General features: G+C 43.6%; 47 protein-coding genes, 1 pseudogene and 2 other annotated features (1 of these 50 running past the window's edge). Of the genes and pseudogenes, 9 read left to right on the top strand and 39 right to left on the bottom strand.

Features of this window, described 5'->3' with window-relative positions; genetic code table 11:
• Positions 1–1,500, bottom strand: a 1,500-nt coding sequence (gene safA / locus AC1DIV_RS04935; protein WP_477575883.1) for a SafA/ExsA family spore coat assembly protein, incomplete at its 3' end; no start/stop codon positions are given.
• A 347-nt stretch (positions 1,501–1,847) separates the two neighbouring features.
• On the opposite strand from safA, the gene ypfJ reads away from it, so the two are divergent.
• Positions 1,848–2,693, top strand: coding sequence for a KPN_02809 family neutral zinc metallopeptidase (gene ypfJ, locus AC1DIV_RS04930; protein WP_318292943.1), 846 nt, complete (start codon positions 1,848–1,850; stop codon positions 2,691–2,693).
• 398 nt (positions 2,694–3,091) lie between these two features.
• On the opposite strand, the gene nadA is transcribed toward ypfJ, so the two are convergent.
• Genes nadA through nadB form a run of 3 tightly spaced genes read right to left on the bottom strand, consistent with a single transcriptional unit; the run spans position 3,092 to position 6,610 of the window.
• Positions 3,092–4,198, bottom strand: a complete 1,107-nt coding sequence (nadA, locus tag AC1DIV_RS04925; RefSeq protein WP_477575881.1) for a quinolinate synthase NadA — start codon at positions 4,196–4,198, stop codon at positions 3,092–3,094.
• The gene (gene nadC / locus AC1DIV_RS04920; protein ID WP_477575879.1) at positions 4,195–5,046 is read right to left on the bottom strand and encodes a carboxylating nicotinate-nucleotide diphosphorylase; all 852 of its coding nucleotides are present in this window, start codon (positions 5,044–5,046) and stop codon (positions 4,195–4,197) included. Before nadC ends, nadA begins: the two co-directional genes overlap by 4 nt.
• Entirely contained in the window at positions 5,027–6,610 is a 1,584-nt protein-coding gene (gene nadB / locus AC1DIV_RS04915; protein WP_340877118.1) for an L-aspartate oxidase, read from the bottom strand. Before nadB ends, nadC begins: the two co-directional genes overlap by 20 nt.
• A gap of 103 nt (positions 6,611–6,713) precedes the next feature.
• On the opposite strand from nadB, the gene AC1DIV_RS04910 reads away from it, so the two are divergent.
• Together AC1DIV_RS04910 and AC1DIV_RS04905 are read left to right on the top strand one after the other, a co-directional pair.
• A complete protein-coding gene (locus tag AC1DIV_RS04910; RefSeq protein ID WP_063594284.1) occupies positions 6,714–7,841 on the top strand; it encodes an IscS subfamily cysteine desulfurase in 1,128 nt (375 codons plus the stop codon).
• A gap of 49 nt (positions 7,842–7,890) precedes the next feature.
• A complete protein-coding gene (locus tag AC1DIV_RS04905) occupies positions 7,891–8,421 on the top strand; it encodes a transcription repressor NadR (protein WP_048688970.1) in 531 nt (176 codons plus the stop codon).
• A 59-nt stretch (positions 8,422–8,480) separates the two neighbouring features.
• On the opposite strand, the gene AC1DIV_RS04900 is transcribed toward AC1DIV_RS04905, so the two are convergent.
• The 11 genes from AC1DIV_RS04900 to AC1DIV_RS04850 all read right to left on the bottom strand — a co-directional run bounded on the left by AC1DIV_RS04900 (position 8,481) and on the right by AC1DIV_RS04850 (position 18,043).
• On the bottom strand, positions 8,481–9,182 hold the full coding sequence (locus AC1DIV_RS04900) for a DUF6944 family repetitive protein (RefSeq protein ID WP_323596467.1): 702 nt from the start codon (positions 9,180–9,182) through the stop codon (positions 8,481–8,483).
• Positions 9,183–9,500: 318 nt separating this feature from the next.
• Positions 9,501–10,376, bottom strand: a complete 876-nt coding sequence (pheA, locus tag AC1DIV_RS04895; RefSeq protein ID WP_034308835.1) for a prephenate dehydratase — start codon at positions 10,374–10,376, stop codon at positions 9,501–9,503.
• Between the two features lie 508 nt (positions 10,377–10,884).
• Positions 10,885–11,334, bottom strand: coding sequence for an ACT domain-containing protein (locus AC1DIV_RS04890; RefSeq protein WP_034308837.1), 450 nt, complete (start codon positions 11,332–11,334; stop codon positions 10,885–10,887).
• A 40-nt stretch (positions 11,335–11,374) separates the two neighbouring features.
• A complete protein-coding gene (gene obgE, locus AC1DIV_RS04885) occupies positions 11,375–12,664 on the bottom strand; it encodes a GTPase ObgE (protein WP_048688961.1) in 1,290 nt (429 codons plus the stop codon).
• Between the two features lie 48 nt (positions 12,665–12,712).
• Positions 12,713–13,252, bottom strand: coding sequence for a Spo0B domain-containing protein (locus AC1DIV_RS04880; RefSeq protein WP_054400099.1), 540 nt, complete (start codon positions 13,250–13,252; stop codon positions 12,713–12,715).
• A 537-nt stretch (positions 13,253–13,789) separates the two neighbouring features.
• The gene (gene rpmA / locus AC1DIV_RS04875; protein ID WP_048688955.1) at positions 13,790–14,080 is read right to left on the bottom strand and encodes a 50S ribosomal protein L27; all 291 of its coding nucleotides are present in this window, start codon (positions 14,078–14,080) and stop codon (positions 13,790–13,792) included.
• A gap of 12 nt (positions 14,081–14,092) precedes the next feature.
• Positions 14,093–14,425, bottom strand: coding sequence for a ribosomal-processing cysteine protease Prp (locus AC1DIV_RS04870; RefSeq protein WP_048688952.1), 333 nt, complete (start codon positions 14,423–14,425; stop codon positions 14,093–14,095).
• Between the two features lie 13 nt (positions 14,426–14,438).
• On the bottom strand, positions 14,439–14,747 hold the full coding sequence (rplU, locus tag AC1DIV_RS04865; protein WP_034308849.1) for a 50S ribosomal protein L21: 309 nt from the start codon (positions 14,745–14,747) through the stop codon (positions 14,439–14,441).
• A 13-nt stretch (positions 14,748–14,760) separates the two neighbouring features.
• Positions 14,761–14,844, bottom strand: a sequence feature (ribosomal protein L21 leader region).
• A gap of 75 nt (positions 14,845–14,919) precedes the next feature.
• Positions 14,920–16,392, bottom strand: a complete 1,473-nt coding sequence (locus tag AC1DIV_RS04860; protein ID WP_340878563.1) for an Rne/Rng family ribonuclease — start codon at positions 16,390–16,392, stop codon at positions 14,920–14,922.
• 42 nt (positions 16,393–16,434) lie between these two features.
• The gene (locus AC1DIV_RS04855) at positions 16,435–17,301 is read right to left on the bottom strand and encodes a M50 family metallopeptidase (RefSeq protein WP_072273328.1); all 867 of its coding nucleotides are present in this window, start codon (positions 17,299–17,301) and stop codon (positions 16,435–16,437) included.
• Positions 17,294–18,043 (bottom strand): M23 family metallopeptidase, encoded by a 750-nt coding sequence (locus tag AC1DIV_RS04850; RefSeq protein ID WP_063594289.1) that lies wholly within the window; start codon positions 18,041–18,043, stop codon positions 17,294–17,296. Before AC1DIV_RS04850 ends, AC1DIV_RS04855 begins: the two co-directional genes overlap by 8 nt.
• Positions 18,044–18,300: 257 nt before the next feature.
• Between AC1DIV_RS04850 and AC1DIV_RS04845 the strand changes: the two genes are divergently transcribed.
• Positions 18,301–18,744, top strand: a complete 444-nt coding sequence (locus tag AC1DIV_RS04845; protein WP_034308861.1) for a S1 domain-containing RNA-binding protein — start codon at positions 18,301–18,303, stop codon at positions 18,742–18,744.
• Positions 18,745–18,872: 128 nt separating this feature from the next.
• On the opposite strand, the gene minD is transcribed toward AC1DIV_RS04845, so the two are convergent.
• From minD to AC1DIV_RS04800, 9 genes are all read right to left on the bottom strand, one after another.
• Complete coding sequence (gene minD, locus AC1DIV_RS04840) at positions 18,873–19,676, bottom strand: septum site-determining protein MinD (RefSeq protein WP_034308862.1); 804 nt, start codon at positions 19,674–19,676, stop codon at positions 18,873–18,875.
• 2 nt (positions 19,677–19,678) lie between these two features.
• Positions 19,679–20,362 (bottom strand): septum site-determining protein MinC, encoded by a 684-nt coding sequence (gene minC, locus AC1DIV_RS04835; protein ID WP_048688939.1) that lies wholly within the window; start codon positions 20,360–20,362, stop codon positions 19,679–19,681.
• Positions 20,363–20,478: 116 nt separating this feature from the next.
• Positions 20,479–20,997 (bottom strand): rod shape-determining protein MreD, encoded by a 519-nt coding sequence (gene mreD / locus AC1DIV_RS04830; RefSeq protein ID WP_340877124.1) that lies wholly within the window; start codon positions 20,995–20,997, stop codon positions 20,479–20,481.
• On the bottom strand, positions 20,994–21,866 hold the full coding sequence (gene mreC / locus AC1DIV_RS04825) for a rod shape-determining protein MreC (protein WP_034308869.1): 873 nt from the start codon (positions 21,864–21,866) through the stop codon (positions 20,994–20,996). The genes mreD and mreC overlap by 4 nt, the downstream gene beginning before the upstream one ends.
• A gap of 136 nt (positions 21,867–22,002) precedes the next feature.
• Entirely contained in the window at positions 22,003–23,022 is a 1,020-nt protein-coding gene (locus AC1DIV_RS04820) for a rod shape-determining protein (RefSeq protein ID WP_034308871.1), read from the bottom strand.
• Positions 23,023–23,170: 148 nt separating this feature from the next.
• Entirely contained in the window at positions 23,171–23,845 is a 675-nt protein-coding gene (radC, locus tag AC1DIV_RS04815; RefSeq protein WP_053537324.1) for a RadC family protein, read from the bottom strand.
• Between the two features lie 59 nt (positions 23,846–23,904).
• Positions 23,905–24,474: a Maf family protein gene (locus AC1DIV_RS04810; protein ID WP_477575877.1), complete on the bottom strand. Its 570-nt coding sequence runs from the start codon at positions 24,472–24,474 to the stop codon at positions 23,905–23,907.
• Positions 24,475–24,662: 188 nt separating this feature from the next.
• Positions 24,663–25,628: a hypothetical protein gene (locus AC1DIV_RS04805; RefSeq protein WP_142398502.1), complete on the bottom strand. Its 966-nt coding sequence runs from the start codon at positions 25,626–25,628 to the stop codon at positions 24,663–24,665.
• A gap of 308 nt (positions 25,629–25,936) precedes the next feature.
• Positions 25,937–26,689 carry a prepilin peptidase gene (locus AC1DIV_RS04800; RefSeq protein ID WP_340877126.1) on the bottom strand — a complete coding sequence of 251 codons (753 nt, stop codon included), beginning with the start codon at positions 26,687–26,689 and terminating at the stop codon, positions 25,937–25,939.
• Positions 26,690–27,198: 509 nt separating this feature from the next.
• Between AC1DIV_RS04800 and AC1DIV_RS04795 the strand changes: the two are divergent.
• Positions 27,199–27,510: pseudogene (locus AC1DIV_RS04795) on the top strand (transposase); the annotation flags it as partial.
• Between the two features lie 14 nt (positions 27,511–27,524).
• Here AC1DIV_RS04795 and AC1DIV_RS04790 read toward each other — a convergent pair.
• Entirely contained in the window at positions 27,525–28,814 is a 1,290-nt protein-coding gene (locus tag AC1DIV_RS04790; RefSeq protein ID WP_477575875.1) for a bifunctional folylpolyglutamate synthase/dihydrofolate synthase, read from the bottom strand.
• 98 nt (positions 28,815–28,912) lie between these two features.
• On the opposite strand from AC1DIV_RS04790, the gene AC1DIV_RS04785 reads away from it, so the two are divergent.
• Together AC1DIV_RS04785 and AC1DIV_RS04780 are read left to right on the top strand one after the other, a co-directional pair.
• A complete protein-coding gene (locus AC1DIV_RS04785) occupies positions 28,913–29,854 on the top strand; it encodes an ATP-grasp domain-containing protein (protein ID WP_477575873.1) in 942 nt (313 codons plus the stop codon).
• Entirely contained in the window at positions 29,823–30,668 is an 846-nt protein-coding gene (locus AC1DIV_RS04780) for an ATP-grasp domain-containing protein (RefSeq protein ID WP_477575871.1), read from the top strand. The genes AC1DIV_RS04785 and AC1DIV_RS04780 overlap by 32 nt, the downstream gene beginning before the upstream one ends.
• A gap of 56 nt (positions 30,669–30,724) precedes the next feature.
• On the opposite strand, the gene AC1DIV_RS04775 is transcribed toward AC1DIV_RS04780, so the two are convergent.
• Positions 30,725–33,376 (bottom strand): valine--tRNA ligase, encoded by a 2,652-nt coding sequence (locus AC1DIV_RS04775; RefSeq protein WP_034308891.1) that lies wholly within the window; start codon positions 33,374–33,376, stop codon positions 30,725–30,727.
• 43 nt (positions 33,377–33,419) lie between these two features.
• Positions 33,420–33,648: a binding site (T-box leader), on the bottom strand.
• 226 nt (positions 33,649–33,874) lie between these two features.
• On the opposite strand from AC1DIV_RS04775, the gene AC1DIV_RS04770 reads away from it, so the two are divergent.
• Positions 33,875–34,066: a hypothetical protein gene (locus AC1DIV_RS04770; protein ID WP_034308896.1), complete on the top strand. Its 192-nt coding sequence runs from the start codon at positions 33,875–33,877 to the stop codon at positions 34,064–34,066.
• Positions 34,067–34,122: 56 nt separating this feature from the next.
• Here AC1DIV_RS04770 and ysxE read toward each other — a convergent pair whose 3' ends face one another.
• From ysxE to hemA, 8 genes are all read right to left on the bottom strand, one after another.
• Entirely contained in the window at positions 34,123–35,202 is a 1,080-nt protein-coding gene (gene ysxE / locus AC1DIV_RS04765) for a spore coat protein YsxE (RefSeq protein ID WP_477575869.1), read from the bottom strand.
• 85 nt (positions 35,203–35,287) lie between these two features.
• The gene (gene spoVID, locus AC1DIV_RS04760) at positions 35,288–36,688 is read right to left on the bottom strand and encodes a stage VI sporulation protein D (protein ID WP_477575867.1); all 1,401 of its coding nucleotides are present in this window, start codon (positions 36,686–36,688) and stop codon (positions 35,288–35,290) included.
• A 411-nt stretch (positions 36,689–37,099) separates the two neighbouring features.
• Positions 37,100–38,389 (bottom strand): glutamate-1-semialdehyde 2,1-aminomutase, encoded by a 1,290-nt coding sequence (hemL, locus tag AC1DIV_RS04755; RefSeq protein WP_048688905.1) that lies wholly within the window; start codon positions 38,387–38,389, stop codon positions 37,100–37,102.
• Positions 38,390–38,429: 40 nt separating this feature from the next.
• A complete protein-coding gene (gene hemB, locus AC1DIV_RS04750; RefSeq protein ID WP_072273336.1) occupies positions 38,430–39,422 on the bottom strand; it encodes a porphobilinogen synthase in 993 nt (330 codons plus the stop codon).
• Positions 39,419–40,216, bottom strand: coding sequence for a uroporphyrinogen-III synthase (locus AC1DIV_RS04745; RefSeq protein WP_241634776.1), 798 nt, complete (start codon positions 40,214–40,216; stop codon positions 39,419–39,421). The genes hemB and AC1DIV_RS04745 overlap by 4 nt, the downstream gene beginning before the upstream one ends.
• A complete protein-coding gene (gene hemC / locus AC1DIV_RS04740; RefSeq protein ID WP_034308911.1) occupies positions 40,216–41,148 on the bottom strand; it encodes a hydroxymethylbilane synthase in 933 nt (310 codons plus the stop codon). Before hemC ends, AC1DIV_RS04745 begins: the two co-directional genes overlap by 1 nt.
• A 9-nt stretch (positions 41,149–41,157) precedes the next feature.
• Positions 41,158–41,988 carry a cytochrome C assembly family protein gene (locus tag AC1DIV_RS04735; RefSeq protein WP_034308913.1) on the bottom strand — a complete coding sequence of 277 codons (831 nt, stop codon included), beginning with the start codon at positions 41,986–41,988 and terminating at the stop codon, positions 41,158–41,160.
• Positions 41,989–41,998: 10 nt separating this feature from the next.
• Positions 41,999–43,345: a glutamyl-tRNA reductase gene (gene hemA / locus AC1DIV_RS04730; protein ID WP_034308915.1), complete on the bottom strand. Its 1,347-nt coding sequence runs from the start codon at positions 43,343–43,345 to the stop codon at positions 41,999–42,001.
• A 253-nt stretch (positions 43,346–43,598) separates the two neighbouring features.
• On the opposite strand from hemA, the gene AC1DIV_RS04725 reads away from it, so the two are divergent.
• Positions 43,599–44,081, top strand: coding sequence for a LiaI-LiaF-like domain-containing protein (locus AC1DIV_RS04725; protein WP_477575865.1), 483 nt, complete (start codon positions 43,599–43,601; stop codon positions 44,079–44,081).
• Positions 44,082–44,137: 56 nt separating this feature from the next.
• Here the strand turns inward: AC1DIV_RS04725 and yihA are convergent, their stop codons facing one another.
• The 5 genes from yihA to tig form a co-directional block, all read right to left on the bottom strand.
• Positions 44,138–44,719, bottom strand: coding sequence for a ribosome biogenesis GTP-binding protein YihA/YsxC (gene yihA, locus AC1DIV_RS04720; RefSeq protein WP_034308918.1), 582 nt, complete (start codon positions 44,717–44,719; stop codon positions 44,138–44,140).
• The gene (lon, locus tag AC1DIV_RS04715) at positions 44,716–47,037 is read right to left on the bottom strand and encodes an endopeptidase La (protein ID WP_048688890.1); all 2,322 of its coding nucleotides are present in this window, start codon (positions 47,035–47,037) and stop codon (positions 44,716–44,718) included. Before lon ends, yihA begins: the two co-directional genes overlap by 4 nt.
• Before the next feature lie 255 nt (positions 47,038–47,292).
• Positions 47,293–48,963 (bottom strand): ATP-dependent protease LonB, encoded by a 1,671-nt coding sequence (gene lonB / locus AC1DIV_RS04710; RefSeq protein WP_048688888.1) that lies wholly within the window; start codon positions 48,961–48,963, stop codon positions 47,293–47,295.
• Between the two features lie 403 nt (positions 48,964–49,366).
• Complete coding sequence (gene clpX, locus AC1DIV_RS04705) at positions 49,367–50,635, bottom strand: ATP-dependent protease ATP-binding subunit ClpX (protein WP_034308926.1); 1,269 nt, start codon at positions 50,633–50,635, stop codon at positions 49,367–49,369.
• Between the two features lie 430 nt (positions 50,636–51,065).
• Positions 51,066–51,507, bottom strand: partial view of a trigger factor gene (gene tig / locus AC1DIV_RS04700; RefSeq protein ID WP_034308928.1) — the 3' end only. It continues 851 nt past the right edge of the window; only the last 442 of its 1,293 coding nucleotides appear in the window; its start codon lies beyond the right edge, outside the window; the stop codon is at positions 51,066–51,068.

The following is a 51,507-nucleotide window of genomic DNA, read 5'->3' as shown; positions in this document are numbered from 1 at the left end:
CATCATGCCTGGTGGCTGACCTCCGTTTTGGCCGCCCATCATCATGCCTGGTGGCTGACCTCCGTTTTGGCCGCCCATCATCATGCCTGGTGGCTGACCTCCGTTTTGGCCGCCCATCATCATRCCTGATGGCTGACCTCCGTTTTGGCCGCCCATCATCATGAATTCTTCCGATTCTACTGACTCATCATCAAATTGATATTGCATATCCATTCCCATCTGAGACTCTTTAGGTGACATCCCAGGGGATGGGGCCTGTTGCTGTGATTGAACGGATTGATATTGGTGATAATCCGGATGGTAATGTGCATCCATCCCTTGGTTCCCTTGATACTGTCCCTTCACTTCCGGTCCATAAGTTCCAAGCAGCCCCTTATTACAGCCGCAATCTTCCTCTTCCTCACCGGCAGTCTGTGAAAACTGAGGGAAGTTTTGATTGTAGGAAGGTGATTCGCCTGGTGACTCATAATCTTGTTGCATATATGAACCTGCTTGAGGTTGTTGATTCATCCCTCCATAATAATGGTGCGGAACCGGCGCGGAGGCTTGATATGGATAATATTGCTGGCTTGGTGCATTCATGCTCGCCCCTTGGACAAATCCATGATCCATCATTGGCATGTCAGGAGATTCTCCCCAAATATCAGAGCTCTCTTCCATCATTTGATAACCATGCATTTCCGGAGCCGCCTGATACCCTTGAACGCCTTGGTATGGGGCTTGCATGTCTTGCATGTGCATCTGCGCCCACGGTGGCGGTTGAATGCAATAGCCGCTTCCAGGCAAGATTGGCGTTACTGGAATACAATCATCCACCGGCTCATCCTGAGCTGACTGTACAGCTGGCTTTTTCTTCTTCTTTTTAGTGACTGCAGGCTCTTCTTTTTTCTTTGGTAAAGGCGGTGGTGCAGGAGGCTTTTGCACACTCATATTGGTCATGTTGACCATATAATAATTATTAACATCGATTTCTGGAATTACCGGCATCGGCACCGGCATTTCTTTTGGAACGACTTTTTCCTTTTCTTTAATGATAGGCTTTGGCTGAATGATTTGCTGCTCTTTTTTTGGTTTTTGAACGATTGGTTGCTCTTTTACAGGCTGTTGAAATTTCGGTTGCTCTTTTACGGGCTGTTGAAATTTTGGCTGTTCTTTTACCGGTTGTTGAAATTTCGGTTGCTCTTTTACGGGCTGTTGAAATTTCGGCTGTTCTTTTTCAGCCGGTTTTTGCATAATTTGCTGCTCTTTCATTGGTGCTGGCTGAGCCTGATACGGTTGAATTTGGGATTCTTTCATTCCCGGCTGAATATTCACGTTTGGTTTACCCGTTTCTTTTATTACAGCTCCGGATGTCCCTGGAATTTTAATTTTCATTCCGGGCATCATCATGTCCGGGTTGCTCAATTGCGTGTTAACTTTTTTAAGTTCTTCAAAACTGACGCCGTATTTTTTGGCGAGTTTCCAAAGTGTATCGCCTTTTTGGACTATATGAATTTTCACGCTGTTAACCCCTCCTGTGCATATGTCCATATATTCTATGAAGCAGTGGGTGAAATGCTATTATTTTTATCATGAAAACTTATGCGTGAAAAATGACTTTTATGATTGGTTCAATGATTTAGGGACATGGAAGCTACTTTTTTGGAGAAGAAATAAATGATATGACATCTTAACCATTGCATTCATTCTAAGAGAGGAGGCAATGGTTTTTTAGTTAGGAAGCCATCATGTTCTAAAATGCTTCTTTCAAGCTTCTGTCTAAATTCAGGGAAATCCGGGTATAAGAAAGTAAATGGCCTAAAGCTTTGTCTTCAGGTACTTATCTTACATTCCTGGGGGGAATAATAATGAAATGGAAAGGTAGACAGGGCAGCTCGAACGTCGAGGACAAAAGAGGGATGAGCGGAAAAAGCATGGCCGGAATCGGCGGAGGGGTCGGATTGGTAATTGTCTTGATCGTGACGCTCCTTGGCGGTAATCCAAGCGAATTGCTGGGCAGCTTGAATTCTACTGAATCGAACAATGGCAGCTCTTATGTCGAAACGGATGAAGAGAAAGAGCTTGCGCAGTTCGTATCTGTCGTCCTTGCAGAAACGGAGCAGGTCTGGACAGAAGAATTCCGTAAAAATGGACTGGAATATAGGGAACCTACCCTTGTCCTGTATTCAGGAAGTGTCGAATCGGCATGCGGGATGGCAGCTTCTTCGGTAGGGCCATTTTATTGTCCTGGTGACATGAAACTATATATTGATCTCAGCTTTTATCAAGAGTTGAAGCAAGAATTCCAGGCACCCGGGGATTTCGCCATGGCCTATGTCATTGCCCACGAGGTCGGACATCATGTTCAGACACTTTTAGGGACAACGGAAAAGGAAATGCCAGATCGGTCAAAGGTCAGCGAGACTGAATATAATAGGCATTCTGTCCGTCTTGAATTACAGGCCGATTATTTGGCTGGAGTTTGGGCACATCATGTCCAAGGAGAGAATTTGCTTGAAGAAGGCGATCTTGAGGAGGCCTTGAATGCAGCAAGTGGTGTGGGAGATGACCGTATCCAAAAAAAGGCACAGGGGTACGTGGTTCCAGACAGCTTCACGCACGGTACATCCGAACAGAGAAAACGGTGGTTCAATAAAGGATTTAAATCCGGTGATATGAATGAAGGCAATACTTTTAAAGCGAATAACCTCTAAAAGTTCTTACTTGTTTCAAAACAAAAAAAGGGGGAGCTTGTCCCCCTTTCCCGACTGAAGACAAATTCGAAGAAAAGCGAGTTTGTCTACTTTTTTTATGGTGAAAATTATAGTCGATTTCAGGAATCCGCTCCCTTTCCGCCGACTGTCCGCCAAGCGTCTGTGGGGTCTCGGCTAGCCAGTTATTCGGCAGGTGTTTCTCAATTTTCTTCCATCTTGTGAGTTTCAGCTAAAACAGTAAAAATACACGTGGATTACTCGGTCTTGTTTTAAAATCACGGCAATAATCCCTTGATAAAATTGTATTCGGGATAAACCATTCAATCCTCATTAGGTCAGCTAACTGAACGGGTGTCTTACCCCTTTTTTTCTTATGATTCAAAGTCTTTTGCACTAACTCAAACGCGTTCCAGCATTCTGTTTAAAGCCAGGATGGCATTATCCGCAATGCTCTTCCCCACTTTTATCGGATTGATGATTATACCTTCTTCAATGGATTCAAGCGCCCACAGCAGGTGAGGCAGATCAATCCGGTTCATTGTTAGGCATGGACACATATTCGGATTTAACGAGATGATGTTCTTGTCAGGATTATTGGCGATAAGTCGCTTGACAAGGTTCATTTCCGTGCCGATTGCCCAGGAACTGCCCGGTTCGGCTTTTTCAATCATATTTATGATGTACGATGTCGAACCTGCATAATCTGACAGGGCGACTACCTCACGGCGGCATTCGGGATGAACGATGATATTCATTTCAGGCTGCTCCGCTCTAAGCGTTTCAATATTAGCCGTAGTGAAATTTTCATGGACTGAACAATGTCCTTTCCAAAGAAGTACCTTCAAATCTTCGAGTTCCCCTTCATAGATCAATTCATCTTTATGCGGATCCCAAACGGCCATTTCATTCAATGGGATTCCAAGGTCAAAGGCTGTATTCCTCCCCAGATGCTGATCGGGAAGAAATAGGATTCTTTCTTTTTGCGCGAGGGCCCACGAGACCATCCCTTGTGCATTGGAGGATGTCACCGTCGCCCCGCCATTTTTCCCTACAAAAGCTTTGATGGCCGCAGTTGAATTCACATAAGTTAGCGGAAGGATCGTATCGCCAAAAAGATCCTGAAGCTTTGTCCACGCCCGTTCCGTTTGTTCAATATCGGCCATATCCGCCATGGAGCAGCCTGCACGCATATCAGGAAGGATAACCGTCTGCCCTTCTTCGGTCAAAATATCGGCTGTTTCCGCCATGAAATGCACGCCGCAAAACACGATATAATCCGCTTCTCGATTTTGCGCGGAAAGCTGGGCCAATTGAAGTGAATCCCCCGTTGAATCCGAAAATTGAATGACTTCCTCCCGTTGATAATGATGACCTGGGATATAAAGACGGTTCCCCAGTCGTTTCTTGATGTCATGGACCCGATTCTCCATCTCTTCCTTTGTCATCGTTTTATACTTTTCAGGCAATGTATTTCCTGCTGTTTTAGCCATCTCCAATATGTTCATTTCAATATCCCCTCCTGCTCTTTGACCTTTGCGCTGATATCAAGTGCCCTGACACTGTGCGTCAAGCTGCCCAACGAAATATAATCTACCCCTGTTTCCCGATATGAGGCTAGATTGTCTAAATGGATTCCTCCAGAAGCTTCAGTAATGATGTGGGCGGGAACCAATTTGATCAGTTGCTTGATTTCTTCGGGGCTCCGGTTATCGAACATGATGATATCTGCACCGGCTTCCACTGCTTCAAGCACCTGTTGTGGTGATTCCGTTTCCACTTCCACTTTAGTGGTATGTCCTAGTTTGGATTTTACCGTTTGTACCGCTTTCGTTATGGACCCAGCGAAAGAAATATGGTTGTCCTTTATCATGACTGCATCATATAAACCATAACGGTGATTGAATGCCCCGCCTGAGCGGACCGCATATTTTTCAATCATCCGCAGGCCTGGTGTAGTTTTCCTCGTATCACACGCTCTCGTCTTCGTCCCCGCTAATATCATGGCAGCTTTATGAGCCTGTGTCGCAATTCCGGACATACGCTGCACTAAATTCAAAACGACCCGTTCCCCTTTTAAAAGAGAGGCCATATCGCCGGTCATTTTTGCAAGCTGCTGTCCTTCTTCAAAAACTTCTCCATCTTTAACAAAAACGCAAACCTCGATTTGCTCATCCAACAATGCAAATCCCGTCTGGATGACGTCCCCTCCACTAAAGACCCCGCCTTCTTTTGCGATGAATGTCAAAGTACCTTGTTCACCTTGATCAAAAATCGTATCACTCGTTACATCGCATTCCCCTATATCTTCCATTAAAAATTGTTGCAGCATCTGCTTAAGCTTCAATATATTCATATAGTTGTCTCCCTTTCACTCGGTTTTTCACATCCGTGCAAGCAAGGATAACCGAATTATCAAGCCATTGGGTGTCATCTTCGCTTGGATAGTCACTGCGGAAATGACCGCCCCTGCTTTCCGTCCTGGTCAATGCGGATTCGGCAATCAGCCACGCCACGATTAAGGCATTGATTTTCGTTATTTCTTGTATCGATAATGCCGTTACTTCCACATGCAGCAATTTTTCGATATTAAACGTTTCAAGATAATCCTTCAGACGAGTTAAACCCGCTTCATTTCGGACGATTCCCGCTTCGTTCATTAATTTTTCCTGCAATGTCGTGAAATCAGGTAAAAATGAAATTTGGCTGGAACACTTGGACTGCTCTTTTTCTTGCGGTATTGACCTTGACGGCACTTTAGCAAGGAAACGGCCTAGCGTATTTCCAAAAACCAGTCCTTCGAGAAGCGAGTTGCTTGCCAATCGGTTTGCACCATGTACACCAGTGCATGCCACTTCACCAACTGCATACAAAGAGGGTACTGAGGTTTGCCCCGATTCATCCACTTCAATCCCTCCCATTAGAAAATGGTTTCCAGGTGCAACTGGAATTTTCCCCAATTCAAGGTCCAGCCCGCTTTTTTCACATAATGAGGTCACTGTCGGAAAACGATTTTTAAAATCCTTGATCATCGAAATATCCAAAAATACCTTTTCACCGCGCTGTATATAAGAAAAGATCGTCTGTGCAACAATATGCCTTGGTGCTAGATCCTTCAAGCTATGGACATCCTCCATGATTGGCTTTCCCGTTTCCGTCACTAATCTCGCACCATCCCCGCGAACCGCTTCTGAAACCAGACCTTTCGCTTTGCCATTTACAAAAAGCAGGGTCGGATGGAACTGTATGAATTCCATGTCACGAACTTTTGCACCAGCCTTGAATGCAAGTGCGATTCCATCACCTGAAACCGTTTGTGAATTTGAAGTGAAATGGTATAGGGAGCCACAGCCGCCTGTTGCCAAAACCGTCTGTTCAGCATGATAGGTTACGAGTTCCCCTGCCTTTTCAAGTGCTTTGACGCCTATGCAAGAATCATCTTTCCCGATGATCAACTCCACTGCAGTAACATCCTCCATCACAGTAATCGATGATTTTTTCAAGCAGCCTATAAGATGTTCCATGATGTACTTTCCGGTAGCATCACCGTGACTATGGAGGATTCTTCGTTCACTGTGGGCGCCCTCCATGCCAAGCAATAGAGTTCCGTCATGATCATGGTCAAATTGCATACCCGATTCTATAAGTTCAGCTATAACCGAAGGTGCCTCTTCGACGAGTTTTTCCACTGCCTTCACTTTGTTATATCTCTGACCAGCCGCCAGCGTATCTTTTTTATGTAAGGATACTCTGTCACGATCAGATATTGCAGCAGCAATCCCGCCCTGAGCTAAATATGAATTACCATGACGGATATTTGATTTTGTGATGAGTATCACATGCTTATGCTCACTTGCTTCCAATGCCGTTTTCAAGGCAGCAATCCCGCTGCCTATCACGATGATTTCCGCTTTTACCATTATTTCATTCCTCCTGTTTATGACAGGTGTCTTGACAACTATATTTACATATTATTAAACTATTATCAAGAGTTTTTTAAGATTAAAGGATGGAAGTGATTTCTTGATTTATTTGGATTACGCCGCTACAACACCGATTGACGAGGAGGCTCTCGACGTATTCAGCCAAGCATCGCGGAAGTTTTTCGGGAATGCGAGCAGTTTGCATGATATTGGCTCTGAAGCGGCACGTTTATTGGATATGTCACGGCAGCAACTCGCAGAAATGCTGAACATAAAAAAGGAAGGAATCATCTTTACGAGCGGCGGATCAGAAAGCAACATGCTTGCGATAGATACATTCATCGCTTCGAAACCATCCTGGCAGAACCACTTGATTGTAAGCCGGACTGAACATGCATCTCTTGCCAATTTCGTCGAAAAGCTTGAACAAGATGGCTTCGAGGTTACTTATTTACGGCATTTGGAAGATGGCCGTGTTGATATTGAACATCTGCAGGAATGCATGTCGGAGAGAACATGCTTGGTCATTGTCCAACATGTGAATTCGGAAATCGGGGTCATTCAACCCATTGAGCAAATAAGTGAAATCGTTCGAAAACACCAGGCTTTTTTTCATGTGGATTGCGTCCAATCATTTGCTAAATTACCGCTTGGCAAGATAGCCGCCTCATGTGATGGACTATCCGTTTCCAGTCATAAAGTTTATGGTCCAAAAGGGACTGGGGCCGTCATTTTCCCGGCCATCCATCAGTTGAAGGCTTCGGTACCGAACATCACTCATGAATATGGTTTCAGACCAGGAACAGTGGACGTCCCCGGGATAGCTTCCTTCGTGACCGCTGCTAAGAAATTGGGCGACATCATGGAAGATGAACGAAAACGGATTTCCGCACTTAGGACGCAATTGATTCAACGGCTGACGGAAAGGAAAATCGACTTTCAAATCATCGAAGCAAAATACGAGCAATTGCCTCACATACTGGCGCTGACCTTCGCTGGATTGCAAGGACAGTACATCATGCTGGAATTAAACCAGAAAGGATTCGCCGTTTCGACGGGAAGCGCCTGTCAAATCGGTAAACAGGATCCTTCAAAAACGATGATGGCCATTGGAAAAAGCGAAGATGAAGCCCATCAATTCGTCCGCTTTTCCTTTGGCAAAAACACGACGGCCGACGACATTCACAAGTTGGCGGACTGCATCGAAGGAATAGCTTCCATTCGATAAAACCCTCCAATCTGTGTTAGAATGTTTGTAATTAAAGAGGTGAATGTTTATGGAAAGAAAGAAATTACTTGGGGAAGAAAGACGGACGAAACTCTTACATTTATTGCAAACAAGCACGGAGCCTGTAACGGGCAGCGAGCTTTCGCAGATAACGAATGTAAGCCGGCAGGTTATCGTTGGTGACATAACCCTCCTGAAAGCGCGGAATGAACCTATCATTGCCACAAGCCAAGGCTATCTGTACCTACAAACGGGGAGCACGCAGAAGCCGGAAAGGATCATCGCTTGCCAGCACGATCCTTCCCGGACCCAAGAAGAACTATATTTACTAGTGGATATCGGCATCACGGTGAAAGATGTCAAAATCGAGCACCCCGTATACGGCGACCTGACCGCTTCCATCATGGTCAGCAGCCGTAAAGAGGTCCAGCAATTCCTTTCAAGGGTGACGGCAACGAATGCATCGTTTTTATCGGAACTAACGAGCGGCATCCATCTCCATACACTGAGCGCATCATCTGAAGAACTGCTCGACGAAGCGGAGAGCGCTTTGAGGGATGCCGGCATTTTAGTCGATTGAATGAACGAAAAATCCTCAAAAGATAGGGCTTTTGAGGATTTTTTTATGGGCCCTCATGCTCACTCATCATTGGAATTGCTTTCATTTGAGCTTCCATCGCCGGAGTTTTCATCTTCGTTACTTCTCAACTGCCCAATAAGGCTAATGACGGAACCGACCGCCTGAACCCAGCCCCCCATCACTTGGATTAATTCTGCATCAGATTGCTTCTCTTCCAAATAAGGATATTGATATTTTTGCTGTTCCTGCTCCTTATCTTGTTCTTCTTTTTCTTCTTGTTCTTGATCCTTATCTTGGTCTTTTTCTAGAATGCTATTTTTAAGTTCGGCAATTCCACCCATCGCTTGCATCGAATTCCCAATCGCCTGCAACAAATTTCCCGTAGCATTGAAGGCCTGTTCCGGTTCATCCGGATTTTCGTATGCCCCCGCCAAAGCGGTTCCTCCGCCCAACGCTTGGATCAGATTGCCTTTGATGATTAATTCCTGTTTCGTTATTTCATCAAAATCAATGACTAAACCTAAGATAACAGTCGAATTCCCGATCGCCTGTATTATATTCCCGAATTTATCTAGAGACCAGGTTTCTTCCGCGTCGGCCAATAAGGCATTTCCTGTTGCTTGAAGTTCATTTCCAATCAAATCCAAGTTCTTACGAAATTCTTCGTCCAAGACATTGGATGGTGTACCAGCAATAGCTGAAATGACGGTTCCTATCGCTTGAGTCCACGAACCGAAAGTTTCTTTGAATTGATTATCCATCTTTGCTGACCACCACCCTCTTTCTGCCATTTTTGATTAAAAAGGCGCATCCACTGAATTAGTTTTCAAAATATGTATTTGCTTGTTCCACATGTGGCCTACCGAGATTTACTTATTGTATTTGCTTTTTGCACAATCGGTGTTTGTTTTGCATCCAGAATCCTGCTGCCTATCTATATATATTTCATACAAAGCTTAACGAATACTCACTAAAAAATGCCCCGGGAAAACTCCCGGGGCATCTTCCTATTCATTGGATAAAACTTAGCTGAGTTTGTACCATTCATCATTTTGAAAAGAAATCTCACAAATGATGAATTATCGTTGCGGTACACCAGTTTGGACTTTAAAGCATGTATAGCTTCCCATGATCGATACCGTACATCCTAAGGCCTCGAGCTCAGAGATCGCTCCTGGGATCAGGACATCGTCAAGGGACATTTCTATGTCGATGATGAAAAAGTAATTGCCTAATCCAGTTTTCATGGGTCTTGATTCAATCTTGGAAAGGTTAAGTTTCCTCCAGGAAAAAGCGGAAAGCACTTGGTGCAGCTGCCCTGAGTGGTCGGCAGGCAGCTGAATCATCAAGGTCGTTTTCTTATCCCCTTCCACGGTCAAATGCCCTTCATAGTCGACTTCACTGTTGGATACGACGATAAACTTGGTGTGATTATGTTCATAATCATGAATATTTTGTTTGGCAATCGTCAAACCGTACTCCTCTGCAGCCATATCATTTGCAATTGCAGCAATATTGATATCGGGATTCTCCATCACCATCTTAGCAGCGGCTGCTGTGGATGTGACATACTCATATGGAATGCCCCTTAGCTCATTATGTAGAAATTTGCGGCATTGAGCGATGGCATGGGAATGCGAATAAACCATGTCAGGTTTGAAACCAGGATATGCATGATCCGGATGCACCATATAATGCTGTTGAATTGGAATCGTCACTTCGCCCTTCATCGGCAATGTGACTTCATGGACTAAGTAATCCATCGTTATATTTACCGAACCCTCCAAAGCATTCTCGATCGGCACGAGCGCGTGATTCACTTCCCCGTCCCGAACAGCATCAAGGCAGTCCGGAATCGTGTTCATCGGTATTTTTATATCATTAGGAAATAGTCGCGATACAGCTAAATCCGTGAACGTTGCTTTTGGTCCAAGAAATGCAATTTTTGCTGTCATATTATAAACTCCTTTTCACGGAAAATCTATTGTTTATGTTATGCCATTTTCTGATTTTTTACAATAGTTAATCGTTAATTTCCTCTTACAAATGAAAACAGCCTGAAGACAAACCCGATAATAAATGAGTTTGTCTTCAGGCTGTTTTAGGTTTTTAAACGTTGACGTTGATTTCCGCTCCAGGACTCGCTTTCCGCGGGCGGTCCGGTAGCCCGTTGGTCTTTAGGTTACGGTTTCCATGATAAATGCCTTACTTCTCAACGTTCGCAAAAATTATGAGCCACGCTTTAAAGATACCGACCTGTTTGAACGGATTTACTATTGCATCTTAATGAAGGCTTCCGGATTATTTCGCGGAGCTACTATCGTCCCCAACATAAATCCATTACGGTCTGCACCGCATGAAACGAATAGGCAAACTTTTTTGTTCAGCATCAGTTGGAAAAGGTTCGGGAAACCTTTTATATACAAACTGACAGCCTGTACATGTGTAATGTACAGGCTGTTATCATGCGCCGTTACCAATGATTTCGACTTTTTCGACGAACTCCATTTTACGCAGTTTAGTGAGCAGTTCATTAATATCCATCGTCATCCCACCCGTATTCAGGGATAGGGTGACATTTGCACGTCCCTGTAAAGGAATCGTTTGGTGGATGGTCATGATGTTGCAACCGGATGAGGCGACGAGCCGTAAAAGCTCCGATAGAGTACCAGAACGATCTTCAAGATAGAAGAACAGTGTAATCAGCTTTTCCTTAACAACTGTATGAAACGGAAAAACCGTGTCACGGTATTTGTAAAAAGCACTCCTGCTTAGGTCCACTCGCTGTACCGCTTCCCAAACTGATTCCGCTTTTCCCCGTTCAATCATTTCTTTTGCATCCAGCGTTTTTTTCATCGCTTCGGGAAGAACATCCTCTCGAACGAGGAAAAATTTCTGATCGGACTTATTCAAACTCCGCACGCCTCCTTTTGCCTGCCATCATGGTCTCCAATCAATCAACAAATTCAAATTCATATTCAAGGATACGGACGATATCGCCATTTGTCGCACCTTTTTGGCGAAGGCCTTCGTCGACTCCGAATGAACGAAGCTGTCTGGCGAAACGACGTATGGACTCTTCACGGGTGAAGTCAGTCATTTTGAATAGACGCTCGATCTTGAATCCTGATACGGCAAAGCTGCCATCGGGTTCGCGTTCAATGTTAAATTCATCCGACTGTGATGTATGTTTATATAGAACCCGGTGGATTCCAGTATTCTCTTCTTCATGTTCAAGAGGGAACTCAGGGGTCTCTTCGATTTTATCAGCGATTGCATAAAGAAGCTCACGGATCCCTTCACGCGTCACGGCAGAAATCGGGAAGACAGGATAGTCTTCTTCCAGCTTTTCTTTGAAAGCAGCTAAGTTATCTTCTGAGTCCGGCATATCCATTTTACTTGCAACAATGATTTGCGGACGTTCAGTCAAGCGCAGGTTATACTCTTCCAATTCTTTATTGATTGTTTGGTAGTCTTCGTATGGATCCCGGCCTTCGAGACCAGACATATCGATTACATGAACGATTACCCTCGTTCTTTCAATATGGCGCAGGAATTGATGTCCAAGTCCCACTCCTTCTGAAGCACCTTCGATCAAACCAGGTAAATCGGCCATGACGAAGCTGCGGTGATCTTCCGTTTCCACCATTCCGAGGTTCGGTACGATCGTTGTAAAATGATATTCGGCAATTTTAGGCCTTGCTGCGGATACGACAGAAAGCAAAGTGGATTTCCCTACACTTGGGAAACCAACCAAACCGACATCAGCCAACAGTTTCAATTCCATGACGATATCGCGTTCTTGGCCGGGTTCGCCATTCTCCGCGATTTCGGGTGCAGGATTGGCAGGCGTGGCAAAACGGGAATTTCCCCGGCCTCCGCGGCCACCTTTGGCGATAACGGCGCGTTGTCCGTGCTCAACTAAATCAGCAATGACTTCCTTCGTTTTATCATCGATGACAACGGTGCCAGGTGGAACCTTGATCACCATATCTTTTGCAGCCGCACCATGCATGTTTTTGGACATGCCATGTTCTCCGCGAGGTGCCTTAAAGTGACGTTGGTAACGGAAATCCATTAATGTACGCAAGCCCTCTTCCACTTCAAATACGACATTGGCCCCATTACCGCCATCTCCGCCAGCTGGTCCGCCTTTAGGTATGAATTTCTCACGACGATAAGCAACTATCCCGTTACCACCGTCTCCGCCTTTTACATAGACTTTCGTTTGATCGACAAACATGCTATCACTTCCTTGTTTTCTGCAAGTCAATTCTTGCTGTATACTTCTCTAAAAGTTAATATCCATCTTAAAAAATATTTCATCCTCATTACATTCAAGAATTTCAATTGATTGCTCGGCCGTTAATGAACTTTCCAAAAACTCGATCACTGGGGATTGATCAATGAACCTGCCTTGCATATGAAATGTACAGTGCATATCGCTCACTTCTTTTTTACACATAGAAACAGCCAGTATATTTTCAAAAAACGGATCCAGGTTTTTATCCAGAATCTTGAAGAAATCGTTTGTCCAGCGATACATCAGCCCGTCCATCTCGGTTGAGCCTTCAAAAACATCAATGATTTCATATTCGCAATAAAATGATCCATTATTCCAATTCGACGTCAACAGCATCTCGGTGAACTTGGGTAAATTCAAACTGGAAAGTCGTGCTTCATTCTGGGTTTCAACAATGATTTCATCAATGATGCCCTTGACACGATCAATTCTGTTCAACTCCAGATTCCCTTTGATGATTTGAATTTTATTCAGCCAGTCATGCCTGGTTTGACGCAGAGTTTCAATAGTCGTCCAATTTTTATCCATTATTAACACCTTCAATTATGATAAAGAAACTTTTTTCAGCTCTATCATGTTGAATACTTCCATTTGTACAGTATATCAAAAAAACAACAAACAGGAAATGAAGCTCGATTCACATGCCTTCACATGAAAGCCCCCGTCCAAAAAATACAGCCGCACACCCTGAGTTCTTTGGACGATGGTAGAGCCATTTGAACTAAAAAAGAGAATGGGCCTTATTTATGCACCAATTGGAGATATTATAGTTGAATTGGAGTGTCTATTTGGTTTAACCAAATCGGATGGATGAATAATCTTGGATTTACCCCCTGAAAGTTTAAGAAAGCCCGCCTATTGGCGAGCCTTTTGTAAGTCAGAGGTTGTTTCCTTATACTAATGACTAAAGTCTCCTGCAAAATGCTGGTTCGTTCCTATAGTATAAATAAAGGGCCGGACCCCTTCATCACTATATAGCATACCATTATTAATAATGACGCGGTATATAGTGTCTTGTAGAAGGAATCAGACCCTTTTGAGTCAGCCTCTGTTCAAAGATGCCAATTATGCTTCTTGTGCAACTGGATATACGCTTACTTTTTTACGGTCACGTCCGAAACGTTCGAATTTAACAACACCGTCTACTTTAGCGTATAGAGTATCGTCTCCACCACGGCCTACGTTCTCACCTGGATAGATTTTTGTTCCGCGTTGACGGTAAAGGATAGAACCACCAGATACGAATTGACCATCTGCACGTTTAGCGCCAAGACGCTTGGAGATTGAGTCACGTCCGTTCTTTGTAGAACCTACTCCTTTTTTCGAAGCGAAGAACTGAAGATCTAATCTTAACATTTGTTCCACCTCCTATTGGTTGAGGATAATTTTCATGTATTTACCATAATCACGTTCGATGGTTTGCAGCGATATGAGCATTCCGTTCAAAAGCAGCTGAACCTTCTCTTCCGATTCCGGCGAAAGATTCCCCGGAATGGCGCAGCGAAGATAGCCGCCTTCTCTCCCTTGCTCAATCTCAGGCTCTACGTCCGTTAAGGACATGATGGCATTGACTGCCCCGAAGGAAACAGCCGATACACCTGCACAAACGATATCAGAACCTTTTTTAGCAAAATTAGCATGTCCGCTTAAGGTGAACGAAGCAATCCGTTCCTGCGGAGCATCAAATACAACTTTGATCATCTAGAATCAGCCCTTACGCGTTGATTGCTTCGATAACAACTTTAGTGTATGGTTGACGATGACCTTGTTTTTTACGATTGTTTTTCTTCGCTTTGTATTTGAAAACAGTGATTTTCTTTTGCTTACCTTGTTTTTCGACAGTACCTGTTACAGTAGCGCCTTCAACTAGTGGAGCACCGACTTTCACGTCTTCGCCACCTACGAATAAAACTTTGTCAAATGTAACAGTTTCGCCTGCTTCTGCGTTTAATTTTTCAATGTAAACCGCTTCGCCAGCTGCTACTTTAATTTGTTTACCGCCAGTTTCGATAATTGCGTACATACTTGCACCTCCTTAAATGTCTCAGACTCGCCAATCACAGGCGTTTTACCAAAAAGGCAAAAGCTTAAAACCTGATGTTGAGCGGTTGTAGCACGGGTGCTACAAACATAACATTAAAATCCTACCATGAAACAGGAAAGGCTGTCAATATATTTATAACAATTCCCGCTCTTCACTCGAAAGCCCGCCCGATTTCCTGAATGCTTCCGAATCGCTTGATGGAATAGGCATTCGTCAAACCTGGGATAAAAGACAGGAATATCTTTTTAGCGATCAATTCCTCCAAGGCCGGCCGATATGATTCCTTTTCACCAAGCAGCACGTCCGCCACCGCTTTACTGACCTCCACCCATACCGCTTCATCATCCGTCTTCCTGTGTTCCAGCAGTTCACGTTCCAACCGGAAGGCCACCGTTTCCGGGCTCTCGATTTTACCGCTTCCACTGCACACAGGGCAAGGCACCGTCGTCATTTCACTTAAAGACGGGGAGGTTCGCTTTCTCGTCATTTGTAAAATGCCCAGTTCCGTAAAACCGATGACCTGGATTCGCTTCTCATCCCTCACCGCTTCCTTTTTGACGATTTCGATGATTTCCTGCTTATGCCGGGTCTGGTCCATATTGATGAAATCTATCAGGATGATCCCGCTGATATTCCTCAATCTCAGTTGACGGGCGACCTCTTTCGCCGCAGCCTGATTAACCGCAAACAATGTTGCTTCCTTCTCCACCTTGCCGGTGAACTTACCTGAATTGACATCGATTACGGTGAAAGCTTCTGTTTCTTCAAAAATTAAATATCCGCCATTATCAAGCCAAACGATTTTCTTGGCCATTTTCTCAACTTGCGCTTCCACATTCCATTCGGAAAAAATATTCCTGGTACCCGATACATGGGATATTTCCCACTCCTTACGGTTTTCCTGTATCCACTTTTTCAACTCGCGATAGGCCTCGAAGTCATCGATGGCAAGTTCCCCGGTCGCCGTTCCCGACATTTCGGAAATGATCATATCAAGGTAAGCGTCCCTCTCATAGAGAAGGGACGGGGCCTTTAGGGATGCAGCCTTGACTTCAAGCTCTTTATGGAGCTCCCGCAATCCAGTTAACCTGTCAAGGAAAACCGATTCACTTTCGTTCTCCATCGAGGTGCGGACAATCAATCCCTCATCAGGATTTTTATGCCGCATGGCCGTTTCCCGCCATTGCTTCTGAAGATCGTCGTTTTTGAATTTCTTTGAAACACCAACATAATCTATTCCATGTATGTATACGAGGGACTCCGTTGAAAACTCGATCAGCCCCGTCAATTTAGCTCCTTTTGTTCCCGTTTCATCCCGGGTCACCTGAACTAGCAGCTTTTCTCCCTGACGGACAAATTGACCGATGGATGCTTTCCCATCACTTTTTTTTGTGAGCTGGAAGGAGGGAATCTCGTCACGGTGTAAAAAACCATTCTTCTCTGCACCATAATCAATGAAGACGGCATCCATTCCCGGCAGCACCTTCGTCACCTTCCCAAGATATATATTACCGACCGTACTGCGCTTTTGAGGCGGCATGATTTCAAGTTTACGTAAAACACCATTCTCAAGGACGGCCACTCTTTTTTCGCGTGAAGCTAGGTTCGCGATCATTTTTTTCATCAAAAAAAATCCTCTCCTCAATTTGAAGAAAGGATAACATATTTAATAAGAATATAATAGGTCGCCGATTTTCCCGTTCGTCATTTTCTCCGAAAAATAGGCGTGGAGGATTTCCGTTTCATCCAATGAGCCGCTCTCTTTCCCGTTTTTCATGATGATGACGGGGTGTTTACAGCCGCGTTGAAACAGTTCCAGCACTTTATAAATCGGTTCTTGTGAATCCACCGATATCGGCTTCAGTTTCGCCAAATCATTCGTATGCCCGTAATGGCGCTGCAGAAGAAAGCGGATGAACGCGTAATACCTCTGCCGCCATTCCATGACGAGTGAGAGACTTATGAAAAAGATGATGAGCCAGATGTTCAAATTGAGCGGATCCAGTATGATCCAGGTCAAAAAAGCCAGGACAGCGAATACTGCAGAAAAGTGAAGGGTATGCTTCTGCGCTTCCAAAAAGGTGCAGTATAGGGAAATACCGATGAATAGCAAGCGTCCCCCGTCCAAGGGCCAAATTGGCAGCAGATTAAAAATCAGCAGCATGAGGTTCATATACAAAAATGGCTGGTACAGCTCATATGGGATAATGGTAAAGAAATAGAGCATAAAAGCTACGCCAATGAGCCAAACATGTTGAAGCGGACCGGCAAGCACCACCGCCAAATCCTCCTTCAAACTCTTGTTTCCATATTCCTCAGTCTCGACAGCCCCGCCAAAAGGAAGAAGCTGGATTGACTTTATCCGCCATTTGAAGTGCTGCGCACAGACGGCATGCCCCATCTCATGTATGAAGACGATGAGCAACAGCATCATCACTTCAACGAAATGGGCTGTGAGGATGGCAATGCCAATGACAAACCACAGTGTCGGGTGCACCCTGATTTTAAACAGTAACTTCCCATATTCACTCAAAGGAAATCACCTTTTTAGGATCGACGAAAGCATCATTTTCTTTTATCGCTAAATAAAATCTGCCCTTGGATCCATCTTCACTTAGTGTAACCTGTCCGACTTCATTGCCCTTTTTAACGAACTCATACAATTTCACATCAATTTCTTTCAGCTGCCCATACCAAGATTCAGTTTTATTGGCATGCTGAATGACTACCGTCTTTCCAATCCCCTCCTTTTCACCGGCAAAAATGACTACCCCTTCATTAACGGCCTCGACCTTTGAGCCTTTGCTCGTTTCCAATATGATTCCCTCACCGTTCGTCTCGAAGTTTTGGGTAATCTTCGCAGAAGCTGGCATTGCATATTCTTCATTCGAATCAACAGTTTCCGTATTGGCTTCATTCGGTAAAAAAGCGATTGGTTTACCAAACGCACTTTCGTACCAATTGGAGATTGAAGCGAACTGAAATTCCTTGTTCATGTTCTCCATGACAAAACTCCTGGCAGGGTCCAGCCGCACAGAAGGGTGTTTGAACATCACCGCGACAATCAGGAACAGGCATACACTGGCAAGGATTTTAAAGAAAAAATATTCTTTCTTGAAGAGCGGATGGTCTTTTTCGGAATACCCGTTATATGAATCAATCCCATATGGTTCCTCATTGTTGATCTCCGTCCAACTACTGCTTCCTGCCGGCTTATCATTAAACTTGCGTCTCTTGGCGATACGATTGCGGATATCTTTCCTGCGATCATCCATTCCAGACTTCCCCCCCTGCTCATGTCAAAGCGCTATATTACAACGTATGAGCAACTTGTCCAGACTATGACGGAGAAAAGATATTCTTTCTGCACATCCTGAAAAATTTTTTTCAATGAAAAATCATCCGGAAACCAATGAATTTCCAAGGTGATTTCTGTATCGATTCAGAAAATCTAATAATTGAGATTGATATTGTTCCCCGAAATTTGTTATAATAAAGTGGTTTTAACATTATTGAGGGGGAACATTTTTTTATGTCAATCGAAATAGGCAGCAAAGTACAAGGTAAAGTAACAGGTATCACTAATTTTGGAGCATTCGTAGAATTACCAGGAGGCTCAACAGGTCTTGTGCATATCAGTGAAGTAGCAGATAGCTATGTAAAAGACGTAAATGACCATCTTAAAGTAGGCGACCAAATTGAAGTAAAAGTGATTAGTGAGAAAGACGGAAAAACTGCCTTGTCCATCAAAAAGGCTATAGATAGACCCGAAGGGCAAACCTCTTCTTATACCAAACGCCCACCACGCCAAGGGGATAGCCGTTCTAAAGATTTTCGTTCAAAAGGTAATTTCCAACCAAAGGAAAATTTCGAAGATAAAATGGTGCGCTTTTTAAAGACTAGCGAAGAAAATTTATCGACTCTTAAACGCAGCACTGAATCAAAACGCGGCGGAAGAGGCGGAAGACGCGGATAACCCGCTGCATTTTAGCATATAGAACAGGCAAGCCGGGATACGGCTTGCCTTTTTTATTTTCATGAAGTTCCGTGCAAAAAAAAAGCGAGGGCAAATGCTCCCCGCTTCTTGACAAAAAGAATATAGATTTACCGCACGCTAAAGAATTTTTTCAACTTGGACATGAAGCCCTTTGGTTCGCTGCCAATTGGAGTCAAGGGCACAGATTCACCAAGGATCCTTCTGGCAATGTTCCGATAGGCAAGCGAGACTCTATTGTCCGGATTATAGGCAATGGGTTCCTTTTTATTAGCTGCCACAATGACCTGGTCATCATCAGGAATGACGCCGATCAAATCAATCTTAAGAAAATCGGCAACTCCATCGATATCCATTTCTTCATCCTCATGAAGCAAATGGCCGCGTATCCGGTTGATGATCAATTGAGGCGGTTCAATATGCTCTTCTTTTTCAAGCAGGCCAATAATACGGTCAGCATCCCTTACAGCCGGTCTCTCTGCCGTCGTAACGATAATTGCCTTGTCTGCCCCAGCTATGGCATTCCTGAAACCCTGTTCGATGCCTGCAGGGCAATCAATGATGACATAATCATAGTCAGGCTTCATATCGCTTATGAGTTTCCTCATCTGCTCTTCATTCACCACTGTTTTATCACTATTTTGCGGAGCAGGAAGCAAATAAAGCAAATCCTCGAAATGTTTATCCTTAATGAGCGCCTGGTGTATCTTGCAGCGCCCTTCGACCACATCGACCAAATCATAGATGATGCGATTCTCCAATCCCATGATCACATCCAAATTCCGAAGACCAATATCCGTATCAATCAAGCAAACCTTCTTGCCTAGAAGAGCTAAAGATGTTCCTAAATTGGCGGAGGTGGTCGTTTTCCCGACACCACCCTTACCGGATGTTATAACTATTGCCTCTCCCACGATTAGAGACCCCCTTCTAATCTATTTAAATTAGGTCTATATTTCTTTAAAACTTGCAGTTTTTCTATAATGATATTTTCTTCTTCATCCATGAAGGCACATTCCAAGTCATGTCCCCATTTTGTATATTGATCAGGAGATAGATTCACTTGTCCGGCAATGCGCAGCTGGGCAGGCTTCATGACAGAGGCAGCTATGATGGCCTCATTATTCCCTTTATATCCGGCATGGGCTATTCCCTTTAGCTGTCCCATGATATATATGTTGCCACCCGCACGAACCGTTCCGTCGGGATTGACATCCCCAATTAACAGTAAGTCACCGGGAACTTCAAAAACCTGTCCCGACCTTATCACCTTGGTCACGGTCGTCACTTGGTTTTCATCTTTCCATCGTTTCGCTTCATCCTTCGTCAGGACATTCGAAATTATCTCATCCACGAAAAGCTTCTTCTTTTTATGGATGACCTCTTTAATCTTTTCTTCTTGTTGTTCATCAAGATAGCGGTTCCCTGTATGTACTTTTACGGAAATGGACGGGTCATTTTCTTGAAACTGATAGTTTGCCGAAAGCTTCACTTCTAACTCTTTCAATAATTCGGAAAATGAGCAAGAATCATCGAGATGAAGCATAAACCCGTCTTTTGTTCCCTTAATCATGACATTTTGCTGAATTCTTTTATTCATGACGTTTGTTTCACCTCAATGAAATATAATTCGACATAGGAAAACAAATTTCCTTTTTCTACGTACACGGAAAAGAGAAAATACATTTCCCACCTGCTTCTTAAGACACAGGAACGTTATTCCGTTTCTCCTTGCAAATCAAGCTTTTCAATGATTCTCTTTAAAGGATAGCAGCTGATGATAATGAATGCGAGATTCAATAATAATGTCGGAATCAATCTCCGTTCCGCAAATTCACCAAATCCCATATCTGCAAACGATAGGATGATATTCATCTGAAAGATGACAACCTCTAAAACTGCCGTGAATAAAAGTGCAGTAAGGCAGGCAATCAAAATATTATTTTGCAGGATTTTCATGCTTTTCGATATCAGATAGGCAAGAAAAGGCAGCAGGAACATGTAAATTCCAAGGATTTCCGTATATACGACATCATAAGTCAACCCTAGAATCGCCCCATAAAGCATACCCATTTTCCTGGACCCGTACATGGTCAGGAAAAAAACGAATATCATCATGAAATGGGGCACGAGGATTTTATCGGCCCCGAATGCATCCCCAGCGAACATCTGGGCGAAGATGCTTTCAAAAACAAAAAAAACCAAGGCTATGAAAGAAAGGATGAAATATCTCACTCAGCTTCATCCTCCCCTTCACTTTCTTTCGGTACACCGTCCACTTCACGCTGAACGACCATTACATTATTAATATCATAAAAATCCGTGGAAGGTTCGATATATGCAGTCTGGTTCAATCCATATTGATCCACTTTGACATCGACAACTTTCCCGATCAGCAGACCTTTCGGAAAGATTCCTCCATAACCGGATGTGATGACCAATGAATTTTTCTTGATCTTTTTATCATATGGAATCCGCTTCATCAGCAAAAGGTTCTTCTTATCATCGAACCCTTCAATCAAGCCATATGCTTTATCATCACCTTGAACGATGGCTGAGACACGGTTGGCTTTATCGATCGAACTTAAAAGTTGAACCGAGGCCGTGAAATCCGTCGCTGATTTCACCTTACCGACTAACCCATTGGACGTGATGACCGCCATGTTTTTTTCTACCCCATTACGCTTCCCTTTATTGATCGTCAGCATTTCATGCCAGCGGTCGGGATTACGTCCGATGACAGTCGCCTGAGTGGGCGAATACTTCCGCAGGTCATCTTCTTTTTTGAGGTTGTCGCGAAGTTCTTCATTTTCTTCCTTTAAATCTTGGACTTGGGTTTTCAATAATACATATTCATCCAAGCGGGCTTTCAATTTTTTGTTTTCATCGTATGTATGTTGAAGGTCTTTTAAGCCCCCTACAAAACCTGTTATACCCGATACTGGCTTATTAAACACATTTCCGACCCAGCCTGTCGTATCTTTCAGGAATTGCTCCGGCCAGGTCAACTCTTCTCTCTCCCTTAATGAAAAACCGATCAATGCCACGAGAACGATAATACTAACGAGCAAGAGAAGGAGCTTTTTATTAAAAAACTGTGGCATGGTGATTACACCTCTATCTAAAATTTACTCTATGGTTTTTAAAATTACACTATGGATTTAATGAAACAGCAAAACATAAGAAAACCGGCTCAAAATTGCACCTTTTGTTGAGCCGGCCCTATTTGAGAAGTAATGCTTATCGCGAATCTCTTGATTTAGTCTTGAATAAATGAATGTGGTCCAGCGCTTTTCCCGTTCCGATCGCAACACAATCCAGCGGATTTTCAGCGATGATCACCGGCATTTGCGTTTCTTCACTGATGACTTTATCCAAATTGCGCAGCAAAGCACCCCCGCCTGTCAGTACTATGCCTCTGTCCATGATGTCAGCGGCTAATTCAGGTGGTGTTTTCTCTAAAGTGTTTTTCACGGAATCCACAATTGCAGAAACGGTGTCGCTTAATGCTTTGGATATTTCCTCAGCTGTAATTTCGATCGTTTTCGGTAATCCAGTCAATAGGTCACGGCCGCGAATTTCCATGTTTTCGACGCCTTCGGTGTCTCCAGCAGAACCAATTTCCATTTTGATCGCTTCAGCAGTACGCTCACCGATCATCAAATTGTAGTTCTTACGGATGTAAACGATAATGGCATCATCCATTTCGTCACCGGCAATACGGATCGATTGGCTTGTAACGATTCCGCCAAGGGAAATGATGGCCACTTCCGTCGTTCCTCCGCCGATATCAACGACCATGCTGCCTGTAGGCTCCCAAACGGGAAGATCCGCACCGATCGCTGCTGCAAACGGTTCTTCGATAGGATATGCGTCACGGGCTCCAGCTTGTCTTGCTGCATCGATGACTGCACGCTGCTCGACTGCCGTAATTCCAGAAGGCACACAAATCATGACATATGGCTTGTTGCCGAATACGCCCTTCTTTTGAGCTTCCTTCATATAGTACTTCATCATGGTAGCCGTCGTTTCATAATCGGCAATTACTCCGTCCTTCATCGGGCGCAGGGCAACCACGTTACCAGGTGTACGGCCGATCATGTTTTTCGCATCGTTTCCGACTGCAACGATTTGCTTTGTATCTGTTTGCACCGCTACAACCGATGGTTCACGTACTGCGATGCCTTTTCCCTTCACATATACAAGCGTATTCGCCGTTCCTAAATCAATCCCTATATCTCTTGCTCCAATTCCAAACATTATGGTATCTCCCTTTCGTAAACAAAAATGCCTTTTTATAAGTTCAAATAATAATTTGTCGTTTTTTGACAATAAGAGTTTTGAAAAAGTTTCCTCTTTTAAAAATCATAAACAATATTATATCGTATCGTCAAAAATTTTGATAGTGTCATAAATAACCTTTTTCCTTCAAGCTAACATATTTATGTTCCCCGATGATGATATGGTCCAATACTTCAATCCCGATTATTTTACCACATTCGACTAACCTTTTCGTCACTTCAATATCTTCTCTGCTGGGAGAGGGGTCTCCGGAGGGGTGGTTATGAAGACATATGATAGAGGCAGCTGACCTTTTGAAAGCCTCTTTAAAGACCTCGCGCGGATGCACGATCGAGGCATTGAGGCTCCCGATGAATACCGTAGTTTTTTGTAGCACTTGATTTTTCGTATTTAAATAGAGACAGACGAAATGTTCCTGTGATAAAAACCGCATTTCCTCCATGCAATAATTAGCTCCATCTTCAGGAGATCGAATCACATAACGGTCTTGGTCATTCAAATTGTTAATTCTCCTGCCAAGTTCGACGGAGGCCAGGATTTGTATCGCTTTTGCTTCACCAATCCCTTTAATCACGGTCAGTTCTTCCACTGAGGCTTCTTTTAACAGGCGCAGGCCCTTGAAGGAATTGATAAGTCTGCCGGATAGTTGCAGGACTGATTCTTCCCTTGATCCTGTCCTCAATAGCAAAGCAAGCAATTCCTGATTGGAAAGACTTTGCGGCCCGTCCTGTAGAAACCTTTCGCGCGGCCTCTCTTCTTTCGGGTAATCCCGTATTAACATTTTTTCGCTCAAAAGATCAACCCTTCCTTAGAAAAGGGAAGATGCCAGAGGAAATCAGATTATCCTAACTCTTCCTGCATCGCTTTAAGTTCCCGGGCCAGCCTTGAGACCGGAAGCCCGACGACTGAGAAATAGTCCCCTTTGATTTGTTTGACAAGAAGAGATCCGTATCCTTGAATCCCATAGCCGCCAGCTTTGTCAAAAGGTTCCCCGCTATCCAGATATCGTTCGATTTCAGCTTCTGGCAGCTCCCAAAATGTCACTTCCGTTTTTTCTGCGAATACTCTGCGATGCTTGCCGAACAGGATGACGACACTTGTGTATACTTCATGTGTCCGTCCTGATAACATTTCCAGCATTCTTTTTCCGTCTGCCCTGCTTACCGGCTTACCCAAGATCTCACCATCAAGGACTACAACGGTATCCGAGCCGATTACCCAGCTATCCTGAAATTTTGCTGCGATGGCTTCCGCTTTACGGGATGCCAGTTCTTTCACCGCTGAATCAGGACACATGTTTTCATCAATACTTTCATCAACATTGGAATTCATGCTTTCAAAGGGGATTTGAAGAAATTGCAGAAGTTCTTTACGACGTGGTGATGAAGAAGCTAAAATCAATGGCTGCATAATATAAAAGTCACCTTTCTTTACATAGGGAGATACATATCTATCCTATCAAATAATGGTGCAATCCACAATTATTGTTTACTAGGAATCGACAAATGCCTGTAAGTATTTCCCGGAAAATAAAAAAGGTGTCACAGAGGGTTTCATATTGGGAGGCTTGTCCCATTAGGCAGCCCCCCTTTTTTTCTTTACTTTTGGTAATTCAATAAAAAATTCAGAAGACTTTCTTGAGCCTGGAATAGCTTTTCTTCATTTTTGGATGTCTCATATTCATCAATCGACTTTGCCGCAGCAGTCAGGTCATCGTTCATCTTTGAAAACGCCGGCGATAATTTCCCCGCCTTCAGTTCATCCATGTTTTTTTTCAGGGTTTCCCCGTTTACCGTCCCTGCCTTTCCGCGAAGCTTTGTTGCGGATGTTTCTGCCAACGAAGCATATACTGCTTTCATCTTGTCGAGGGTTTTTTCATCTTCTTGGCTTGTCCCGGCCGCTTCAAAATTGATTTCCTTCCAATATACATCCACATCATATGACTTTAAGAACAAGGCCAGTTCTTTACTTGCAGCTAGACTCTCTGCCGATCCCAGAAATAGATAATAGCTTTCTTCCAATTTGAAGATTTCAGCAGGAACCTGCTTTTCAATGATTTTCTTTTGAATTTGCCTTGCCGCATCCTCGCTGCTGAATACTCCTCCCTGTACAAGGAATGTCTTCAGCTGGTTTCCCGGTTCAGTCACTGCCGCTTTTTTATCTTCAACGGTGGCTTCAGTTGGAATCGGGGTCTCGACCGAAGATACTTCGGCTTTTTCCTTTGTAATCGTTTTAACGGCGATCAAGCCAAGAATCGACCCAAAAAACACAGCACAAATGACTGCGATCATGAATGTCTTGATCGGTCTTTTATCCGAGCTTTTCAGTGACCCGGTACCAAAACCGATGAGCTTCGGCATTTTCTTCTTTGGCGGTGTGGGTACCAATACAATCTTGCTTTCATTTGAATCCTCAGGGAGTATCCATTCGAAACTCTCATCAGTTTGTTCCTGTTCCTGCTCCTTACTCGCCGCCTCTTGACTTTCAATTTTTTTATCGGCAAATACTTTTTCTTCCCCATTTATTTTAATCGTTACACCCTTGCTTTGTTCCGGCTTGCCCAATTTTTTTCCTCCCCTCCAGATCATTTTTTTCATCCTAACATAGAGGTAAAAAAAAATAACAAGACTTTTGTCGTCTTGTCATTAATAGGTTTCGTCAAATTTCCCTATTCATATATGGGTAACAAAAAAGGAATTCCAGGTACTGGTACTATTGCTTCATGAAACCATTCCATATCACCTCTCACCAATTACATACATCCCTCTATCATTCCATAATCTCTTGCCTCCAAATGGGGATGGTTCCCTACTGAGCCATTGTTCAGGTGATTTTTGACAAATTCCTCTTGGATCAGGATGGTCCTTTAAGCTCATCTTAAAAATGTTACATACCAATATAATAGCGAATCGCCCCAAAAATAAGCAGTCAATGTCCCAAAAACGATATACGGTCCGAAAGGAATAAGGGTTTTCTTTTTTAAGATTCCGGTCAGCAACCCGATGATGCCAAGCAATGCCCCATAAAAGCACGCAAAAAGCAAAGATAACAGCACCATCTTCATTCCCAATACGAAGCCAATCACTGCAAACAGCTTGATATCACCGCCACCCATGCCACCCTTACTCACGACCGCGATTGATAACAGCAGGCTAAAACCAACCGCTGCCCCGACAATTGAATCCCACCAGGGCGTCAGTGGAAATGAGACTCTTAAAACAATAAAAATCACTATAAAGAAAAGCAGTATTTTATCGGGTATAAGCATATAGGCGACATCAGTCACGAAGATGATCATAAATAATGAAATCAATATCCAGCCAACCAACAGTTCGCCCGACCAGCCAAGGAATATCGGAGCAGAGGCAAACAAAACACCGGTCAGCATTTCCACGGCCGGATAAAGGGGGGATATCCTTGCTTTACAGCCCCGGCATTCACCGACTTGCAACATATAAGAAATAACCGGTATCAACTCGAAGAATGTCAATGTACGCCCGCAAGAAGGGCAGGCGGAGCGACGATTCGCGAATGAATGACCAGCTGGAACACTTAAACCGACAACGTTAAAGAATGAGCCTAAAATTAAGCCCAATACGAAGAGATAGATATGGATAGCCATCATTTATACAAAGTGCATGAGGATTCGATTGCCTTTCTTTGAAACCCTGATATAAAAGTCCCTTCCGCTATGTAATTAACCATTGGGTTCTTCATGCTCATCCCTCCCGTCATTTTATTAAACAGATCCTACTATTCAACATTCATATGGAATGCAATATATAAACATATTTTAACAAATAAACTGGGTGATTTGTTATCAATCACTCTATTGGAGTTTTTTCTTTCCAAGAGGCTCTTTAACAAGAGAAAAGGACCTTTGAAAAGATCCTTTTCTCAGACTGGAGACAAACTCGATGAAAATAGAGTTTGTCTTCAGTTTTTTAGGGGTTTGTGCAATTTGAACGTTAATTTCCACTCCAGGCACTCGCTTTCCGCGGGCGGTCCGCCCTCGGCGCCTTTGCGCCTGCGGGGTCTCCCCTGGACTCGCTTTTCCCGCAGGAGTCTCGAACACCCGCTCCAATCAACTTTGTTTTAACTTATAGATAGAACCCCTTTTGCCAGGTGAAGATGATGCTTTCGAAACATTATTCTATTCAGCGAGGCCAACTTGAAATGATTACTTTAGATCAACTGGTGCCGGCGAATCATTTGGTTCGTAAAATGGAGGCTGCCATTGACTTCACTTTCATTTATGATTTGGTGAAAGATATATATTCAGAGATAGGAAGCCCAAGTATTGATCCAGTTATATTAGCCAAACTGACTTTCATTCGATTTACCCTCGGTATTCGTTCAATGCATAAAGCAATTGAAGAATTTGAAACAAATATGGCTTACCGTTGGTTCTTAGGCTTTGGTTTCCATGATAAAGTGCCTCATTACGTTATGCACATTCTTTAAGCATCTTCTCTGATTAGGAACTCCCTCACAAGTGAAAGGAAATGAAGGGACCCTGTAATGACAAGGATCTCTTTATCCCCCGTTTTCCTTCTGCCTTCCGTTATCGCCGCCTGCCAATCCTTGTTTATACTTTTATTTGGATGACTGCATTTTTCATAAAGCGTTTTCGCATCCGCCGCCCGTTCGTGGTCGAATTCGGTAATGATGATTTCCATCGCCCCCGTTTCCAGTCCATGAAGCATCTCGGAATAGTTTTTATCTTTAAATGAACTGAATACGAATCGGTACTTATAGCCGGGGTAATGCACTTTTAGCGTTCCCTTCAGTACGTCGATTCCAGCAGGATTATGTGCACCATCAATGATCACCAATGGCTCATCCGATATTTTTTCAAAGCGTCCATCCCATTTCGCTGCCCCTATTCCTTCAAGGATGCTTTTTTCATCGATATTATCCATTCCTACTGTGACAGCAGCAATGGCCAGTGCCGCATTCTCCATTTGATGACGGCCCAGCATCTGCATTTCCACATTTTCGATTGACCTGTCGGCAAGCGAAAATGAGAAACTTTGCCCACGTTCACTTCGCTTCATATTGCTAACACGAAATTCTTTACCCAATTGGTAATAAGGTACGCCTATAGCTGACGCTTTTTCTTCAATTACTTTTGCTGGTTCCCCGGCTGTGACTCCGCTGATGACCGGCGCCCCGCTTTTTATGATGCCTGCCTTCTCAAAAGCAATTTCCCCTAGTGTGTTACCCAGGATGTTCGTATGTTCCAAAGAGATCGAGGTAATGATCGAAAGAAACGGCTGGATGACATTCGTTGTATCAAGCCTGCCTCCTAAACCGGTTTCCATCAAAACCAAATCGACTTCCTTTTTGCTAAAATAAGAGAATGCCATGGCAGTCAAAATTTCGAACTGAGTGGGACCATTCCCCTTGCTGTCCATCTCATGGATGATCGGCCAAAGCTTCCGGAAAACATCGATGAATTCCTGATCACTGATTTCATCCTCATTTACCTTCAGCTGTTCATTCATCCGTATTAAATAAGGAGAAGTGAAGGAAGCGACCCGAATTCCTTGGGCAAGCAGAATTTCTTTAATATATTGCAGTGTCGATCCTTTCCCGTTGGACCCTGCAATGTGAATATATTTGAGCTCCTTGTGCGGGTCGCCTAATTCAGTTAACAAAGTTTCCATCCGTGACAGGCCAAAATTCATGCCCAACTGAACTTGGCGCCGTTCAAAAAATTGATTGATTTCTTTCATGGTTGTAACCATTATCGTGGAGCCTCCTCTTTCTTTATACCGCTCTTATGCGTTAAGATTATTTTATCAATATATGAACGATTAACCTAGATGAAAGGCAGTGTTTTACCATGAAACCTTCAGATTTCCACTGTTGGATTGTCGTCAACGGCTATTTACAGCATGATAAGTTTTCCAGTTTAGCTTTGTTCATTAAAGAGGCTGCTGAAAGGAAAGATATCACGGCAACCCTTATCCGCAATTCAGATCTCATGCCCATAATCGAAAAAGGAGTGCCTCTGCTTAAAGGAACCTTTAATAAGCTGCCGGATTTTGTTCTGTTCATGGATAAAGACATTCATTTGGCGCGCCATTTGGAATTGATCGGCATCCCCGTATATAACAGCAGTGCAGCAATCGATATTTGCGACAGCAAAGCAAAAACACATCAAGCCTTAACAGGGCATGGGATACCGATGCCGAAAACCATATTTCCCCCTTTTACGTACGAAGGGATTGAAAGGGTCAATATGGATGCTTTTATCCAAATCGGCAATGAACTCGGGTATCCTCTTATCGTTAAGGAAGCATACGGTTCTTTTGGGGAACAAGTATATTTAATCCAAACAGAGGATGAGTTACTGAAGACGATCCGTGATCTTGGCCACAAACCATTTATCATCCAGGAATTCATCGAGCACAGTAAAGGTCGGGATATTCGCGTGAATGTCGTGGGCAATCAAGTCATAGCAGCGATGCAACGTCATTCCGAGCAGGACTTCCGAGCTAATATGACTGCCGGGGGGCAGGCTGCACCATATATCCCCACCAGTGAAGAAGCACAACTTGCCATTCGATGTGCGCAAATTCTGGGTGCCGACTTCGCTGGCGTCGATTTGCTGTTTGGTGAAGAAGGTCCGCTTTTGTGCGAAGTGAATTCAAATTCGCATTTATTGAACATTTATGAATGTACAGGTATCAACATCGCCGATAGCATGTTCGATTATATCTTGAAAGAATTAGGAAAAGGAAGTGCACCTGATGAAAAAACAAGCAGGCTGGTTGATTTATAACCGTGAGGATGCCTTGAAAAATAAAGGATACATAGATTGGATGCTTGACGAAGCCAGTAAGCTTGATCTTGATTTACACTTTCACTTTCGGGAAGACCTTAGGATCGGTCATCGTTTCAACAAGTTATATGTTGAACATGAGATGCAGCCAATTTCATTGCCGGACTTTGCCATCGTCCGGACCATCGATCCTTTTTTTACAAAGCAACTTGAGCAATTGGGGATTGCTTGCTTTAACTCCTCCTTCGTATCGGAAATCGCGAATGACAAAGCAAAGACGCATCAATATTTGTCCTCGCTGGGGATTCCAATGGCCGATACCGTTTATTGTAACGGAAGGCCGAGTGCCAATGACATGGAGCTCCCTTTCATTGCTAAAGAAACTAGCGGCCGCGGCGGGAAACAAGTATTTCTAATCGAGCATGCCGATGATCTTGCCCAACTGAATGATGGGAATTGGATAGTCCAAAAACCTGGCTTATTCGGTAGGGATATCCGCGTTTTTGTGGTTGGTAATAAAGTGAAGGCTGCTGTACTCAGGGAATCCGCTTCCAGTTTCAAGGCAAATTATACGCTGGGCGGATCGGCTTCGCTATATGAGCTGACTGCATCTGAATTAGCCCTTGTTGAAAGAGTAATGAGATCATTTGATTTCGGCCTGGTCGGTATCGATTTCATATTTGCCGAAGATGGCAGCCTCATGCTGAACGAAATGGAGGATGTCGTCGGGAGCCGGACACTAAGTGCACTAAGTGATATGAATATCGTATGGGAGTACCTTACATTCATAAAAGAAAGCATATCCTCTTCTTAAATAGCCTTTAAACAGAAAAAGGATGAACCGGCTTCAAGCTGGTTCATCCTTTTGTTTTACAGTTGTTTCAGTTCGCTGATCCTGTGGATTACAGAGTCGCGTTTTTCGCTATAGTCTTTTTCCTTGGCACGTTCTTCTTCGATGACGCTTGCCGGCGCCTTTTTAACGAAGCCCTCGTTGCCTAATTTTTTCTGTACACGCTCAACTTCTTTATTAAGTTTGTCGAGTTCTTTTTCAAGACGTTTCACTTCTTCGTCAATATTGATCAGTCCTGTAAGCGGAAGGATTAGTTCTACACCAGTTACGACAGCTGTCATGGCTTGAGCAGGCTCTTCGACTTCGATTCCGATCGTCAATTGTTCAGGATTACAGAAACGCTCGATATAGCTGCTGTTTTTCTGTAATGTCGCTAAGATGGCCTCATCTTTCGCTTTTAAAATCAAATTGATTTTTTTGCTTAGCGGTGTGTTCACCTCAGCACGGATATTACGGACGGAGCGGATGATTTCAACAAGCAGCTTCATTTCCTCGGCTGCAGCTGTATCTGTCAACTCTTCATTCACTTCCGGCCAAGCGGCAACAGTGATGGACTCACCTTGGTGAGGTAGGTTCTGCCAAATTTCTTCGGTAATGAATGGCATGAACGGGTGTAACAATCTCATTGTGTTATCCAGTACATACGCCAAGATCGAGCGCGTCGTTTTCTTAGCCGCTTCGTCTTCTCCATATAGCGGAAGCTTCGCCATTTCAATATACCAGTCACAGAAGTCATCCCAAATGAAGTTGTATAGCACACGGCCCACTTCACCAAACTCATAACGGTCCGCAAGTCTGGTTACGTTGGAAATCGTTTCATTCAAACGCGTCAAGATCCATTTATCGGCAACAGACTTCTCACCGCTTAAATCGATTTCGTCATACGTCATGCCATTCATGTTCATCAAAGCAAAACGTGATGCGTTCCAAATCTTATTGGAGAAATTCCAAACTGCTTCGACTTTTTCCGTACTATAACGGAGGTCCTGGCCTGGCGAGCTGCCCGTAGATAAGAAGTAACGCAGGGAATCGGCACCGTATTGATCGATGACATCCATCGGATCGACACCATTGCCTAGCGATTTACTCATCTTGCGCCCCTGTTCGTCACGAACCAGACCGTGGATCAGCACATCTTCAAATGGTCGTTCACCTGTGAACTCAAGAGCTTGGAAAATCATCCGCGATACCCAGAAGAAAATGATATCATAGCCTGTCACAAGTGCCCCGGTTGGATAGTAACGTTGGAAATCGACACTGTCCTTGTCAGGCCAGCCCATAGTCGAGAATGGCCATAATGCCGAGCTGAACCATGTATCAAGCACATCTGTATCTTGTTCCCAGTTTTCAGCGTCCGCAGGCTCTTCATGACCTACATACACTTCACCTGTTTCTTTATGGTACCAGGCGGGAATGCGGTGACCCCACCAAAGCTGACGGGAAATGCACCAGTCGCGGATATTTTCCATCCAATGCAGGTATGTTTTCTCGAAACGGTCCGGTACGAAATGAACTTTTTCCTCATCGGTTCCTTTTTGAAGCTCAACGGAAGCATCAGCCAGCGGCTGCATCTTAACGAACCATTGCGTCGAAAGATATGGTTCAACAACAGCACCGCTTCTCTCTGAATGGCCTACTGAGTGAAGGTGATCTTCGATTTTGAAGAGTACTCCTTCTTCCTGAAGGTCCTTGACGATTTGCTTACGGCATTCAAAACGGTCCATGCCTTCATATTTACCGGCCTTTTCATTCATCGAGCCATCTTCATGCATGACAAGGATGCGCTCCAAATCGTGACGGTTCCCAATTTCGAAGTCATTCGGGTCATGAGCAGGAGTAATTTTGACCGCGCCTGAACCGAATTCCATATCGACATAATCATCACCGACAATCGGGATTTCCCGGCCTGTAATTGGCAAGCGGACCTTTTTGCCGATCAAGTGTTTATAACGGTCATCTTCAGGGTGTACAGCAACAGCAGTATCGCCAAGCATCGTTTCTGGACGGGTGGTGGCAATTTCAATTTCACCCGATCCGTCAACCAATGGATATTTCATATGGTAAAATGCGCCCTGCACATCTTTGTAAATGACTTCGATATCGGATAACGCCGTTTTCGTTGATGGATCCCAGTTGATGATGTATTCGCCGCGATAAATCAAGCCCTTGTTATAAAGCGAAACGAACACTTCGCGCACTGCTTTTGAAAGCCCTTCATCCAGAGTGAAACGTTCACGTGTATAATCAAGTCCAAGACCTAGCTTTGACCATTGTTCACGGATATGGCTCGCATATTCCTCTTTCCATTTCCATGTCTCTTCCACGAATTTTTCACGCCCAAGGTCATAACGGCTCACGCCATCCGCACGAAGTTTCTGTTCTACTTTCGCTTGAGTGGCGATACCTGCATGGTCCATGCCTGGTAACCATAAAACATCATAGCCCTGCATCCTTTTCATGCGTGTCAATATATCTTGAAGTGTCGTATCCCAAGCGTGTCCAAGATGCAGCTTACCTGTAACGTTAGGCGGCGGGATGACAATCGTATATGGTTCTTTTTTATCGTCACCTGTCGTTTCGAAAAACTTTCCATCAAGCCACCATTTGTAGCGGCCTTTCTCTATCGTCTGCGGATCATATTTAGTCGGCATAGAAATTTGGTTCTCTTCCATATCATTTCCTCCTTTTTGGGCATAAAAAAAACTTCCATCATCACAAAAGGACGAAGGAAGTTGTTCGCGGTGCCACCTTTTTTCCGAAAAAGAAAAAAATCCCTTTCGGCTCTCAAATCGGATAACGGCTCTTCACCGGCCTTCGCTACTAAGAAGTTCACGAAGACTGCTCGCGGACGACTTCGGATGCTGCTGCCTGGAAACCTCGCACCAATTTGGTTTCCTCTCTGAAAAGTGCATTTCATCTTACTATTTCCGGTCTTTGCATTGATTTATATTCATATGTAAAAACATTGAATGCATATAGTATATAGTACAAAAAACATGGGGCTCCAGTCAATCATCTTTTCGCTTACTTTCTCAGGAATCATCCCATTTGATGCATTCATGTTCATTTTCTTTATTTTATCCTCCAGGAACAGTGAATGTGACGGCTGTTTCACCTTTTTCACTGCCCACCCATAGAATATAAGAAGTCCTAAAAAGGAAGGTAATATTATGAAGCGAAGATATACTCCCTATACTTTACCGCCTTGGGTGAAAAAATTCCGCGGTGTCTGCCAGCAGTTCATCGTCCCCTTTATCGTATTCCAAGGATTACGTACGCTGATTTTCCCGACTTTCTTCGATATGCTCCTGCTTATCGCGTTTATTTTCCTGGCCATGTCTTTGTATTTCGAATGGATTTAATTATTCCCTTACAGCAAAAAAATATACATGACTGGAGATGATCCAATCATGTATATTTAGCTTGGGGGTGATTGTTCTTCTTTGGCAGCCTCGGCAGCGGCCTTTTTCTTCTGTTCGATTTCTTCGATTCTCATCACCATATATTCAATATTTTTCAATAGCCAAAATTGCCGCTGCAGTTGCGTGACATTATCAAGCTCTGAACGATGGCCCCTGCCATCGGAATAACCCTTCACTAATTCCAAAGCTGATCCAGGGAATGCCAGATAACTTTGCATGAGCAGCAATTCTTCTTCTTTTAACGGAAAATAACGAAAATAGTTATATAGCCAGTCAACACAGTCATCGCATTGGACAGGATAGGTCCTGGCCGATTTAACGAGAAATGGCAGTAAATCGAAATGCGGCGGAGCCGTATTCGAATTCTCAAAATTGATGAAGTAGCCATATCCCCGCTCATCATAAACGAAATGCTTCAAAGAAACCTTTCCGTGCGTTACCACGGTTCGAACCTTTTCACTATCCTTCGTTTTTTCATACCAGGTTTCAAACTTCTTGATCGAGTACTTCAGAGCCTGTGAAATATCAGTGTAGAAAGAACAAACTGTCAGTTCGAATGGAGACATATACCACTTCTTTTCACAGCTGACAATATACTCTTCTATAAATTCCTTTTCGTTATTCCAGGCATCAAGCGTCCGCTCATAATGGGCTTCCCGTTCCTCAATATCCACTTGTATTTCCTTAACGGAAAGTGTATGCATCCGAGCAAGCTCCCTGAACAATTGCTTATGCTTTTCATCGCGCTCCCCGTCCCTTTCATCATTGAGCCAGGGCATCAGGTAATACAAACGTCCATTATGAAGAACGGCGTAACGCTGATCCATCGTTTGATAAATGGGAACGATTCGATTATAGCCGCGATGGTACAGTTTTTGAACATTTTTGATAAAATCAATGCCGTTATGCGGTAACATGGATTTCAAGGCAAATGTACCGCGATCACTGTATACTTTTTTCACACGCCCGAAGTCCTCAATATATTGTACATACATGGCATATTCCTTCAATACGGTCTCCGTGTCCCGATCCCGATTGACAGGCTGCTGATTCTCGTTTTCCCTCACGAGACTCACTCACTTTCTCTAAAAAACTAAACAATCCGATTCCTCTAACATTTAAAAAACAGGAGCAGAGCATATGCCCTGCTCTCTGTCCCGGTCAATTCTTATACGCAACCGCCTTCGGTATATAAATGACTTGCCCTTCATGGACGTTCTGATTCGACTCCAATTCATTGCTGAAAAGTATCGATTGAACCGTAACATCATATCGCTGAGCCAAGTCATCAAGCGTTTCCCCTTGCTGAACAATGCAAACCTTCATCCTTACCAGTTCTTCTTCTTGTTTCCGTCCGAATAAATCCATGATGGAAAGCTGCTTTTCATCCTGATCGGCCGTTTCTTTTTCATCACGTTCCGCTGCTTGTTTCCTGCCTTTGAAATTCTTACCCTCCTTAGCCGGAGGCGCAGGTCTTTCCCTCTTTTTGAATAGATCGCTTATGGACGAATTGGATTCCTCTTCCTGCTCCACCTTCACACTCTCATTAAGGATAGGACCCGCTGCAACGGCATCGTCTTCCTGCCGGATGACATCCTCGGTTTCTAAATTTGAAACTGGGCTACTTTGATGATTGGTTGCTTGACTTGGTTCTTCTTCTACTTCTTCTATAAATGTCACTCTAGGAATCTCCAAGGAATCCTGCCTGCTTGGTTCTTCCTCCAATTTTGCCTCTCCCATGAAAGGTACCTTTTCCGTGGAGTCAGGCGGATCACCAATCACTTCTTCCTCTACAGCTTCGACTTCTTCCTGTCTATGCACTTCCGTTTCCCATTCCTCCTCTTCAGGATATGGTGAAACGGGAATTTCAAAAACGGGAGCATTATGCTGATCGCTTAAATAAATCGGTTCCTCTTCTTCTTCTTCATTTGCTTCAGAAACCCGTTTTGACTCTGCAGTAAAAGGCGCGTATAACTCTTCTTCCTCCTCATCACGGAAAACGGGCTGAAAATCCGGGATTGGCGGCACTGCCGCTGCATAAGGAATATATGACTCATTTTCCCCATCCGTTTCTTCCTGATCCTCAGTTTCCCCAACTTCCTGCTCAGTATCAAACCGTTCTTCCACATATGAATCATTATAGATTCCGGTTATCAAAAGGTCCGCCTGCAATTTCAAGCAGTTATGCTCTGGCATGGCATAGTCAAAGCTTTGAATCGAGACATCGACCTCATCCAAAGAGGCAATCCGATTATTCGGAATCGTTATATCAACCGGAAAACGGTGTGTGAACTCATTAAGTCCATTGGGATGCCTCTCGACCTTTTGAACCGCCTTTGGCAAAAAGGTCTGCGAAAACTCCTCTTCTTCACCATTTTGCGAGTCTTTGTATTCACCGCTTAAATCTAACGAGCCTCGTATAAAAACATATTGATCACTTTCTTGAATCGACACATTTGGATCAAGGGAAATCGAGTATAGCTCAGCCACTTCCTGTCCCTTCTGGAACCAAACGGATTCCTCTAAAGAAAATCGTAAATACGATTCATTTTCTTGCGACAAGACAACTCCTCCTTTCAGCTTCATGAAACGGTACCTATACCAATATCAATCTATGAAGACAGGAAGCTGTTTATTCCTTAATTTCATTTGCAGCACTCCTTAGATATTCCCTGAACCTTTTAAAAGAAGGAGGTTCAATTTTCAGGCTAAAATAAAGCGGGAATAACATTCAGCTTGAAAAATCCGACTCGACCTACCGCCATATTAATTCCCAACGGCCTATTAATTCTGCTTTCTACCAATTATTTCGACCACCCTCCAATTAATTCGGCCGTGAACGTTAAATTCGGTTCTTACACATACGGATTGAATTCAAAAAAACTGGCTGCCTTTCTCCAAAAGTTTTTGGAAAATGGCAGCCAGTTCAAATTTATCATTATCGAATATCGCGGAAGCTCATGAAGCCTTGAATCATTTTTTTAATTTGGCAAAAGCCTGTTCTGCCGCTGCAATGGTTTTTTCGATATCTTCATCACTATGTGCAGTGGAAAGGAATAACCCTTCAAACTGTGACGGCGGCAAATAGATGCCTTGATTCGCCATTTCCCTATAGTAGGAAGCAAAGAACTCTAAATCGGATGTTTTTGCTGTATCATAGTTTACGACATCTTCATTAGTAAAGAAAAGTCCAATCATGGAGCCGGCACGGTTGAATGTATGGGGAACACCGTACTTATCCGCTGCCGCTCCAATTCCTTTTTCGAGCATATCCCCTTTTCGGGTGAACTCATCATAAGATTCTGGAGTCAATTGGCTCAGCGTTTCAAGGCCGGCCGTCATGGCAAGAGGGTTACCAGACAATGTTCCCGCTTGATAGATTGTCCCACTCGGGGCAATTTGTTCCATGAATTCGCGCTTGCCTCCGAATGCTCCGACAGGCAAGCCGCCGCCAATTACTTTCCCAAGGCAAGTCAGGTCAGGTACGATGCCAAAATAGCCTTGTGCACAATTATAGTCGACACGGAACCCTGTCATGACTTCGTCAAAGATCAATAGAGCTCCGTATTGGGTCGTCACTTCACGTAAGCCTTCGAGGAAACCAGGTTGTGGCGGAACCACGCCCATGTTCCCTGCAACAGGTTCTACGATGATACAGGCAATGTCTTCGCCAAATTGTTCAAACGCATATTTGGTTGCAGCAAGATCATTATATGCTACGGTAATCGTATTTTTTGCAATGCCTTCCGGTACACCAGGGCTATCCGGTAAACCTAATGTTGCAACGCCGGAACCCGCTTTGATCAGCAATGAATCGCCATGGCCATGGTAGGAACCTTCGAATTTCAAGATTTTATCACGGCCTGTAATGCCTCGTGCCAGCCTTAGCGCACTCATCGTCGCTTCGGTTCCTGATGATACCATCCGGATCATTTCAATCGAAGGCACCCGTTCCATGACCAACTTGGCCAGTTCATTCTCAATCAGTGTAGAGGTTCCAAAGCTTGTACCTGACTCCGCTACTTTTTTCAATGATTCCACGACACGGTCATTCGTGTGACCCAGGATGAGCGGTCCCCATGAAAGAACATAATCGATATATTCATTTCCATCGATATCATACATTTTCGAGCCTTTTCCACGCTCCATGAAAATGGGATCCATGTCCACAGATTTGAAGGCACGTACCGGGCTGTTCACGCCGCCTGGCATCAAATTTTTTGCTTCGGCAAAAGCTTTTTTCGATTTTTCATATGACCGCATGATTCAATCCCCTTTTTCCATTACAGGTTATATTTTTTTATCATTGATTATCTTCGTTTATCCAGCGTGCTACCTCTTTTGAAAAATACGTAATGATCAAGTCGGAACCTGCGCGTTTCAAGCCTGTCAGCATTTCCATCACTATCGCTTTTTCATCAATCCAGCCGTTTTGGGCAGCAGCTTTGACCATTGAATATTCACCGCTGACATTATAGGAAACGATCGGAAGATTAAAGTTATTCTTAACGTCCCTGATGATGTCCATGTAGGAAAGGGCTGGTTTCACGATTAGGAAGTCCGCACCTTCAGCAACATCGGATTCAGCTTCACGAAACGCTTCAAGGCGATTGGCGGGATCCATTTGGTAAGTTTTCCTGTCGCCAAATTGTGGCGCACCATTCGCGGCATCACGGAATGGGCCGTAAAAAGCCGAAGCATATTTCACCGCATAGGACATGATCGGAATATCTTCATAACCCGCTTCATCCAGACCTGCACGGATGGCCGCAACGAAACCGTCCATCATATTGGAAGGCGCAATGATGTCTGCGCCGGCCTCAGCCTGGCTGATTGCCGTTTTGGCAAGAAGGTCAAGAGAAGCGTCATTAAGGATTTTTTCCCCTTCAACGACCCCGCAATGGCCATGGCTTGTATACTCGCAAAGGCAGGTATCCGCTATGACAATAACTTCAGGATATTGTTTTTTAATAAAGCGGGTGGCCTCTTGCACAAGTCCGTTGTGATGAAATGCCCCTGTTCCCTGTTCGTCTTTATCATGATCAAAAGGGACACCGAATAAAATGACTGATTTAATGCCCAGACTCACGACTTCATCCATTTCGGCCCCCAAATTATCCATGGAAAGCTGATAGATACCTGGCATGGAATTGATTTCATTTTTCACATTTTCCCCGTCGATGACGAAGATCGGATAAATCAAATCCTCTTTATGCAATTGTGTTTCACGGACTAAAGCCCTCATGCCAGCACTTGCGCGCAAGCGGCGGTGGCGATTGAATGGAATGTTTTTCATTTGAAAGTTCCTCCCTTTTTATTTCTTTTCAAGATGAAGCGTATTAACTCCGCAACCATGGCATCCGTCGTATAAACATCTGGACAGACATCGACGGATAGCCCATGTTTTTCAGCCGTTTTAGCGGCAATCGGCCCGATGCAGGCGATGATGATCCGGTCTATGTATGTATCCAATTCATGGCTTTTCATGATCTGTAAAAAATGATTGACCGTCGATGAACTCGTAAAGGTCATGATGTCGATTTCATGGTTCTTTATAAGCTGCACCAGCTTTTTTTCACTGCTTCGAGGAAGCACTGTATGATAAATAATCACTTCATCACAGATTGCTCCAGCTTCATTGATCGCCTCCGCAATAACCGCCCTTGCGAGATTTCCTTTTGCAAGCAACACGCGGGCCCCCGGATCAAGCAGGGTATTGAACTCCGCCACGAACCCTTCGGCAACAAACTGAGCTGGAACGAAATCCGCCTTATAACCATGCCGTTTCAGGGCCGCTTCTGTTTTGGAGCCGATTACGGCTATTTTCGGAAGCTTCAGAGGCTGGTTTCCAAGAAGCTTAAAGAAGAAATCCACCCCATTTTGACTGGTCAGAATGATCCAGTCATATGTAAGCAACTCTTCAAACCGCTGTTGCACATCTTCCATATGATCTGGAAGAGTGAACTCAAGCAATGGCACAAGAAGCGGCGTTCCGCCATTTTTTTCGATCGACTCTTTTAAACCATCTGCCTGTCCTTTCCCTCTGGTGATTAACACCTGATAATCCTTAAGAGGTTGAACTGGGTTCATTACTGATCAAGCTCTTCTTTAACGCGATCGATCAATTCTTTACCGCCCATTTCGCTAATCTGTTTGGCAGCAGCATGCCCAACTGCCTCTGGATCAGCACCTTCAACCATTTCTTTATATATCACCTTTCCATCCGGAGCAGCGACCAAAGCCGTCAAGGAAACGGACCCATTATCTTTTGCCACCGCAAAACCGGCAATCGGCACCTGGCATCCGCCTTCCATTTTATCCAAAAAGGCACGTTCCGCTTCAACCGTTCTTTTCGTTTTTTCACATGTCAATTTCGCAAGTTCCGCCAGCAGTTCTTTGTCGTCTTCACGGCATTCAATGGAAAGAGCTCCTTGTCCCACTGCCGGAATGCAAATATCTTCATCTAAAAATTCCGTTACGATGTCCTGCTCCCAACCCATTCTTGATAGTCCGGCTGCCGCTAAAATGATAGCATCATAATCTTCCGTTTTCAGCTTATTCAGACGGGTATCGATATTTCCGCGAATCCATTTGATTTCAAGGTCCGGCCTTCTAGCCAAAATTTGCGCGCCACGCCGCAAGCTGCTAGTACCTATGATGGAACCGGGCTTCAGTTCGGAAAGGGTTTCATGGTTCTTTGATATCAAAGCATCCCGATGGTCCTCCCTCGGTGGTATGCAGCCAATCGTCAAACCTGGAGGCAGCACTGCCGGCATATCCTTCATACTATGTACGGCCATATCAATTTCTTTATCCAGCATCGCTTGTTCGATTTCTTTAACGAATAAGCCCTTTCCGCCGACCTTGGAAAGTGTTACATCAAGGATTTGGTCACCCTTTGTGACAATTTCCTTCACTTCGAACTCGTATGGGACCCCAAGTCCTTTAAGTTGATCGATCACCCAGTTCGTTTGGGTGATCGCTAATTTACTACGTCTTGAACCGACAATTATTTTTCTCATAGTTTCCTCCTATGTATTCCAAAAGTGGAATGTTGAAAGGCTTCCGAAAAGGAAAAAGTTAATTAACACAATCATGAAAGATCCAATATTCAGAAAGGCTAGCGTCCTTCCATACATTTGTTTCCGAATTTTCAAGTATAAAAACACACTGTAAGCAATAAGCAAAATAAATGAGCCGATGATCTTCATGTCCAGCCAGGATACCCCAGGGACTTTTATATAAGCCCATTGAATCCCCAGGATGAGGGAGACCACCAATAATGGAACACCTATAACTGCGAGGACATAGGACATATGCTCGAGCTTTGTTAAATCGCCAAGTCGAAGCAGGCGTTTTCCCCACTTCTTCCGTTTCAATAGATCATATTGAATTAAGTATAAAACTGAAAAAACGAAAGAAAGTGTGAATGCCCCATATGATAGGATCGCAAAAGTGATATGTATGAGCAATAGCTCTGAAACCAGGCGCTGTGCAAGCACTTGAGATTCTATCTGAACAGGTGCAAAGGTATGGATGGCCATAACCATGAAACCTAATACATTCGTAAAAAAGACCGTAAAATCGACTCTTAGCAATCGGTTAATGATCAATGATAGCGATATGAGGACCCATGCATAAAAATATAGGCCTTCAAAAATCGTCAATACCGGGAACCTTCCCGTTTTCAACACATACAGAAACAAAAAAATTGTTTGCAGCACCCAAACAATAGAAAGCAACCAGAAGGCGACCCTGTTCGCCTTCTGGTTATTATTAAGGAAATCAATAAAATATAAAAGCATACTGATGGCATACAGCAAAACAGTGGCTTCATGCAATCTTGTCATTAGTAATTCCATATCTACCTCATTACTGGACAGGAACTGGATTCAATAGGGATGACTTGGAGCTGTTCCGTTCTTTTTCATCCGCAACCAGCTGGTCTTCAATCAATTCCTCTAAATGGAAGATTTTCACGAAATTATTTAATTGCTCTTTTGCATTCGGCTCATCTGCCAGCTCTTTTGCATAAAGTATCGGATCCTTCAGCATTTGGTTGATGATGCTTTTCGTATGCTTGTTCAGGACTTTTTTGTCACGTTCGCTCAAATGCGGAAGCTTTCTTTCGATGCTTTCCATCGTTTCCTTTTGTATCGATAGGGATTTTTCCCGTAAAGAGGAAATGACGGGAACCACACCAAGTAAATTAATCCACTGGTTGAAGTCCACGATTTCTGATTCGATCATCATTTCTATTTTCTCGGCAGCTTTTTTACGTTCTTCGATATTGGCTTGCACGATCCCTTCCAGATCGTCAATGTCATACAAGAAAACATTTTCCAGCTCGGCCAATGTTGGATCGAGGTCACGCGGCACTGCGATATCGACCATGAAAATAGGACGGCCCTTACGAAGCTTATTGACGAATGACATCATTTCTTTTGTTACAAGAAGATCTTTTGCACCAGTGGAAGTAATCAGGATATCGGTATCCACTAAAGCGCATTGAAGCTCTTGCAGCTGTTTGGCCGTACCATTGAATCTCTCAGCCAGGTCGACCGCTTTCTGAAAGGTGCGGTTAATGACCGTAATGCTGTCGGCGCCATTGCTATGCAGATTTTGAATGGCCAGCTCACCCATCTTACCGGCCCCAAGAATCAAGACATTCTTGCCGTTCAGGCCTCCGAAGATTTTTTTTGCAAGCTCGACTGCCGCATAGCTGACGGAAACGGCATTGGTATTGATTTCGGTTTCCGAATGAGCTTTTTTAGCTAATGTAAGGGCTTGCTTGAAGAGATGGTTAAAAACGGTACCGATCGTATCTTCCTTCTGCCCTAACAAATAGCTTGAACGTACTTGTCCCAAAATCTGAGTTTCTCCCAGTATCATGGAATTCAAGCCGCAGGTAACTGAAAATAAATGCTCGACAGCCCCATCGCCTTCATAAATGAACAGATATTTAGAAAATTCTTCTTTATCGATGTTAAACCATTCCGAAAGAAATTCCTTGATATAATACCTGCTTGTATGAAGCTGGTCCCCGACCGCATAGATTTCCGTCCTGTTACATGTTGAAATAATAATATTTTCCAAGATGCTTTTTTTATTTTTAAGAGCTTTCATTGCCTCGGCAAGTTCGGCTTCGTTAAACGATAGTTTTTCCCGAATTTCTACAGGGGCAGTTTTGTAATTTATACCAACCGCTAGAATATGCATCCTTTTGTTTTGCACCCCCAAAATTTTTCATGTAAATTAATTATACCATGTACTAAAATGGATTCACGCAAATAATATGAACAGTTTATGAAAACGTATGCTACCATGAAAAGACAGCCAAAACGCCTCAATGCTACAAAAGGTGTCTAAGCGGGATTTGTAAAGTTACATACATATTTCGACATTGTGTACAAAAGTACCATATCAAAAATGGCAAAAAACTTCAAGTAATCGAATTGCATAGGAGGATAAAATGAAAACGCATCGTATTTTCCCAGGAATCGTTTTAATCGGTTTCGGGCTCTATTTTTTTCTTGAACATTCCCAAATTGAAATCTTTCCGGGCTTTTTCAGCTGGCCCACTTTATTATGTATTGTCGGTGCCGCCTTCCTGATTCAGGCATATAGCGGTAATGAATATGAGTCCATCCTGCCAGGCGTCATCCTACTGGGGTTCGGGGCCCACTTCCACATCGCCGAGAACCTGGAGATTTGGCCGGATGATATAGGTATCTTTATTTTAATCATCTCACTGGGATTTATTCTCCGGGCACGTAAAGCAAATTCTGGAATGTTTCACGGGATGGTCATATTCATCGTCTCGATCACATTCTTATTCTATGATAAAATCAAAACCTCTTTCGGGCTTGTTGAAACAACCACCGCGAACATCGAAAGGTTTTGGCCCTTTGCCTTGATGGCGATCGGCATTTATTTTTTGGTTCGAAAAAAGTGAAGATTTTCGATTCCATAAAGAAAAAGGGTATTCCAGATGCGGAATACCCTTTTCTTTTACATATACTTCTTAAGGACGCCCCATGCTTGTTCCTTACCTTCGCCTGTTTCACCAGAGAATAGAAGCAATTCATCTTCTTTTTCCATATTTAACGTTTGGCGCGTGATTTTCAAGTGTTTCTGCCATTTGCCTTTTGGAATTTTATCCGCTTTGGTGGCAATGACGATCCGGGGCAGGTCATAATGCTTCAGGAATTCATACATTGCGATATCATCCTTTGTCGGCGGATGACGCAAATCGACGATCAGAAGCGCAGCGCGGAGCTGGTCACGGGAAGTGAAGTACGTTTCGATCATCTTCCCCCAAGCATCACGCTCCGTCTTGGATACTTTTGCATAACCATAACCCGGTACATCCACAAAATGGAGTGCTTCATTTATGATATAAAAATTCAAGGTCTGCGTCTTACCCGGTTTAGAGGATGTGCGCGCCAAGTTTTTTCGATTGATCATTTTGTTGATGAAACTGGACTTCCCAACGTTGGAACGGCCTGCCAAGGCAAATTCCGGTATTGGTGTATTGGGATATTGTTCAGGCTTCACAGCACTGATGACAATATCTGAACTTGTTACTTTCATTCGTTCACACCTACCAATGCATGCTCAAGGACTTCATCGACGTGTGAAACTGGAACAAATGTTAATGCTTTACGGACACTTTCCGGGATATCATCAATATCCTTTTCGTTATTTTGCGGGATGATGATTTTCGTAAGTCCTGCGCGATGGGCCGCTAAAGATTTTTCTTTAAGCCCGCCGATCGGAAGAACCCGTCCGCGTAATGTAATTTCGCCTGTCATGCCTACCTCTTTTCTGATCGGCCTATTTGTAAGGGCCGATATTAACGCTGTTGCAATCGTGATGCCTGCAGAAGGGCCATCTTTTGGAACCGCACCTTCGGGGACATGAATATGAATATCATATTTTTCATGGAAGTTCTCATCAATCTGGAGTTTCTCGGTTTTTGAACGGACAAAACTGAAAGCAGCCTGGGCTGACTCTTTCATTACATCGCCAAGCTTTCCTGTCAGGATCAGCTTCCCTTTACCTGGTGATAAGGAAACCTCGATTTGCAGCGTATCGCCACCTACCGACGTGTATGCTAAACCATTAGCTACACCGACTTGGTTCTCGACCTCCGCCTGTCCATAATGGAACATGGTTTTCCCTAAAAACTCCTCGACATTCTTTTCAGCAATGACGACCCGCTTTTTATCTCCGGACACGATGATTTTTGCCGTCTTCCGACAGATGCCTGCAAGCTGTCGATCAAGACTCCGAACACCGGCCTCCCGAGTATAGTAACGGATGATTTTTGTAAGAGCTTCCTCACGGACTTGCAATTGTGTCTTCAATAAACCATGGTTTTCAAGCTGTCTAGGCAGCAAGTGATCCTTGGCTATATGAAGTTTCTCTATCTCAGTATAACCTGCAATCGAAATGATTTCCATACGATCACGAAGCGGACCAGGAATCGATCCCAAATTATTTGCCGTTGCGACGAACATGACTTTGGAAAGATCATAGGTTTCTTCAATATAATGATCACTGAAATTATGATTTTGCTCTGGATCGAGCACCTCAAGCATCGCTGCAGATGGATCTCCCCTAAAGTCATTGGACATCTTATCCACTTCGTCCAGTAAAAAGACCGGATTGATCGTACCAGCTTTTTTCATGCCTTGAATGATCCGTCCCGGCATTGCCCCTACATATGTGCGGCGATGTCCGCGGATTTCTGATTCATCACGCACCCCACCTAAAGATATACGGACGAAATTCCTATTCAGGGATGAAGCGATCGATTTAGCCAAGCTCGTTTTCCCGACTCCTGGCGGTCCCACCAAGCAAAGGATCGGTCCCTTCAATGATTTGGTCAATTGCTGTACAGCCAAATACTCAAGCACACGCTCCTTCACCTTTTCCAAACCATGGTGATCCCGGTTCAGGATTTTTTCGGCTTTATGAATATTCAAGTCATCTTTGGTCGCTTTGGTCCAAGGAAGAGAGATCAGCCATTCGATATAGTTGCGGATGACAGAACTTTCGGCTGAGCTCGAAGGAACTTTTTCATAACGGTCCAATTCCTTTAATGCCGTTTCTTTAATATGCTCAGGCATATCCGCTTCTTCTATCTTTTCGTTCAGGACTTCAATTTCCCCTGTTTTTCCTTCTTTATCGCCCAATTCCTTTTGGATCGCTTTCATTTGCTCTCGTAAATAATATTCCTTTTGAGTCCGTTCCATCGAACGTTTAACACGCTGGCCGATCTTTTTCTCGAGAAAAAGAACTTCTTTCTCGTTATTGATGATCTCGATTACACGGCTAAGACGCTCTTTCATATCAATGGTCTCAAGCACTTCTTGCTTCTCCTTCAATTTCAAAGGCAAATGGGAAGCGATTATATCCGCCAATCGCCCAGGCTCTTCAATATCCGAAGTGGACGAAAACGTTTCACCGGTTATTTTCTTGGACATTTTTATGTATTGTTCAAAATAATCCAGTAGTGTGCGCATTAATGCTTGATGTTCAGCATCCTTTTCATCACTGTCTTCATATATTTTAATCTTGGCACCATAATGTGTCTCATAATCGTAAAATTCCATGACTTCTGCGCGGTTCAACCCTTCCACCAACACCCGGATTGTACCATTCGGAAGCTTCAACATCTGTTTTACCTTTGTTAAAGTTCCCATTGTAAATAAATCTTCTTCACCTGGTTCGTCCAACGAAACATCTTGTTGTGTCGTCAAAAATATAAGATGGTCTTCCACCATTGCTTTCTCAAGGGCTTGTACCGATTTATCTCGGCCTACATCTAAATGAAGTACCATTGTTGGATATACAAGCAGTCCTCTAAGCGGCAGGAGGGGGACGATGATTTCTTTATCAGTCATTTCCTGACACCTCCATCTATTTAGTATCGTCGTTGTAAACTATTTACCCATGTTCTCAACCTTTTAACAATTCTATCCTATTTATATAGAAGTGTCTATTCGTTTACCTTAACACGTTTCGACTGCTATTATTATCTCCAATATTAGATAAAAAAGCACGCCTGAATGCGTGTTTATTTTTTACGGCAGGGCGGCCGTGAACACCAATATGGTCCTTAAAATGCCCCGGTTCTATTTTTAGCCGGGGCATATCCTTTATACACTTTCTTTTTTTGATAGGTCCAAGGTTGTGAGGATTTGTTCCGACATCAATTCTTTCTTCAGTGCCTGATCCAGCACTTCTTTCACATTCGAAACAGGAATGATTTCTATATCCTTGATTTCAGATAGAAGCGGCTGCATGTTTTCGGCTGGGATGATTACCTTTTTTGCCCCGGCAAGTTTAGCCGCCTTGATTTTCGGAATGACACCGCCAATCGGTTTAACGCCGCCATGAATGCTTATTTCCCCAGTCATCGCCATAGTATGGTCAACAGGGATTTTATATATGGCCGAGTATATGCCTGTGGCCATTGCAATTCCTGCAGAAGGGCCATCCACTGGACTTCCGCCCGGAAAGTTCACATGGATATCGAATTGATCGGCAGGCACTCCCATCGAACGTAAAACCGTAATGACATTTTCAATCGAACCTTTCGCCATGCTCTTGCGTCGAACCGATTTGCCACTCCCGCCGCCGATACTTTCTTCCTCAACGATACCGGTAATGTTTATCGAACCTTTTTCATCAGAGGCAGCCATGACCGTAACCTCAATTTCCAGCAATGCCCCGCTGTTTGGACCATAGACTGCAAGACCATTGACAAGGCCTATTTTGGAATTCGCTTCTATTTTCCTGTCCATTCTTTGGGTCAGCTGGCTGCTATGGGCCATCCAATCTATATCTTCTTCCCTGATGAAAGTCCTGTTTTCATTAATTGAGATTCCTGCAAGAGTCTGAATCATGTTGACAGCTTCCCTGCCATTTCGGGCATAATCCGAAATCGATTGCAAGCCTTTTTCACTGATGGTGATCCCCACTTTATCTGAGGCATTCTTGGCCACGGCGATTATTTCTTCCCGGTCCAGTTCACGGAAAAACACTTCTATGCATCTTGAACGTATCGCAGGCGCGATTTCATTTGGTGTTCTTGTAGTAGCTCCAATCAACCGAAAGTCAGCGGGCAGTCCATTTTTAAAAATATCATGGATGTGAGTGGGAATATTTTGATTTTCCTCTTGATAATAGGCACTTTCCAGAAAGACCTTACGATCCTCCAATACCTTTAACAGTTTATTCATCTGTATCGGATGGAGCTCCCCTATTTCATCTATGAACAGTACGCCTCCATGTGCATTGCTGACTGCACCCTGCTTTGGCTGCGGAATGCCTGCCTGTCCCATTGCCCCGGCTCCTTGGTAGATTGGATCGTGCACAGAACCGATGAGCGGATCGGCAATCCCTCGTTCATCGAACCTAGCTGTGGTGGCGTCCAATTCAACAAAAACGGCCGAATTCTTAAAAGGGGACTTGCCATTTTTCTTCGCCTCTTCCAAAACAAGTCTGGCAGCTGCCGTTTTCCCTACCCCAGGAGGACCGTAAATTATCACATGCTGGGGATTCGGCCCACATAAAGCAGCTTTTAATGATTTAATCCCATCTTCTTGACCGATGATTTCATTAAATGTGCTTGGTCTAACTTTTTCTGCCAATGGTTCTGTTAACGAAATCGATCTCATCTTCCGTAATTGGTCCATCTCCTTACGTGAATCACGGTCAATGGAAACTTTTTGTGTCCGCTGGCCTTTCAATAAGTTCAAAAAATACAATCCAATAATAATCCCAAAAAACAGCTGGATAAACAACGCCAATCCTGTCCAATTCATCGTATTCCCTCCTGCACTCTCCTAGTTTGTCATTTCTGTTAGTATCTCCTTTGGAAGGGCGAAATTATCCAAGAAATTCGTGTTGAAAAATTGGCGTTTTTATCCTGTACAACAACAATTTGAAAAAAAGGAAAAGAAAAAGACTGCCAGGATGAACTGGCAGTCTCAGACTGTAAACAACTCGAAATTAACTGGTTTTACCCTACTTTTTTGAGGTTTTAACGTTGATTTCCACTACAGGCACTAGCTTCCGCGGGCGGTCCGCCCTCGGCGCTCTGCACCCGCGGGATCTCCCTTGTACGCGTATTCCCGCAGGAGTCTCGTACCTTCCGTTACAATCAACTTTGGTCTATAAACAAAAAGACTACCAGAATTAACTGGCAGCCTTTCTTTTCCTTATAAATCAAGCAGATGTTTTCTTTTCTTGTCCTTTGATGGTTGTTCCGTCTTTAAGGACGAGCTTTGGAGATTCATTTTTCGAAATCGTGCTGCCTGTGATTACACATTTTGCAACATCATCACGTGAAGGCAGATCGAACATCACTTCAAGAATGATGCCTTCGATGATGGAGCGCAGGCCACGTGCACCAGTTTTGCGTTCAATTGCCTTTTTAGCAATTTCACTTAGTGCTTCCTGTTCGAATTCCAATTCAACATCGTCAAGCTCAAGTAATTTTTGATATTGTTTAACAAGGGCATTTTTCGGCTGTGTAAGGATTTCAATCAAAGCCGCTTCATCCAATTGCTCAAGAGTCGCAATTACCGGAAGACGTCCGATGAATTCCGGAATTAATCCGAAACGAAGCAAGTCTTCAGGAAGGACTTTGGAAAGCAATTCTTTTTCTGCAATATCATCCTTTTTCACGTCAGAGCCAAAGCCAATGACTTTTTGACCAAGACGGCGTTTGATGATCGGTTCGATGCCATCAAAGGCACCGCCGCAGATGAACAAAATATTGGTCGTATCGATTTGGATGAATTCCTGATGTGGATGTTTACGTCCACCTTGAGGCGGAACGCTTGCAACCGTTCCTTCAAGAATTTTCAATAAAGCTTGTTGCACACCTTCACCAGACACGTCACGTGTAATAGAAGGATTTTCCGATTTACGGGCAACTTTATCGATTTCATCAATATAAATGATGCCTTTTTCCGCTTTTTCCACATCATAATCAGCTGCTTGGATTAATTTGAGAAGAATGTTTTCAACATCTTCCCCAACATATCCAGCTTCCGTCAAGGAAGTGGCATCAGCAATGGCAAAAGGAACATTCAGTAAACGTGCCAATGTTTGCGCAAGAAGGGTTTTCCCGCTTCCCGTCGGTCCGATTAGGGCGATGTTACTTTTAGAAAGCTCAACATCGTCGACTTTGCTATTGGAATTGATACGTTTATAATGGTTATAAACAGCTACAGCCAAAGATTTCTTTGCCTGTTCTTGTCCAATCACATATTCGTCAAGAATTTCACGGATTTCCATAGGTTTAGGAACATCTCTGAATTCTACTTCTTCATCAGTTCCCAGCTCTTCTTCGACGATCTCCGTACAAAGTTCTATACACTCGTCACAAATATAGACACCTGGACCAGCAACCAGTTTACGGACTTGTTCTTGTGTTTTACCGCAAAAAGAACATTTTAACTGTCCTTTTTCATCATTAAATTTAAACATGTACGTTCACCCCTTTAAATACTCTTCCAACTCTATTACATAGCGGTACCTAATCGTAAATAAAAAAACTAGGTACACATCTGCTTAAACATTCCAAAATCCCTAGTATGTTTTGCATTTTATCATGTTCTTGGAAGTTTAGTAACAAAAATGCTCACGGTCCGAGTTGTTAAATAAGTACAATAATCAATCAATATGTATTTGCCCTTTACCAGCATGCCCAAAACTTCGGATTTTTAAAAGCAGGATTTGCTGTATAAATATGTATATGCGGTATTAGAACTAATCTACACCGAAATCCAAAAAAAATCAATCAGGAAATAACCGATATTTAAAATTTACACTAATTCTCAATATGTATAAAACAAGGCACGATTACTCGCGCCTTGTTTTTTTAAAGGAAATATTTAAATCTACTTATTTATAAAAATTATTTTGCGTCAACTGTTTTGCTGTTTTCTACCAAGAAGTCAATTGCTTTCTTAATTTTAAGATCGCCTTTGATTCCTTCTAAGTTTCCAAGAGCTTGTTTGATCGCGTCAACTTCCATATTGTACATAGTAGCCATTTGTGCAAGTTCAGCTTCTACATCTTCGTCAGTCGCTTCAAGTTTTTCAACTTCTGCGATTGCTTCAAGAGTCAGGCTCGTACGAACTTGTCCTTCAGCTTCTTCTTTCATTTGCGCTTTTAAAGCTTCTTCGTCTTGACCTGAGAATTGGTAGTAAAGTTCCAAATTAAGACCTTGAGATTGGATGCGTTGAGAGAACTCATTCATCATGCGGTCAACTTCGTTTGAAATCATTGCTTCAGGAACGTCGATTTCTGCACCTTCAACAGCTTTACCAATTACAGTGTTTTGAATGAAGTTTTCT

It is taken from the genome of Peribacillus sp. 05N428, assembly GCF_056397085.1.
This window is presented reverse-complemented; position numbering and strand designations above follow the sequence as displayed.

Coding starts and splice junctions, on each gene's coding strand:
- ypfJ (WP_318292943.1), top strand. CDS start 1,848: ATGAAATGGAAAGGTAGACAGGGCAGCTCGAACGTCGAGGACAAAAGA.
- nadA (WP_477575881.1), bottom strand. CDS start 4,198: ATGAACATATTGGAGATGGCTAAAACAGCAGGAAATACATTGCCTGAA.
- nadC (WP_477575879.1), bottom strand. CDS start 5,046: ATGAATATATTGAAGCTTAAGCAGATGCTGCAACAATTTTTAATGGAA.
- nadB (WP_340877118.1), bottom strand. CDS start 6,610: ATGGTAAAAGCGGAAATCATCGTGATAGGCAGCGGGATTGCTGCCTTG.
- AC1DIV_RS04905 (WP_048688970.1), top strand. CDS start 7,891: ATGGAAAGAAAGAAATTACTTGGGGAAGAAAGACGGACGAAACTCTTA.
- AC1DIV_RS04900 (WP_323596467.1), bottom strand. CDS start 9,182: ATGGATAATCAATTCAAAGAAACTTTCGGTTCGTGGACTCAAGCGATA.
- pheA (WP_034308835.1), bottom strand. CDS start 10,376: ATGACAGCAAAAATTGCATTTCTTGGACCAAAAGCAACGTTCACGGAT.
- obgE (WP_048688961.1), bottom strand. CDS start 12,664: ATGTTTGTCGATCAAACGAAAGTCTATGTAAAAGGCGGAGACGGTGGT.
- AC1DIV_RS04880 (WP_054400099.1), bottom strand. CDS start 13,252: ATGGATAAAAATTGGACGACTATTGAAACTCTGCGTCAAACCAGGCAT.
- rpmA (WP_048688955.1), bottom strand. CDS start 14,080: ATGTTAAGATTAGATCTTCAGTTCTTCGCTTCGAAAAAAGGAGTAGGT.
- AC1DIV_RS04870 (WP_048688952.1), bottom strand. CDS start 14,425: ATGATCAAAGTTGTATTTGATGCTCCGCAGGAACGGATTGCTTCGTTC.
- rplU (WP_034308849.1), bottom strand. CDS start 14,747: ATGTACGCAATTATCGAAACTGGCGGTAAACAAATTAAAGTAGCAGCT.
- AC1DIV_RS04860 (WP_340878563.1), bottom strand. CDS start 16,392: ATGAAAAAAATGATCGCGAACCTAGCTTCACGCGAAAAAAGAGTGGCC.
- AC1DIV_RS04850 (WP_063594289.1), bottom strand. CDS start 18,043: ATGGATGATCGCAGGAAAGATATCCGCAATCGTATCGCCAAGAGACGC.
- AC1DIV_RS04845 (WP_034308861.1), top strand. CDS start 18,301: ATGTCAATCGAAATAGGCAGCAAAGTACAAGGTAAAGTAACAGGTATC.
- minC (WP_048688939.1), bottom strand. CDS start 20,362: ATGAATAAAAGAATTCAGCAAAATGTCATGATTAAGGGAACAAAAGAC.
- mreC (WP_034308869.1), bottom strand. CDS start 21,866: ATGCCACAGTTTTTTAATAAAAAGCTCCTTCTCTTGCTCGTTAGTATT.
- AC1DIV_RS04820 (WP_034308871.1), bottom strand. CDS start 23,022: ATGTTTGGAATTGGAGCAAGAGATATAGGGATTGATTTAGGAACGGCG.
- radC (WP_053537324.1), bottom strand. CDS start 23,845: ATGTTAATACGGGATTACCCGAAAGAAGAGAGGCCGCGCGAAAGGTTT.
- AC1DIV_RS04810 (WP_477575877.1), bottom strand. CDS start 24,474: ATGCAGCCATTGATTTTAGCTTCTTCATCACCACGTCGTAAAGAACTT.
- AC1DIV_RS04800 (WP_340877126.1), bottom strand. CDS start 26,689: ATGATGGCTATCCATATCTATCTCTTCGTATTGGGCTTAATTTTAGGC.
- AC1DIV_RS04790 (WP_477575875.1), bottom strand. CDS start 28,814: ATGGTTACAACCATGAAAGAAATCAATCAATTTTTTGAACGGCGCCAA.
- AC1DIV_RS04785 (WP_477575873.1), top strand. CDS start 28,913: ATGAAACCTTCAGATTTCCACTGTTGGATTGTCGTCAACGGCTATTTA.
- AC1DIV_RS04780 (WP_477575871.1), top strand. CDS start 29,823: ATGAAAAAACAAGCAGGCTGGTTGATTTATAACCGTGAGGATGCCTTG.
- AC1DIV_RS04775 (WP_034308891.1), bottom strand. CDS start 33,376: ATGGAAGAGAACCAAATTTCTATGCCGACTAAATATGATCCGCAGACG.
- AC1DIV_RS04770 (WP_034308896.1), top strand. CDS start 33,875: ATGAAGCGAAGATATACTCCCTATACTTTACCGCCTTGGGTGAAAAAA.
- hemL (WP_048688905.1), bottom strand. CDS start 38,389: ATGCGGTCATATGAAAAATCGAAAAAAGCTTTTGCCGAAGCAAAAAAT.
- hemB (WP_072273336.1), bottom strand. CDS start 39,422: ATGAAAAACATTCCATTCAATCGCCACCGCCGCTTGCGCGCAAGTGCT.
- AC1DIV_RS04745 (WP_241634776.1), bottom strand. CDS start 40,216: ATGAACCCAGTTCAACCTCTTAAGGATTATCAGGTGTTAATCACCAGA.
- hemC (WP_034308911.1), bottom strand. CDS start 41,148: ATGAGAAAAATAATTGTCGGTTCAAGACGTAGTAAATTAGCGATCACC.
- AC1DIV_RS04735 (WP_034308913.1), bottom strand. CDS start 41,988: ATGGAATTACTAATGACAAGATTGCATGAAGCCACTGTTTTGCTGTAT.
- hemA (WP_034308915.1), bottom strand. CDS start 43,345: ATGCATATTCTAGCGGTTGGTATAAATTACAAAACTGCCCCTGTAGAA.
- AC1DIV_RS04725 (WP_477575865.1), top strand. CDS start 43,599: ATGAAAACGCATCGTATTTTCCCAGGAATCGTTTTAATCGGTTTCGGG.
- yihA (WP_034308918.1), bottom strand. CDS start 44,719: ATGAAAGTAACAAGTTCAGATATTGTCATCAGTGCTGTGAAGCCTGAA.
- lon (WP_048688890.1), bottom strand. CDS start 47,037: ATGACTGATAAAGAAATCATCGTCCCCCTCCTGCCGCTTAGAGGACTG.
- lonB (WP_048688888.1), bottom strand. CDS start 48,963: ATGAATTGGACAGGATTGGCGTTGTTTATCCAGCTGTTTTTTGGGATT.
- clpX (WP_034308926.1), bottom strand. CDS start 50,635: ATGTTTAAATTTAATGATGAAAAAGGACAGTTAAAATGTTCTTTTTGC.